Here is a 50,329-nt window from a genome sequence, read left to right on the forward strand (position 1 = left end):
TGTGCATTTAAGCGGATCATGTGGGCGCGGTCGCGCGTCCGTTGCGGCACGGTTTGAGCAACTCGCAACTCGCTTAACATTGAGTCCTCTGCTTCGCTTAAGATAATCCGAATAGGAGCAGGCATAAATAATGGAAAACTTCGTTTAGGGGCTTTATGCCATCTTATATTTAATTAGTCCCAGCTACTTATAAAATAGGGTGGGCAATGCCCACCCCAAACTCTAATAGCTAAGCTCACGATAGCTTTTAACCATTAGCTAGTTCACAATGCACTAAATCCATTTAACCCTCCGCAGCCAAGGCCAAACGCCCGTCTGCCTTCTCAAGATGACACCTTCACTATGTTCTTTGACGACATCCTTCAATTCTTCAGTGGTCAAGGCGTAGCCTAATTCACGAGCAACTTTTACGAATTCCTCTGGACTAGCTACTTCTTGGAATTTTTCGCGTAAACCTGGATCGTAGGTAGCAGCTTCCAGAAATTGACAGGCACTTTCTTTAGACATTTTGACAATCCCCCTACTCTACTGTGTCTTTTTTAGTTCATGCACTATAGCCATTTTAATCGTGCGCTATACTGCTGAAATTCTTTTTTAATCCTATGTTACAGACAGCCGCATCTACCAACCTGAATATTCTTTTAGAAAACCTCCTTTTCCTAGTAATTGTTACGTCTTTTCTTATCTTTGCGGGTTGGCTTTGGAGACATTCACCTCCCTTCACGATTCCTCAACCACTTCCGCCTTGGTTTAGAGCGTGGTTATTTGTTGTACTGCTAGTGGGAGTGGCGCTTCCCCTAGTAGCAATGGTTCTGTGGGGCATATGGTGGAATCATCCCAGCGTATTTCAGATACTGGTGCCGTACTTTGTCATTTTGGGGTTACAAATTTTATCCGAAAGCGTGACAACGAGACGGTTTCAATCCTGTACGTTCGTGATGGTTCCTTGCTTATACCTTCCTTATCGCGTTTGGCAATTATATAGTGGATTGACGCTTCTGAATTGTGAGAGTGGGACAATCTGGATACAGAGATTATTAGTGCTGGAAATTGTCCTTTGGATTTTTAATTACGGCGTACACTTGTCGCAGATTCCCCGGCTTCTTAATTGGGAATTAAAACCTCAAAGTGATTAAAATTTAGCGGCAGTTCTTGAAAGGTAAAAGTCTGTGAGTAGATGAATTATGGCAGCGTATTCACATCTTAATCCCAGGAATTTATATTAATAATACTTAGTAATTATTTTGATTGGTAGATGAAAAGCACAAACTAGAGTACGATAACGGCTATAGCCGTCCTAAATAATTCGTGAATTATGAGACCTTAACTTCTTAGAGAAGCTGGGGATATGAATGGTAGCATCTCGCAAATCCAATAGGATTACTATGGATTTAATTAGCAGGAGATTTATAGGATAAATATCAAATTATTATTTTTATAGTATTTATTTTTAGGCTATAAAAAATTCTGGTAAAATTTAATGGCTACTCTAAATATTCAATGTTGTATATTTGTAGAATCAAAGCGCAGCAAAATACTAAAAAAATTAACAATAAAGTAATAGAAAATTTTAATCACCGGCACTATTTATATTAGGGCAGAAATTTCATCTACAACTTTCAGCCGGTTCTTGCGGACAGCGTAAAGTAGCCGATCAATTGCTCGTTTGTCTTCTTCGCTGATTGCATCTTGCAACAGTGCAGCCATCAGCCCATATCGGTCAGCGAGAGTAATGTTACCAGAGTAGGTAGCTTGAGCAAATAGTTCAGCGATCGCAGAGTCGAGAGGGCAGATTTGAACAGGCATCTTACGGACATTAACTCGATACTTCTAATATCACGCTTTTGCCCGGTTTACTAAGTGATTAACCACTGTAAAAAATGTGACGATACCCTAGATAATCGTGCGATCGCGGGTTTAAGTAAAGGTGATGAGCAGCTAATTGCTGAGTGATATAAATCACACAACTAGCCCTGCGGCTGAGACCGATCTGGGTGCGATTCTACCTTGGGCTGAACCACGACCGAAAGATACTCGCGGTAACGACAAATCTTGTCGCCACGAACATCGAAAGCGATCGCCCCTCGGTTTTGATAAAGCTTCCCCCGCAGATGCCCTTGAGAGCGAATCTCGAACACAACGGTCGTCTCGTTACTGGTGACGCCATCTAGCGTCACCACCAGCTCATTGTTGAAAGCTTCAGACGCGTACTCAAAGAAAGCAGCTGCCCGTGCTTTACCGACATTTTCCCCCTGATATTGCCCCACTGGAAACCAGAAGCTAAAGTCATCCGCAAGCATTTCCAAAAACGGTTCCCACTTGCCGGTTCCCATCCCCTGAATGAAGTGCCCAAATGCACGCTGGGCAGTTTCCATCGTGCTTTGTTGTGTTTGTGCCATGTTTGTAAGCTGCTGCAACTAAATCAATTGTGGCAAAAACAAGCGGAGAGAAGCCGTAGAAATCTCATCGGAACCGCAGGATGCCTGCTTGCACGCTTCGGATGCCGCTACCAGCTACTAGCACCCTCGATATATTGTCCCACCGATATATTAGTGCAGAGGAACTTTCAAAAATGCGGCAAAATTGAGATGCGAATCTTCGGAGACAAGCAGGGATGAATAGCAACCAAAATGAGGGGCAGGCTTCGATTCTGCCCTTACCTGAAGATAGTGACACAATGCGGATACGACCTTGGGGCACAGTCACTGTTTTAGAAGAAGGGCAACGCTACCGGATTAATCGCATTGAACTCAACCCAGGTCATCACATTAGTACCCAAATGCACTATCACCGCAGCGAACACTGGATCGTTGTATCTGGCACCGCCAAAGTGATTTGTGATGGTAAAGAGACAACCTTAATTCAAAAACAGTCAACCTACGTGCCGATGTCTACACCTCACCGGGTTGAAAATCCAGGGTGTATTCCTCTCGTGATGATTGAAGTCCAAAATGGGGAATACCTTGGAGAGGATGACATCATCCGTTTTGACGACGCGGAAACCTAACATCTCATAATCAAAGGATATCGTGGTTCTCACTTGAATCAAATACAAGATCGAACCCTCTAGCTTCTTCCCTTGTAGGGAATGGGCTAGGGGGTTAGTTTTTTGGCGATAGGCGGAGGATGCGATCGCATTTGTTGAGTTTCAAAAGGGTATCGCTATGAGGCTGATATTTTTTAATGTCTTACTCGTGAGTTATGCCATCTGGCATAATTGCCCCTGTTAGAATAGTGGCTTTCAAATCAGCTCCGCTCAGATTAGCCCCTTTCAGGTCTGTACCACTCAGATCAGCACCACTCAGATTTGCATTTTCTAAAGCTGCGTCATTCAGAATAGCACCCTTCAGATTAGCCCCCTTTAGGTTCGTACCACTTAGCTTGGCACCATGTAGATTAGCACTGCTCAGATTGACATAACTCAAGTCGGAAGCGCTCAGGTTTGTATAACTGAGATGGGCTTTTTCCATATTTGCGCCTATCAAAATTGCTTCACTCAAGTTTGCACCATTGAGTTTTGCATTACCTAAATCAACTCCATCACTCAAATCAGCGCCACTCAGATCAGCTTCAACCAAACTAACATCCTTCAAATTAGCACCTTTAAGATTAGCCCCCTTGAGATTAGCAACGCTTAAGTTGGCAGCACCTACAAAACCACTGAGTTTAGCACGACGCAGGTTAGCGCCGCTTAGATTTGCATAAGCTAAGTCAGCGCCACTCAGGTTGGCTTCAAACAGGCTGGCATTGCTTAGGTCAGCACCAGTTAGATTGGAACTACTCAAATTAGCGCGGCTAAGGTCAGCACCACTTAGGTTGGAAAGACTTAGCTCGTTAGAACTCAGGTCAGCATGGTTAAAATTAACTTTACTAAAATTGGCACGACTCATGTCAGCAAAACCTGTGGAAGCCTCTTTGAGGTTAGCTCCCTTCACGTTCGCCCCACTAAGGTCACACCAGAGACAGGAGTTATTCCCCAATAGTTTATTGACATCTTTGATATTTTCAGCAAAAGCTGGTTCTGTAATGCAGATCATAAAAATGCCTATCACCAGTATTACGATAGCCAAAATCCTAAATCTCATCCCTTTTTTACCTCTATCCGTGTTCAAATGAGTTGACAAGTGATATAAGAGCCAAATCATGCTTGAACTTAGTGTTCCCACTGGTATACAGAAATATTGAGCAGGCGGGAAACTTATCTACCACCAAGCTAAACGATTAGGAGTTTTCAGCCCATAAATAACCCCTCTGCAATGGCAGAGGGGGGCTGTTACAGGTTATGCTTATCTAACTGTGGACTAGCGCAACGCGCCAGAGGGAATACCCAAAATATCCTCAATTTTGGGCATATCTTCCAAGGAAATTACGCGACCTTCATCCTCAAAATTAGCGATTTGGTCGAAGTTGAGATAGCGATACAAATCACCCTCAAAAGGATGAATCTTCTTCGCCACAATGTCCATGTATTCTTGCACTGTGGGAATGCGACCTAACATCGCACAAACCGCTGCTAATTCAGCAGAACCAAGATAAACTCGCGCATCTTTGCCCATGCGATTATTGAAGTTGCGAGTGGAAGTTGAAAATACGGTTGTACCGTCATCCACACGCGCCTGATTTCCCATGCAGAGACTACATCCCGGCATTTCTGTACGCGCACCTGCGGCATCAAATACGCTATAAACACCTTCTTCCTTGAGTTGGTGTTCATCCATTCGGGTTGGGGGACAAATCCAGAGGCGAGTTTTAACTCCTGCTTCGCCTTCCAACACTTTCGCAGTGGCGCGATAATGACCAATATTCGTCATACAAGAACCGACGAATACTTCTTGTACGGGGTCATTCTGAACCTCGGACAGCAACTTAACATTATCTGGGTCATTGGGTGCGGCGACGATTGGTTCCTTGATTTCGTTCAAGTCAATCTCGATAATTTCCGCATATTCTGCATCTGAATCGGCTTCCATTAATACGGGATTTGCCAACCATTCTTCCATTTTTGCAACGCGGCGCATGATGGTACGGGCATCTTGATAACCCCGCGCTACCATATTTTTCATCAGCGCTACGTTGGAACGCAGATATTCAGAAACTGTCTCGATACTTAACTTAATTGTGCAGCCTGCACAAGAACGTTCAGCACTCGCATCGGTAAGTTCAAAAGCTTGCTCAACTTTTAAATTTGGCAAGCCTTCAATTTCCATGATTCGCCCGGAGAAGATGTTTTTCTTGTTCTGCTTCTCTGCTGTTAGCAAACCTTTTTGAATTGCCACGTAGGGAATCGCGTTCACGATATCCCGCAGCGTCACACCGGGTTGCAACTCGCCTTTGAACCGCACTAAGACGGATTCTGGCATATCTAAAGGCATCACGCCCAAAGCAGCTGCAAAAGCAACTAAGCCGGAACCGGCGGGGAAGGAAATTCCCAAGGGGAAACGGGTGTGGGAGTCGCCGCCCGTTCCTACGGTATCGGGTAGCAGCATCCGATTCAGCCAAGAATGGATAATGCCATCGCCCGGTCGTAAGGCCACGCCGCTACGAGAAGCAAAGAAATCGGGCAGTTCGTGATGGGTTTTGATGTCAACGGGCTTCGGATAAGCGGCGGTGTGGCAGAAACTCTGCATCACCAAATCTGCGCTGAAACCGAGACAGGCGAGTTCTTTCAACTCGTCGCGGGTCATGGGTCCTGTTGTATCCTGAGAACCAACCGTTGTCATCAGCGGTTCGCAGGAAGTGCCGGGACGCACACCATTGAGTCCGCAGGCTTTCCCGACCATTTTCTGCGCTAGAGTAAATCCCTTGCCGGTATCGATGGGAGGGCGAGGGCGGATAAAGATTGGACTGGGTTCTACTAATCCGAGGGCAATTCTGGTTTTATCGGTGAGGGTACGCCCAATCAGGAGGGGAATACGTCCGCCTGCGCGTACTTCGTCAGTGATGGTGTCGGGTTTGAGGCTGAAGGTGGAAATAACTTCTCCAGCTTCGTTGGTAATTTCACCTTTGTAAGGATAAATGGTGATTACCATGCCGGTTTCCATCTGGGTGACATCACACTGGATGGGTAATGCACCTGCATCTTCGGCGGTGTTGAAGAAAATTGGCGCGATCGCACTCCCTAATACATATCCCCCAGCCCGTTTATTGGGTACGAAGGGTATATCGTGCCCGATGTGCCACAAAACGGAGTTAATCGCAGATTTGCGGGAAGAACCCGTTCCTACCACATCCCCGACATACGCCACGGGATGCCCTTTTTTCTTCAACTCGACAATCGTTTCCAAACTTCCCGGTTGCCGAGATTCCAGCATTGCCAAGGCGTGCAAGGGAATATCCGGGCGGGTTGTGGCATGGGTTGCGGGAGATAAATCGTCGGTGTTCGTCTCTCCGGGCACCTTAAACACGGTGACGGTAATCGCTTCTGGCAAGGTGGGGCGACTTGTAAACCACTCCGCCGCCGCCCAAGCGTCAATGACTTGCTTGGCATAGGAATTCGTCTCGGACAATTCCAAGACATCGTGGAAGGCATCATACACCAGCATGATTTTGCTTAAAGCTGTTGCGGCGGCTGATGCCAATTCATCGTCAGATTTGAGTAAATCTATCAACGATTGCACGTTGTAGCCACCTACCATTGTTCCCAGCAGTTCTACTGCATAGATGGGGGTAACTAAAGGGCTAATGGTTTCACCTTTGGCGACAGCGGTGAGAAAGCCAGCTTTCACGTAAGCAGCCGGATCGACGCCTGGAGGAATGCGATCGCGCAGCAATTCCAACAACGTCTCTTCTTCACCCGTGGGAGGATTTTTCAGCAATTCGCACAATTGAGAAGTCTGTTGGGCATCCAACGGCAGTGGTGGAATTCCGAGTGCCGCCCTCTCAGCGACGTGTTGACGATAAGATTCAAGCATTTTCAAGTCTCCTAGTCTCAGCAAAATTTGGGGGCGGTAGCGCTTTTAGCGCATCGCTTTTGTGTTTTCAATCGTGAGGATGCGATTCACACGCTTTTTGCCCTCGATCGTTAGAAGTCAACACAAGGCAGAGCGCTACTGCTTAAGTCGCAGATTACCTTTATTAATTATTGTGAAAAAATGGAATAAAATTTGTAGGATTCGCTGCAACGACCCTTACCAGTAACGGTTTATTTGCCAGAATCCATTCCCATAAAAAAAAGGGCGATCGCTCTCTATCGCCCACGTAGCTTTATAAACCAGGAATCCGTCGTCTTCAGCTTTGAAGATTTCGTGCTTAGATAAAATTTTACACCTAAAGGGGGAGGAGTGCGCTCCTTCACTCTTTACGGTTGAGTCAGCAGTAATTGCTGACTCAACCGCAAGCACCGCCAGATATTTCGGAAACTCCTAGAGGCACAACGTCAGTTGCTTCGACTCTGCTTCTAGAAGACGAATTAGATTTTCATCACCTTTGGCTTTAGCAACCTGTATCCGATGTTCCAGGCTGCGGTGGATATTCGCTAAGTGACTTTTAGCCGCGTTATCCAACACTTTTCGACGAGTTGTATCGGTTGGCAATTTCCGATCGCCTAGAGGTGCGATCCCTTCGCATGAGATTTGCCTCTCTAGAGCATCCCTAGTCGTGCCGGTTTTGCCGATGAAGTAGGGGACTCCCCGATAGTTCAAGTTAACAATCGCATCGGGAACTGCAATATGTCTGGGATATGCAACGTTGTAAGTCTGTCCCCGATACTTCCCCACAATCTCGCTTTCGGTTACTTCCAGCGTGGGTGAAGTTTTTTCGTAGCTGACGCCGCGATAAGAGAGTTTCATAAGTTTCGCCTCCGATTGAGTTTCCTGAGTATTTGTGACTAAGCAAGGCACGCTGCTTCGCGATCGCGCTCTACTTTTATTCCCCAGAGCCACTGACGGCTATGAATACTCAGTCAGTGGTGAACTAGCTAATTTATTTCTGTATCTATTTTTACATTTTCCCCTTTAAAGTGTCAATTTTTAAGAGATTTTAAGAAAATCTTTTCAGCGATCGCCAGGAAGTCGTCCAACTTACTTTCCCAGCGGCTGAGGTTAACTGCTTTACCTGATTCAGTGGCTAGGAGAAGCGATAAGCCGCTGTACAAATCGGGAAACAATCAATGGTTAATCAACGACACTAAAAATATTCGATAATCTTCTATCGGAAGTATTAAACCTCATCTACCTCCTAGGAAGGATAAAGAAGCCTGTTTTAGTGGTACTAAGAAAAATCATGAAACTCAAAAGCTTTTCCGCGTTACAGATTGTAATCAAAAGAACTGCCTTTCTAATCATTGCGGCTTTCGTGCTGGTTGTGGTTTTTGTGAATCGGGCGAATGCCAACGGGGCGGAGTTCCTGGTAAGTAACGGCAATAATTTTGATGTCAATGAAGTTCAATTTAAGCGAGTTGAATATGTCGGACAATGTCCGGGAACTGTAATAAATCCGGGCACTAGAAAAGCTCAGTTTGTTTCCAAATCAACTCCACCCGCACCGAAAAGGAAAGTGACAATCCGAAACGTGACTCAGGGCATGAAGAGTAATCCTTATCCCTACACGAGCAGAGGTTACAGTGAAGGGCAATATTCTCAAGGCGTTGATTTGAGTTTGGGAAATAGCCATCAAACTCGTACTTTTGCAGTTTTAGAAGGCGAAAATAAGTTTGAGTATGAAATTAAAGAAGGAGAAAGAATAATTGAACAAGGCACTTTTACAGCGGAAGTTTCTGTAAAAGATGTTGGAGTTTTTCCCCGCGATACCATTTGTGAGGAAAAATTAGAATGTCGGGACGATGGAGACTGTTACGACAGAAACGGCAAGAAGAGAGGAAGTCGTCAAAGATGCTATACAACGAATACCTGCCATTGTCCTGACTGATGAGACTTATGCAGCTGGCAAGTCACGCAGGAAATAGAAGCGATCGCCTCGCCACTGGTAGATTGACGTTTCAACTCAATCCGTGATGAAAATAGGTATGCAGTTCGATAGATACACATTTGCCAGCACATGCAACAGCTGTCTCTCCCTTTGAATCTACCTGGTATTGAGCCAGACAAGGTTGTTTGGTTTAAGGAAATCTTGCGATCGCTCGGCGTCAGCCGTTGCCCAGCTTGGCCCGATCAATTTGGCAAATCTCTTCATAAATGGTTCACTCAACGAGGAGTTTCTCCCATCAGAACCTTGAGCTTGTTCTCTGGTGGTGGTGGCCTAGATATTGCCTTTCATGACGCCGGGTTTGATATTGTTGAGATGGTTGAGCTTGAAGCCAAATATGTACAGACATTAGAAAAGAACTCGAGGTCAGGGAAATGGCTAGAAAATTCCAAACCAATTTGCACTGATATTAAAGAATTTATTCCTAGCCCCAATCTAAAAGTAGATTTCATCATCGGCGGACCACCGTGTCAAACCTTCTCAGCAGCAGGTCGTCGAGCATCTGGCGTCGCCGGAACGAGCGATTCTCGCGGCACTCTTTTTCAAGAATATGTCCGTTTATTAAAGATGCTTCAGCCAAAAGGATTCCTGTATGAAAACGTCTATGGAATCACTGGAGCGCAAAAAGGAGAAGCTTGGAAAGAAATCCAAAATGCTTTTAAGGAAGCAGGCTATATAATTCATTTTCGCGTTCTTGATGCAGCTGATTATGGTGTTCCGCAACATCGAGAGCGTTTGTTTATTGTTGGAATTCGTGAAGGTAATTATTTATTTCCCTATCCAACTCATGGCCCAGATTCTCCCAATCAAGAACCTTTCTACTCAGCAGGAGAGGCAGTTGAAGGCGCTAATAAAACGGATGTAGACTTAGGTATTGGAGGGCGATACGGACACCTTCTTACAAATATACCACCTGGTCTAAATTACAGCTTTTATACAGAGGAAATGGGGCATCCAAACCCAGTGTTTAGCTGGCGATCAAAGTTCTCAGATTTTCTCTATAAAGCTGATCCTCAGATGCCGGTACGGACTATTAAAGCGCAAGGAGGACAATACACTGGCCCCTTTAGCTGGAAAAACCGTAGATTCACACTTGAAGAGCTGAAGCGGCTACAAACGATTCCTGACGATTATGAAATTGTTGGTAATCGTCAAGTTTGTATTGAACAGATTGGAAATTCTGTCCCGCCACAGCTTGGACGGATTTTAGCTCTCAGTATCTTAGATCAAGTCATGGGTATTAATTTACCTTTTCCCATGCACTACTTACTCCAAACTAAACAACTGGGATTCAGACAGCGCAAGCGTCAGCTAACCGACATATACGCTCAAAAGGCTAAAGTGGCGCTCGCTAACTTACATATTGCTGGACAAATTACCTCCACATCCCCAAAAAACTATATAAAGGATGAGCAAGCTGTGCGCTTTTTATCAACAGATTTTTCTTGGGATGAAGAAGAAGCCCCTAACAGCATAAGAATTAATCTGCAATATCATCTAGATCCTTCTTCCTGGATAATTACAGCATCAAACAATCAAAAAAATAAAGATGACAATCAATATGTAATTGAAATATATCCAGCTTGGGATAACCAAGATTGGATTTTAAATACGGGGAAGGTTAAACTATGCGCTAAAAATTTAGATAAAGGTATATTTACAGCTTTATGGAAAGCGTTTGAAGAGAAACTTATTGAACTAACAGGCATGGCTGATTTAGTTCAACTTTCTGGGTATTACCAATACGCCGCCCGAATTACTGGAGTTATTAATTTTAATAGTAGTTTAAATATTGAGCCGTTTTGGCGTGTTGTTCAATGCATTGTTAGAGGAATAGGAGTGGCAACTCAATTACCAGCTCAAGGACTAGCTTGCCAATGGGGAGTTAATAAAGATGATGTGTTTTCTTACCTAGAATCTTTACGCAGCATGGGGTATGAAGTTAGGAACTACAACACCAATCCTCAAATCCCTAAAGGAGAATATTTAATTCCCTATGCGTTTCCAACACTGACGCCCAGAAGTGTACAACTCCGCAAAAACTTAAAATAAGGCAATGAGCGAACTACATCTGCGGGTATTCATTGACAAGAGTGAGCTAGTGCTACCTGATGGTACAACACAAGTTTTCTTAGAAGGAGGTATGAGCCAAGCAGCCAAGCTGAAATATCAAAAAATAGCGCTAGAACTCTCTCAGGGTTATCTAGAGAGGCAAATTATTCTCTGTAGAGATAATTTAGCTGCTCTTAACTTATCACAACTCAGTCAAACTCATATAGAGATTCTACATAAACTTGTAGAATCAGTAACCAGTGAAGTTGGAAGAGCGCTGGTAGGTTTGACAGTTCTACAGCTATGTGTAAAAGCTGTCGAGCCAATGCAAAGCATAAGGCTACATAAAGGTAGTGCAGGTACAAGAGATTTTTCCTGGCGTGATGGAATATCAATGCGATCCTTGGATAGGCAGTATATAACCCCAGTGCTACGTAAATACGAGCTGCTTAGGCTGAACGCAGATGGATTTATGATGACGCGCAGTTTAGCAGAAAATTATCCTTACTCACCCGTTTATAAAGCTAATCTCAGAGGCGCTCGTCAAGAATGGCTCAGTATTGTTGAAGGAATTGAGACTAACGAAATAAATCCCGAAGCAGCTCTGCATTACTTACTCTCGCAGCTGCTAAATCAGGCAAATTCTTTCATAAACTTATCTTCCCAAACAATAGAAAATCTCAACAATGTTTTTGAGCAAGCTGAAGAGGTGGATAGGGAATATATTACTAACATCATCTTGAGGCATATCAAGGAGTCTGATTATGCAGCACGAATTATGGAGATCAGTATGCATAGTCTTATGCAAGCAATGCAAGAATGTCAGGTTTTTCCAGATGGAGCATTGAAACCTCTATCACAGATGCGTTCAGCCAATAAGAAACACGGGAATATCGGTGATATTGAAATACTACAAGCTAGACAAATTATTGAATCGTGGGATGCAAAGTATGGAAAAGCTTACTTGCGAGATGAACTTGAAGAACTTGCAGATAAGCTTGCAGCACACTCAACTGTTGCCTTAGCTGGTTTTGTAACCAGTGTAGAACCTGAACGGCGACAAGAGATGTTATATCGATGTCAAGAAATAGAAGATTTATTTGGTATATCTATAGAAATACTGACCTTTAGAGAGTGGATTAAAAAACAATTTAATCGAGCAATGGAAGATGGTCTAGTGACAGAGCAAGAATTAGCTCGCGCCTGGATGACAGCATATACCGAATCATTGGCACAAAGACGCCGAGAGATTGCTCCAATTGATGAGCCTTGTCATCAGTGGCTTACCACTTTAAAAGAAATATTGGAAAACTTGTAAATATCTTACATAACAGTCTGAATAGTCAAGTTAGGATCTGGTTGCTTGTGGATATCAACTCAATTCTTCAACCGTTTCAGCGCTTTGGTGTTCATCTGGGTTTAGAGCGCATTCAAAAATTATTGGCAAATTTGGGCAACCCGCACCACAAAGTGCCAGTGATTCATGTTGCTGGAACGAATGGCAAAGGCTCAGTTTGTGCTTATCTTTCCGCAGTGCTGACTGAGGCAGGTTATCGCGTGGGGCGGTATACTTCCCCTCATTTAGTCGATTGGAATGAGCGCATCTGTCTAAACGAACAGCCGATATCGCTGGAAACGCTAGAAAAATTGCTGCTACAAGTCCAAGCAGCTATCCAACCGGAAGAGGAGTCACCCACGCAGTTTGAAGTCATCACCGCTGCGGCTTGGTTGTATTTTGCTCAAGCTCAGGTAGATGTGGCGGTGGTGGAAGTGGGTTTAGGAGGGCGTCTAGATGCGACGAATGTATGCCCTAACCCCCTGGTCACAATTATTACTTCTCTCAGTCGAGAACACTGGAAGAACCTTGGCCCTACTTTAGCGGATATTGCTAGAGAAAAAGCCGGTATCCTCAAGGCGGGATGTCCTGCTGTGGTGGGACAGTTGCCAGAGGAGGCAAGGGCGGTGGTACAGCAGCGGATTATTGAACTGGGTTGTCCGGTTGTTTGGGCTGAACCAGCGGTGGAGTTAAGAACCGCGAAGACGCCAAGGACGCAAAGAGAAGAAAGAAGGGTGGAGTATCAGGGGATAAAGTATCCTTTGCCGTTATTGGGAGATATTCAGCTGAATAATTCGGCGTTAGCGATCGCATCTTTCCAAATTCTTCAACAGCAAGGTTGGGAAATTTCAGAAGCAGCGATCGCTTCTGGTATGGCAAAAACTCAATGGATTGGGCGTCTTCAGTGGACAAGTTGGCAAAATCATCGGTTATTGATCGATGGTGCCCATAATCCAGCCGCTGCGATCGCATTGCGTCAATATGTCGATACCCTAGAAAAATCGCCGATCCATTGGGTGATGGGGATGCTTTCTACGAAAGATCATGCCGATATTTTTAGTGCATTACTCAGAAAGGGCGATCGCTTGTACTTAGTCCCCGTCCCGGATCATAGTTCCGCTGAGCCTGAATATTTAGCTACCTTGGCTCAAAATATCTGCCCAGAATTAGCCGATTGTCACACATACCCGGATCTCACGGCTGGATTAGAAGCTGCGATTTCCCCAGAAAGTTTATTAGTTTTGTGCGGTTCACTTTATTTACTGGGTCATTTTCTGGAACAAAACCGCTCTGCTGCATCCAGATAATATTTGTATTTTCAACGCACAGGAACGCCAAGGTAAGCGCAAAGTAACGCAGAGGACGAATCCCTGGATTACTCAGCACTCGCCGCCAAGTTTTTGCACAAAATGTCATGCTGCACTTGTTCTGGGGTTTGGTTTCCGTTGACAGTCAACAACCGTTGGCGATGTTCATAGTATTCCAGGATGGGAATCGTGCGTTCTTGGAATAATTCCAGGCGGCGTTGTACGATTTCTGGTTGATCGTCTGGACGCGATCGCTCTAAAGAACGGTTTATCAACACTGATTCTGGCACCTCTAGCCAAATTGCCCAATCTAGATGTTGCCCCAAATCTTCTAGCAAAAAATCTAATTCTTCTGCTTGAAAAGCAGTACGCGGATAGCCATCTAACAGCCATCCACCCTTGATATCCGGCTGTTGGAGACGCTGGCGCATAAATTCGATCATTAGGCGATCGGGCACTAACTCACCCTTTTCCACATAGGATTGTGCTTGGACACCGAGGGGAGATTGGGATGCGATCGCTTGCCGCAAAATGTCGCCCGTGCAAATTCCAGGAATCCCCAGGTGACTGCATAGCAATGCAGTCTGCGTTCCCTTACCTGCCCCAGGCCCGCCTAGAATTATTAGTCTCACGGCACCTTGCTCCTGCTGTGATTGAATCAAGCATCGCCGGAAGCTGAACTTTGATCCAGCTTTCAACCAAGCCTATGCTGGCTATTTTGCCATTGATCGGTCGCTCAGCGAGACTGACGAAGCCAAGAACTAATACAAGAACGAATACAGGATAGTCAACACTTAACGGGCTTGACGGATAGATATATCTAGTGTTTGATTATGAGGCAAAATAAAAAAACACACTACATATCGTTTGCTAACCAAACTTTTCTGGGGCAAGCGATTCGCTCTTCAAGATTCCTCACGATTAAACTTCGTCTTATGGTTGCCCAGCTAGAAACCCCAGCGCTTCATTCAGATCGTCGCCTGCTCCCCACTATTGAAGGACTGGTGCAAGTTTTTACCGGCGCTCACCGCAGCTTTTTTACTGGCGTGATCGCGCAAGCGCTGCGAATTGCCGGTCAAGGAACCTCAGTTTTAGTGATTCAGTTCCTCAAAGGCGGAATCAATCAGGGACACGAGCATCCCATGCGCTTAGGGCAAAATCTAGATTGGGTTCGCTGCGACTTACCCCGTTGCATTGATACCCCGCACCTCGATGAGGCGGAAACTCACTCTTTACTCCAGCTTTGGCAGCATACCCAAAAAGTAATCTCCGAAGGCAAATATTCCCTCGTCGTTCTGGATGAATTGAGCTTAGCGATTAACTTTGGCTTAATTCCCGAATCCGAGGTACTAGCGCTGCTCGAAAAACGCCCTGCTCATGTAGATATCATTCTGACTGGCCCAGAAATGCCCCAAGCGCTTCTCGATGTCGCCGACCAAATTACTGAAATACGTCGCAGTCACCGACCGTAGGGAATGCACTCACTTCACGCTATCCTAGTATTCCGGTTGGGATTACTTGTGAACCTGTGATTAAGAACGATATCTGGATTACTGAAATGGCTCAAAAGGGTATGATTTCGCCCTTTGAGCCTAAATTAGTTCGTCGTGTGGACGACTTACCTGTTATCTCATTTGGTCTGAGCAGCTTTGGTTACGATATCAGGCTCTCGCCTGTGGAATTCCGGATTTTCAGGCATATTCCCGGCACAGTCGTCGATCCCAAAAACTTTAATCCTGAGAATTTGGAGCCGACAAAACTCCATACCGATGCGAATGGTAGCTATTTCATTTTGCCAGCTCATACCTATGGATTAGGCGTAGCATTAGAAAGACTAGAAGTGCCCGAAAATATTACTGTATTGTGCATTGGAAAAAGTACATACGCACGATGCGGGATTATTTGCAATCTAACGCCTGCTGAGGCTGGTTGGAGAGGACATTTAACCCTAGAGGTTTCTAATTCATCAAATGCAGATTGCCGTATTTATCCCAATGAAGGAATTGTGCAACTGCTATTTTTTGAGGGTAAACCTTGCGAGGTGAGCTATGAATCTCGTCAGGGTAAATACCAAGATCAGCCGGAAAAAATTGTTATAGCACGGATATAAGGAAATACTCAGGTGAAATACTTTCGTGTTGAGGTAGTTGCTGCCACGCCGAATCCCCAACAAGTTATCTGGGCAGCAATGCATCAAGATTACTCCGAAGAGTTGGTTTGGAATAGTTGCGATCGCTGGCCTGATGAAGAGCGAAGCGGCGAACTGATTATTAAACATTTATTATCAGGCGATCGCGGACATTACGGCCCTCTAGAACATCCTCAAATTACTGTTAATGTGGGTTATTTCCCGCATTCAATGATGCAGCAACTCCGCACTCATCGCGTGGGCGTGAGCTTTGATGTACAATCCTTCCGTTATACAGGGCAAAGAATTGTTGATGTTGTAGAGGGCAAATTAGATATAGAAGAAGCTTTCTATTTACGTCCAGTTGGTAACTATACGAACCGGCAAGGAAAACGCTATTTGTATTCGGAGGAACAACGTCAGGCTGATTTGCAATGGTGCGAAGAAGCCTGCAAACATTATAAAAAACGCATAGATGAAGGACTTTCAGAAGAACACGCCAGAGGAATTATTCCTTTTGATGCCAGACAGCATTTTGTGCTGAGTTGTAATGTGCGATCGCTCATGCATCTTTTAGACTTGAGATGGAAAAAAGATGCTCAACTTGAAGCGCAAAAGTTTTGCGAGTTGCTCTGGGTTCATTTTGAACAATGGACTCCGGCGATCGCTCAATGGTATTTGGAAAACCGAGCAAAAAAGGCAAAATTAGCTCCATAGCTTGCCAAAATAAACTTTATATGGTTATGAAGACCATGACCGCCTGAAGTTAAAAAAGCCTTCTAAGAAGTCTTCCAATCGGGTATTTTTCCGAAGTCGTTGTCGGTGCCACTCGTTAGCAGTTTGCAGAATAATTTCTGATAAGGTGGGGGAAATCGTAGGCAGCTGACTGAGAGCATCCACTTTTATTTTCTGTCGCATAGCCAGCGCGATCGCCCCCATTAACTCAGCCGCTTCCATCCCCACTAGCGTTGCGCCCAGAATTTCTCCATTGCGACGCACCAGAATTTTACACAATCCCGTGATTTCCCCTAATATCTGGGCTGCTGCTACTGCCTTGAAATATTGTCGCAACACTAAGACATCTTTACCGTACTGGCGTCTCGCTTGTGCCTCGGTTAAGCCAACCCGCGCCAGCATCGGTTCAGAAAAAACGCCTGTAGGAATGCCGCGATAGTCTACTTTGAAAATGGGTGCAAACAAAGCATTTTTTAGGGCGATGCTGGCTTCGTACTGGGCGATGTGGGCAGCTTGATAACCCCCAGCAACGTCACCACAAGCGTAGATACGGGGGTTCGTTGTTTGCAGTTTCTCGTTCAACTCCATCCCACGCCGATTCATCTTGACGCCAACACCTTCCAAGTTTAAACCTGTGACATTTGGTTGCGGTCGAGTACATAGCAAAATTTCATCGGCTTCAATCGCTTTGTTGCCAGCGAGAACCCACTTTTTGTCGTCAATTCGTTTAACTTGCGTCACTTCTGTTTGAGTCAGGACGCGGACACCCTCAATGTCTAGCTGTGCTTGCACCACTCTCGCCGCCTCTGGGTCTTCTTTCGGCAGAATGTGGGAACTGCGTACCACTAGGGTGACATCAGCGCCCAATCGAGATAAAGTCTGTGCCAGTTCGGTGCCAGATGCGCCACCGCCAATGACCACCCAGCAGAGGCGAGGAGATGCGTCTACAGCTATCTGTTCGGGGGATTGCTGCCAAATATCTATCGGCGTCCGATAGCCAGTAGCTTCGAGTCCGTCAATTGCTGCAATCCCCGGACGAGAACCCGTGGCAATCAGGTAGGCACGCGATCGCAATCTCCGTCCATTGACGACAAAAGCGAGGTAAGGTTTACGGCAAAATTCACCTTCCCCAACAATGACATCAACACCCAAAGAAGCCAAAATCGCTGGGGAATGTTGTTCTTCTAAGGTGGAGACGACGCCATCCGCCCACTGGATTGCCTCAGTCAATCGCACCCCTGGAACGGGTTGCTGTTCTGTAGAATCAGCCAGATCCCAGGGAATACCGAATCGATTGAAGTCACTTTGCGGGTGAATCACTCGCCTAACCTGAGTCAAAGCTTTGGTATAGAGAGACCCTAACTGTAAGGACGATTGCCAGCGTCCCTCAGGAGGCGGCTGGGGTTCGACTAAGGCGACGCGGGCTTGCAGGTTGGCAGCCGCAATTGCGGCATGACGCCCTGCCTCCGTGCCGCCTATTACGACTAAGTCGTACTCAACTGCCATGATTTGTTCTTTGTCAGTTGTTAATTGCTAATGTGTTGATTGCTAATGGCTAATCGGAAAAATGAACAATTAGCCATTAGCGATTAGCCATTACAAAATTGCTGCTAGACCGTCGATTAGGCGCTGGTTATCAACTTCGGAACGCACGGCGACTCGGAAATAGCGATCGCCCAATTCTGGAAAGCTCAAGCAGTCACGGATCAGAATTTTACTCTGCTTGAGGAGTTTTTCCTGTACTTGCGAACTGGGTTGTTCTGACTCAACCAGCAAAAAGTTAGCAGCACCCGGTAGCGGTTGCAATCCCGGTATTTGCGCCAAACCTTGGAACAGGTGGGACTTTGCCGGTTCCAACCAATCCCAAGTTTGCTGTTGAAATTGTGTATCCTGTACCACAGCGACACCAGCGGCTGCGGCTAAGGTGTTGACAGGCCAAGGATCTCGCCACTGTTGCCAGCGCCGCAGGCGGTCTGGGTGAGCGATCGCATAACCTAAGCGCAGCCCTGGCAGACTGTAGAACTTAGTGAGCGATCGCAGAATCACCAAATTTGGGTAGTCTTGCACCACTGGAATTAGGCTTTGCTGCTGGGAAGGCGGCAGAAAATCCATAAAGGCTTCATCCATCACCACCAGCGTAAATTTCTCCAGATAAGGGATCAGAGTCTCTCTGAAAAACATCTGACCCGTGGGATTGTGCGGGTTATTCACTAGTAGACCAGTGGGATTTTGGATTTTGGATTTTGGATTTTGGATTGGGAATTCTAAATCCAAAATCGAAGCTCGAAAATCGGGAAGCGGGCACTCATGTACGTTGGCGCTAAACGTCCGGAGTGCCCGCCAGTAATCGCCAAATGCTGGTGTCACCAGACACGTTCCCGTCAGTTCTGATAAATCCCAACTTGCCCAGGTTAGTAACTCTGCCGAGCCGTTCCCAGGCAGAATCCAGTCTGGCGGGAGTTGGTGCAGCTGACCCAGAGACACCCGCAACTCGGCATAATCTGGGTCAGGATAGGCACGTAAGCGCTCTAGATGTGCCCCAATCGCCGCGAGTGCCGACTGGGGAGGCCCCAACGGGTTAATACTGGCAGAAAAATCAACAATGAGGTCGGGGGAACAGCCTGCCAGTGCAGCTGCCCAGGCTAAGTTACCCCCGTGAACAGGCCGAGTCAAGAATGATTGCCGCTTTGGATAAGTGGTTAATCTTCGGGCGCAACTTTTTCTTTAAACAACTTACCCGCAGAAAATGCAGGAACCTTCGTTGCGGGGATTTCCATTTTGTCCCCAGTTTTAGGATTGCGACCCTCGCGGGCTTTGCGTTCCCGCGATTCAAAAGAGCCGAATCCCACCAAAGTCACCTTATCGCCAGAAGAAACAGCTTCCATGATAGCTTCCAAGGCAGCCGTCAAAACAGCATCTGCTTGCTTCTTAGTGACAGAAGCCTTGTCTGCCACTGCATCAACCAATTCACCTTTATTCATGTTTAGTCACTCCAAATGGTTTGTACGGGCGTGATTATCACTAGCTCTAAAGTCCCTATTTGGGGCTTTAGACACGAGCCTTTGAGGGCAATTTAGCCTCAAAAAAGCTGAAACTCTCGCTGTCTCGAAGTTTCACTGCATTATTCTAAAGTCTGCGTGCTGGATATGGATCGTCGAAAGCTTTAAGTTATGTAGATTTGAGGTTTTTTTTGATTAATTTTTCGGCAACGGGCACTTTTTAAGAGTTGCACAGCCTAGTTTCCTAGCCAAAAACTCCGTCTACGGCACAACTTCCCCCTGTCGGAAGTCGAACAGGGGGAAGTTGTGTTTTGTCTCCTGAAGGCTCAAGCGATCGCTACTTGTTACTTACGCTTTGTTACTTACGCTCCAATATCTCACGCGCATTTTGTCCTGGGGTGTAGCTGTAGCCAAACGCGGCACGCGACGAGTCATCGATAATCTGAGGCGTCAGCAATACGATTACCTCTTGTCGCTGATTTACCTTGTTGGTACTTCTAAACAAGGCACCCAGCAGAGGAATATCGCCCAAAATTGGCACTTTGGATACTGTGGTTCGCTCTGAATCTTGAATAATGCCCGACAAAATTAGTGTCTGACCATCTCGCAGGCGAAGTTGTCCAGAGTTCAGGTTACGCACCGTCAGCAAAGCGATTTGGTTGACATCATCACCAACGACTATATTTTGCTGACCGCCAATCGCAGTTACGGTGGGATTTACCGCTAAAGTGACGAAACCATTATCGTCAATCCGCTCGACTCTGATATTGAGGATTAAACCTGCCTGTTTAATTTCTGCGGTGACGGTTGTATTCGTCGTATTTTCAGTTGTTTCCGTTTCCCGCCGAATATTACCCACAACCTCTTGAGTCAGATTGACGGTAGCCGATTGTCCTTCCTGGACAACCAGAGTCGGGTCAGTCAAAATCTTAGCGTTGCCACTTTGAATCTGAGCCTGTAATGACGAGAGAAACCGGCTGGGGAATTGGAAGAAGCTAGGAAGAGCTGTAGTAACTGTTCCCAGCGTTCCCGCTGTGAAGGTAGCAGTAGTAGTAGCAGGAGTACCAGGAGTAGCAGGAATAATTGTCCCAGGGGTTCCTGGGGGAGAACCAGCAGGAGCAGGAATGAATACAGCAGGAGTTCCTGCTGTACCAGGAGTTGTCGTGACAGTACTTTCGTTTGGCGTTCCCCGTGTAAAGTCTGTGATACCTGCTCGGAACGGGTTTCCTGAAACTCCCGCGCTAGGTTGAGGAAATAATAAAGGCGCTCCTGGCGTCTCGTTAACAGTCACAGCAGGATTATTCCCCGGATTGATAATCACGCTTCTGGTGCCTGATCCAGTTCCTGGAACAGGTACGGCGTTGTTGAAATCTAGGAAGGTATTTCCACCTGCAAAGGGGTTCGGGATGACTGTTGGAGAAACCTGACTGCCAGCCGTTTGCGCCGCCGTAGGTGGTCTGACACCGCCATAATTAAAGACTGCGGCTCCTCGGTCAACGTTGAAGAAACTGTCCCCGATCCCGAAGGAGAAGCTAGTATTAAAGTCTTTGGTGTTCAATAGGTTGACATCAACGACCTTGACATTCACCGCAACCTGGCGACGGCGGGCATCTAGCTGGGTCAAGAGGTTTGTCGCAATTTCAACTTTGCGAGGAGAGCCAACCAGGGTGATGGCATTGAGTCGCTCGTCGGCTGATACTGCTAACCCTTTGAGTAGTAAGGGGGCATTTCCCTCAGTAGCTCTCAGTGCTAAAATGCTTGGCGTTCTAATTTCTACGGTTCGAGCGGCGGCTCCCTCTCCAATGGTCTGAATTTGAATTTGCTCTGTAGGGATTTGCGTCTCTGCCCCTTGGGTCGTCAAGAAGTTCGCTGCTGCCGTCACAGGGACTTGATTGAGTCGCAGGCTGCGCGTGATGATATTTCGAGCATCGTCAGGCAGTCTGGCACCCACAAAAATTGTTCGTCCAACTCGGTTGGCTTCTAAACCGCTCAGCTGAAGGACGTAGTTGAAGACATCTTGAACTGGCTCATTTTCGATATCTAGGGAAATCGTAGGTCCCCCCTCGGTAGCACCACCTGGGCCAGGAGCGGCTGCTGGTTGCCCCGGAGTCCCGCCTGCTGCCGCGCCTCCCGTAAAGGCAAGGTTGAGACCCGCAGAACGGGCAAGCAGTCCTAAAACTTCTCGGACGGGAGCATCCCGCAACACTAAGCGGGGTACGCGCTCAGCTGTACCGAGATCGATGACAGCGGGGGCAGCATTGGTGTTGGAGGTAGTAATATCGCCGACTGGGGGCGCGATCGCTCTCGGCAAGAAAGGCGGTGCCGGACTGACGGGTTGCACTGTCCCCGCCGCTGGAGCCGGAACTCCATCAATCGTAATGCGCGGGTTTGGTACCAGAACATCTGGGTTTGGCGGGTTGATGACTGGTTGAGGCTGAACCTCTGGTAGACCGGGCGCGGGGGTTATGCCACTGGGTGCTGGAACCTGAGGGCTTTGACCGGGTGCCGTTTGGGGGAATACACCGCCCGGAACTGGCGTTTGAGCGAGTCGGGTTGGAGTCGGTGGCGTCTGTGCCGTGGGTGCAGGTGCAGTAGGAGAAGAATTAACAGGTGCCTGGGAGGAGAGCGTCGGCGGTGCAACAGAGTTAACGTTTAAGGTGATTCCCCCTTCCTTGTTCTGGCTAATCTGCCCGGTCGGTTTGCTGTTAGCTGCGCTGACTGTTACTCGGACACTATTGTCCTCCCGCTGGCTCACGACGATTGACTCAATGCCAGGAGCCGGATTTTCCTGACGGAAGCTGTCTCCCTCAGGTAAGCTCAGTCGGGCATTCAGCACATCTGCCGTTAACTCATTGCCACGGCTGAGTGTGAACATCTGAGGGCGTAGGACAGTGTCCTTGCCGGAGCGATCGCCCTCAGATGTCTTTAGCATCACTTCAACACCGTTATCCGTGGGATTGAGTTGCACAGCGGTTACTTGCGTGGCAGCTGCTAAGACCCGTTGTGTTCCGGGTAGAACCAGTGCTGAACCGAGCAAGATTCCACCCAATATTGATAGCTGTTTCACCGTTTCCTCCTCACACAAAAGCAATTTTTGCACCTGAACAGCTTTCAGGTCGAATTCTCGACACCTACTTGCTGTCTCCTACTGGGGTGGTTGAGCTGCCGCTGCTGCTGCCGCTGCTGCTGCCGCCGCCTCTTTCGCTTCCTGCTCCGATAATGGCAGCAGCACCTCTAACCTAAAAGAGGTATTAATCAAGGTTCGCTCTTTTGGTTTGCCAGTGGGGACAATTTGACCCTGCCGGTTTACCGTAATTTTCTGACTGGTCGCCGCGTCCTTTAAATCTGATTTCAAGTCTTTTACTACTAGCAGTTGCTGGAGTCGCTCTAGACTTCTCAGAATCGATTGGGTTTGTCCGTAGTCGCCTTCAAAGCTTACATTGTATACCTTACGTTTGAGCTTACCATTGACTTCCGGCCCTAAAGATCCATCAGTAATAATGTCACTACTGCTAGCATCAGCGGCATCGTTTCTTCTTGGCTCATACTTGGTCAATTTACCCTGTCTTGCCTTAACAAAACGATTGATATCCAGCATTAAGGTATCCAGGGTTTTGGAGCTACCAAACATGGAAAGGACAGCAGCTCTTTGCTGTTTTGCCTTGCCTAGGTTTACTTTCGCCGCATCAATTTTTTGCTGGAGTTGTGCCTGTTGTTGAATTTGCTGCTCGGTGTTTTCTACATCAGTTTGCAGTTGTTGATAAGAAGTCCACGCAGGCAACAACAGGTTAGCGACCAAATAAGCTGCTCCTGCTAAACCCAACACTGCCAGCAAGGCACCGCTAACTGTTGGCGTGAAAGTAATACCAAAGGCACTGGGATAGGCAGCTTCATCTTGGCCTTCATCGGATGGTATAAAGTCTTGACTTACCGTCATTTTTGCAGCGCTCCTGTGTTCTGAAGGTTTCTAAGCCGAGTCGCTAATCCCACTGCACCTTTGCGCTCCCACTCTCTAAGTAACTGGGAAGCCGGGGCATCGCTCAGGCTCGTTTTAATGGTGTATTCCACCACTTTTGGCAATTTAATTTCTACTCTAGCGTTGGAATTTCCTTGATCCTGGGGCTGTTGCACCTGAGTTTGATTGTCTTTCAACTCAGCCGCCACAATTTGGGTATCTTCGCTATCGAATAACTTAGATCGCTGTAGCGTTAGCAAAAAGTCGTTCACTTCATCAAAGGAGCGAGCGTACCCTTTGATTGACACGTTAGAACTCGGAGGGGCAGCGGCAGCAGTGGGGCTAGGGGCTGCTGCGGCGGTGGCTGGATCTGGAGCGGTTTGTTCAATGCTGGTAATTTGTAGACCGGGTGGGACGCGATCGCGTATATCCTGCAAAATCGCTGACCACGGAGCCAATTGATTGAACACGCTGGCGAGTGCCTGCGTTTCTCCTTTCACTGCCTGAGTTTCGTTGTTGATTGCTTGAATTTGCTGCTCTTTGGCTTTGCCTTCATTGAGCCGCTGTTCCAATTGAGCTTTTTTGGCGGTCAATTGTTCGGTTTGGTTTTGCAGCAACAACCACAACGCCCCAACTCCTGCTGGCAACAGCAGACCGACTGCCAATCCCGCCAACAGCGGCGTCATGTTTTTATTCCCAGAGGGAGCTTTGGCACCGGGGACATCGCGGCGGATGATGTCCGGGCGATCCTTAAGAAAATTAATATCTAGGCTATACATCGCTTTAAACCTCTCGTAGTCCTAATCCCAATACGACTCCCAATCCCGGTCTTTGCACTGGTGAAATTTCCTCTATCACCTCCAAGGAAAGGGCCGCAACTGGGTCTACTTGTGTCGTTGGCAAGCTCAACCGTTGCGTGAAGAATTCATCCAGTTGTCCAATTCCTCCTCCTGGCCCAGCGAGTAGCAGCTGCGCCACTTCTAAATTTTCGCTCTGATTTAGATAAAAATCGATAGAACGACGCAGTTCGTCGGCAAGCTCTCCCAATACTCTAACCAAAGCCGCCATACCGGGATTGATCCCTGTTGCACCTGTGCGGACATTATCGACGGGGGTGTTGGGAATTGTCATCCCTTGCAGGATTTCAGTGTTTCTCGATGTCGGTAAATTCATCGCCCGATTGAGGGCACTCTGTAGTTGATATGTCCCAATCGGCACGGTGCGCGAGAATTGTGGCACCCCATCTACGATGATGGCAATCTCGGTGCTGTCGAACTCAATATCTACCAAAACGGCAGCTTCTTGAGGACCAAATTGCCGCAACTGCTCTCGAATCGTCCGAATCAGAGAAAAACTGCTAATCTCTAATACATCGATTTTTAATCCAGCTTCCCGGAAGGTTTCGATATAGGTATCTGTCACATCCTTGCGGGTGGCAACTAGCAGCACCTGCACCTTCTCAATTCCATCCTCATCGGTGAAAAATCCCAGCTTCTGGTAGTCTACATCTGCTTCCTCCCGTGGAAAAGGCAAGTAGAGACCGGCTTCGTGATCCAACACCATTTCCCGCAACTCTTTGTCATCAAGTTCCGCAGGCACTGGGATAACGCGCACCACGGCTTCGCGACCCGATACGGCAGTGGCGACGTTCTGGACTTTTATCTTACTTTCAGCGATCGCTTCCTTAATCAGTTCTGCTAAAGCTGGGGCATCGATAATCTTGCCTTCTTGAAAAACCCCTTCCGGAACTTCTTTCGAGGACAGCATTGTTAATTTGAATCCTTGCCCCTGCTTGCGTAGCTGAGCAATATTAATTCGTTCAGGGGCAATTTCTATACCAATTCCTTTGGTACGTTTCGATAATAATCCTTTAAATCGGGTGAACATATCTTTAGGTTTGCTGAGGGGAGCAGCCATAGAAAGTTTAGTTAGGTAAGAGAGATTGCGTATAGGGAAATAGAGACAGATTCATGGTACCCAATCTAGCTGACAAACACATCGGTAGAGACAAAAATACACCCTGATAGATTCCGTACCATTAGATATACCTCATCAGGTAGGATGAGTTACTGCTAGCTGGGTTACTGCTAGCTCTGAAAGTGGAATTGCAATTTACATGATCCGTAGGAAAACCTGGAGACGATTGGGCATCTGTACCCTATTAGGGTTCATTTTCAGCTGGGTTATCAGCTGTAGCCCTGGATCTGCCCCATCCGGAAAAGGGGAAATTGAGTTCTGGACGATGCAGCTGCAACCGCAGTTTACTGAGTATTTCAACAAACTGATTGCCAACTTTGAAGCCGAAAATACCGGCGTCAAAGTCCGCTGGGTGGATGTACCCTGGAGTGCGATGGAAAGCAAAATCCTGACGGCGGTTTCGGCAAAAACAGCACCCGATGTCGCGAACCTCAATCCGGACTTTGCCTCTCAGTTGGCGTCGCGCAATGCTTGGTTGAATTTAGATACTAAAGTTCCCCAGGCGGTGCGTCAGCAATATCTACCTAATATATGGAAGGCTAGCACGCTCAGCGACCAAAGTTTTGGCCTTCCCTGGTATTTAACGACGCGGGTGACGATTTACAACCAGGATTTGTTTAAAGCCGCTGGGGTAAGCAAACCTCCGGCGACTTATGCCGAACTGGCACAAGTTGCTCAACAAATTAAGGAAAAAACTGGCAAGTATGCGTTTTTTGCAACCCTAGTTCCAGAAGATTCGGCTGAGGTGCTGGAATCGATGGTGCAGATGGGGGTTCAATTGGTGGATGCCAATGGAGAGGCGGCTTTTAATACACCCGCAGGGAAAGCGGCGTTTCAGTATTGGGTAGACCTTTACCAGAAGAAGCTGTTGCCCCAGGAGGTATTGACACAAGGGCATCGACGTGCAGTTGAACTGTACCAAGCAGGTGAGACGGCGGTGCTAGCAACGGGCGCAGAGTTTATGGCGACGATTGAGAAGAACGCCCCAGCGATCGCGCAAGCCTCCGCTGCGGCACCCCAGATTACCGGCGAAACGGGTAAAAAGAATGTAGCGGTGATGAATCTGGTGATTCCCCGCGACACTCCAAATCCGGATGACGCCCTCAAATTTGCTTTATTTGTCACCAACGATCAAAATCAGCTGGCTTTTGCTAAGGCGGCGAACGTGTTGCCGTCTACAGTTCAGGCAGTGCAAGAGTACCAAAGCCAGATAGCCAGTAATCCGAAGGTGTCGCCAGTAGAACAAGCTCGCGTCATTAGTGCCAGCCAATTGACATCGGCAGAGGTTTTAGTCCCGGCGATGAAGGATCTCAACAAGTTGCAGAAGGCAATTTATGAGAATTTGCAAGCAGCAATGTTAGGGGAAAAGACGGTAGACAAAGCAGTTGGAGATGCAGCTTTAGCGTGGAATCAACGCTAGGGATTCACGCTAAAGCTGCCAGACCTAACCCCCAACCCCATCCCTAGTAGGGATGGGGAGCAATATTCAAGAGAAATATTCAAAACCCCTCTCCAAAACGGAGAGGGGTTTGGGGAGAGGTTTGGAGAGGCACTTTTTTCTCTAGATGGGGAGTTATCACACGATTACAGCAGTATTAGAGCTTGATGTGACTTCACGGGGCAACTCTAGGCGGAAAGTTGAACCCTCTCCCGGCTGACTTTCCACCTGTATTTTCCCATCCATCATGCGAACCAATCGGTCAGTAATGGCAAGTCCTAAACCCGTACCCCCATGAGTGCGCGTCAGGCTTTGACTGAGTTGTCGAAATTCTTGAAAAATTTCCTGGACTTCCGACTCCTCGATCCCAATGCCCGTATCTTTGACAGCGATCGCAATTTGGCCGGGTGTCGGTTCGCAAGCATCCACAGTAATGCTACCCGAATCGGTAAACTTAATCGCGTTGGAAAGAAGATTAACCAACACCTGCCGCACGCGATTACTGTCATTCACAACACAAGGATTATCAAGACTAACGTGAATATGCACTTCCAGGTGCTTCTGCTGAGCCAAGCTCTGGAGTTCTTCCACCGTTTGCGTGACTAGCTCGACTAAGTCAAATTCTTCCAAATTTAATTCCAGCTTTCCCGCCTCTAGCTTAGAGAAGTCCAGAATATCCTCAATCAGTTTGAGTAGGTGTTTGCCACTATTAAAAATGCGCTCCAGCATATGTATTTGGCTTTGGCCCAGCTGATGCTGAGCTTGGCGCATCAGCAATTGCGAAAAGCCTAGAATCGCATTCATCGGAGTCCGCAGTTCGTGGGACATCAGCGCCAAAAACTGCGACTTCAGCCGGACTTCTTCTTGAAGGCGCAAATTTTGTAAATGATAATAGCGAATTTTCTCCTCCGCTTGCTTGCGGGCGGTGATATCACGTAGCATCCAGCGCAGGGAAGACCCCTTACCTTGCTTATCTGGGACGCTGGCGACAGTCAGCGCAGCATTAAAGAGTTTGCCTTGACGCGATTTTAGTCGCACCTCCCACTCCTGAACTAAGCCTAATTTTGGCACCTGAGTCAGTTGGGAACGAAAGGCTCGACGAGCTTCTTCAGGCACAAATATGATTAGCGGTTTGCCCACTAGGTAAGTGGGCAAGATACCGAGAAGCTCAGCGGCGGCGCGGTTGGCTTCCCGAATCGTTCCAGCCGCATCTGTTACCAGGTAGCCGTCTGGAGCAAACTCGAATAGGTCTAGGTAGCGCTGGCGTTCCGATTCCAATGCTCCCCTCGCCCCTAACAACTCCTCATTCTGCTGGCGCAGTTCTTCTTCGGCTACGTGTAATTCTTCCAAAGCGGTTTTTAATTCTTCCAGCGATCCCGCTAGCAGCTCTGGCTGTTGCTGAGGCGATTCGGTGACACGCTGCTGTAACGCCGCTGCGCGTTGGCGTGCCGTCTCTATTTTCTCGGTAAACCGCTCTCCTTTTAGGTGAAAAGTCATGAAATTCTTGATTACTATCTTTTTTTAAACTTTTGTTAAGCTCTTGAATCACCCATTTTGCTTTTTGAGCAATTTGGAAATCAGATTAGCTGTAAGCGCCCTAAGCAACTAGACAAATCACACAAAGTTTTTAGCTTTTGGCAGCAAGTGCCGTTGAACTTAACTTTAATGAATAAATTCCCGTAACACACAAGGTGTGCAAAATCTTAGTAAAGACACTATGTACATACTTTGAGTTAACTGTAAGAAATTTATGTGTAAATCCTCTTTAAGGCTGATAAGTTAGGTGAAATCCATAAGCCGTAACCAGAGCTTTATGCACATACCTTTCCGTTCCTTCTCGAAACCAAACAAACCCGATCCCCCAGCCTTCTGCCCACTTCACGGTAAGCGTTGCCTGGTTAGAAGAAGAAAAAGATAAAATATTTTAGCTTTTTTTAGGGAGAAAGCGGCTAACTTTAACTTTTTTTTATCTTGTCGGATCGAGGTTTAGAAAGCGGTTAGTTTTATACCAGTAGGGTCGATTTTTTACACATACTTAGAAAAGATATTCCAAGACAGACTGTAGCTTTGAGATTTTTATAATATTGGCATAGCGCTGTGCAATTCTTGCATTAATACAATCACTCCCTGAATATCTTTTTTTAAAATAAATAGAGGCATACAGGTGACTTTACACTGAATTGTCCTCCCACGCCGGTTGATAGCATCTAGTGTTTCTTCGTGGTATTCCAAGTCCCCGGTTAAACAGCTTTGAATCGGCTGTCTAAGCTGCTCTACCGGCAAGCCAATCTTTAAATTTAGAAAGGGCTGTCCCTGGACTTCATCGGTTCGTAGTCCCCACAAATCTTCAGCTTGAGGATTCCAGATTTGGATGTTCAGTTGTTGGTTTAATACGGCAATGCCACCCGGTAGGCTGGTAAAAATAGACTTTAGAAAGGCGTTGGCTTGGTTAACCTGGTTGCTGGACAGCCGCAGTTTTTCTGTTGTTAGGCGTAGCTCTTCGTTACTTGTATCTAATTGTTCTGATTTTATTTGTAAATCTTCGTTACGCGCCTCTAAGCTATCAGCAGTGGTCTTAATTTGGGCGATCGCGCTTTGCAGGTTTTCGTTGACGACAAGCCAGTCGTGGTTTTTATTTTCTAAGGCGCGATCGCTCTTGGCTAATGCTTCGACAGTCGCTTGCAGTTGCTCATTGAGAAGTTGTAGCCTCTGTTTAGAGTATTGCACCTGGAACTGTCGAGATTGGTTCATGTCTTGGCGATCGCTCTCCATCGCTGCCAAACGCTCGTTGGATTGAGATAGCTCCTCGTGCGCCACCAGCAAGTCTTCCAAGACGAAGCAAAAGTCCTCAAACGCTGCCGTCGCCAACACGATTTGCTGCAAGAGTAATGCCTGTAGGGGCGATGAATCAATGGCTAATAAATATTTGTGCAGGATTGCCAAGTGTTGTTGTAGAAGGATTATCTGCTGGGAAAACTTGTCCTCATTCATTCAGGAACTCCTTCTTGCTCCTCCATGAATAAAAGCACTTCTCGAATTTCTCCCTCCTTCCCTAACAAAGGTTTACAAGAGACTTTACACTCAATTGCCTTGCCGCGTCGGTTAGTGGCATTGAGGATAATTTCTTGTAAATCGTTCTCCCCAGCTAGACAGTTGCGAATCGGCTGTTTGAGTTGCTCTACTGGCAAGCCAATATCTAAATTTAGAAAGTGTTGTCCTTGGATTTCATCGCTTCCCAGTCCCCACAACTCCTCAGCTTTGCGATCCCAACGCTGGATATGCATATCTCGCCCGACTACGACGATGCCGCCCCGAAGAGTGCCTAAAATCGACTCTAAAAAGGCGTTTGCGTCGTTGAGTTCTTCGCTGCGGCGGTGCATTTCATCGTTAAGAGCCTGCAATTCCTCATTCGTGGATTGTAGCTCTTCGTTCATGGTTTCTAGCTCTTCGTTAGAGGATTGGAGTTCCTCATTTGTCGTCTCTAACTCTTCGTTAGAGGATTGGAGTTCCTCGTTCGTCGTTTCCAACTCTTCATTCGTAGACTGGAGTTCCTCATAAGCCATTTCCAGTTCTTGGTTGGATTGTTGCAAATCGTCCTGTAGCCGTTTGTAGCGGCTGACATCAATGAAGGAAATACTGACGCCTAAAAGATTGTTGGATACCTCTACGAGCGGTACCACCAGCACGTCTAGAGTAATCGTTTCGCCTTTCGGGGTTTGCCACGGCACATCCCTGACAGTAATCTGTCGGCGCTCCGCATAGGCTTGATCGATACAAGAGCGTAATTCCAGGGGACGATAAGAAATTTCTAAATCTTGCAAGGGGCGACCCAGATCCTTCGGACTCAAGGGAAACATTGCCCTAGCACGTTCGTTCACCAGCACTAAAAAGCCATTGACATCTATCACTATTTGGGATGTCGGACTGCTGTCGAAGGCGACTTCCCGAATGCGGACATGAGTGGCTAGATTGTTCACTGCCTCCTCGCTGCCAGACTGAGCCATAAGCAACAACCGTTCGCGTATTCCTATTTTATGGGCTTTGGTAAAGATACGCCGCTTCAAATCCACAGGTGTGAAAGTGTGGCTGTGGCTGAGCAACATCTCCGCCTTCCCTAAAAAGATAAAGCCACTGTCATTCAGGGCAAAGTGAAAGCGGGAGAGGATTTTAGATTGAGTTTCGGCATTGAAATACATCAAAGTGTTGCGACACACCAGTAAGTCAATGCGGGAGATGGGAGCATCAATCGTCAAGTTGTGACGCCCAAAAATCACCGAGCGACGCAGAGCCTTGCGAAAGTTATAGCCGCGAGCGCATTCCTCGAAGTACTTCTCTACCATTTCCGGAGCCAGATCCGCGACATCCTTCGCTGAATAGGTCGCTTGGCGGGCTAGATTGAGGGCTTCCTCGTCTAACTCGGTGGCATAAATTTTCACCCGTTCTTTGAACTGTTCCACTCCCAGCGCTTCAGCGAACGCCATCGCGATAGTATAAGCTTCTTCTCCAGAGGCACAGCCAGCACTCCAGATGCGGATCGGTTCGTTGATTTGTTTGCGGGCGGCAATGGTGGGAACGATTTCTTCAATAATGTAATCCCAGGCTGAGCGATCGCGGAAGAAGGCAGTTACATTAATCAACAACGTGTTAAACAGGTGAATAAATTCTTCTGGATATACTTCTAGGTAATCCATATAATCGTTGTAGCTTTCCAGTCCTACTATCTGCATCCTTTTCAGGACGCGACGCATCAGAGAGGAACGTTTGTAGCCAGTAAAATCAAAGCCACGGCTGCCTTTAAGATACTCTAGCAGCGCTTCAAATTCAGGGTTGAGGATTGAGCGATCCATAAGTAGTTGTTAGTTATACCAGTTTTCCATAAGTGCAATACGGTTTTGACCTCGCTTCCATTCCTCTAGAAGAATCTGAGAGAGGCTTTGAATTGTCCGCCCACAACCGCGTTGGGAAGAGGGTTAGCGCTTAGGTTTTCTCTGTATATCTTACCCGATCGAAAATGACTATAATAGCTACTCGCTTAATCGAATATTTTTTTACACAACATCAATTTAGTATATTAGCGTAATTAAATCTCACGCTTTGGGAGTGGTAGAAAGGTTAGTTGTCAATCGCAGCAAGCTGAGGACTTAATGACTACTGAGGATTTCCGATTCCCAGTCTTCAACAAAGTTACATTGATTGCTCACAGTTTGATTAGCGATTCGTGGTAAATCGCTAGCTTTTTGCCCTATTTTTATTAGCCAATTTTATCTATAAATGATTGGATTTAGTGGCAACAATTTGCCATTTGCAATTAGCTATTTACCAGATTCACCAAAGTAGCAGCAATTTCATTTAAGGGGAGTATCCAATCGACTGCTCCAGTTTCAATTGCGGCTCCCGGCATCCCAAAATACTGCGAAGATTCCCGATCTTGCGCGATCGCGATTCCGCCCATTTGTTTAATCGCTCTGATGCCGGTTGCACCATCCTTACCCGTCCCGGTGAGGACAACCGCGATCGCTCGTTCTTTAAAACTCGCCGCGATTGATTCAAAGAGTAGATCAGCGGAGGGACGGACAAAATGCACCAGTTTCGTCTGGGTGAGGGAGAGAGTGGCGTCAGGGTCGATCAGCAGGTGATGATTCGGCGGCGCGATATAGATTGTCCCCGGACGCATTTGCTCTCTTGCTTCTGCCTGCTTGACGGGTAGAGACGTGCGACGATTCAGGATTTCTGCGAGTAGGCTGGGATGTTTGGGGTCTAGGTGCTGGACGATGGCGATCGCTGCCGGAAAGTCTTTTGGCAAGCCAGAAATCAATTCGGTGATGGCTTTTATCCCACCGGCAGACGCTGCCACTGCCACGATGGGAAAGGTAATCAAAGGGTGAGAATTTTCTTCGGTTTCTGGGTTTGCTCCTGCTTTTCTCCAATTCTCCTTTTCTACCTGCTTCCCATTTTCCGGGTGTACCTCGGTATCTTTCTCTTTGTCCCCATTGCCATTTAAAAGCAGTTGCCGGATGATGGTAGCGTTTTGCTGAGCTTCGTGCGCCTGTTCTTCAAAGCGTTTGGCTGACCGAGTTTGGTTGCGATCGCGTGCCCCTTGATGCATCCGACGGGACAAAGCGGCACGTTCTTCGAGTGCCCTAAACGCATTCCACAGTGCCGTCTCTAGTGCCTCAGATTGCTCTGCCAGCAGAGTCTCGACGGAATAGGCGTGACCCGTGCGGCAGCGGAACCGAAGCAACTGACTGTCGTGCAGTTCCCACAGGGCACCCCCGCAATCTGGACAGCCGAAGCCGGAGGGCGTTCCGGGTCTGTCATCTTTGTATATGGAAGCCATATCTAATTCTGCGCTCTCGGATTCCATTTCCATCTCATCAGTTACAGGCTCTTTTTCCTCGGCTGCCACTGACTCTTGAGCCAAGCTTACCAGGGTAGGAGCGATCGCTGACAAAGGCAAAATATAATCGACTTCTACGTTCTCGATAGCGCTACGGGGCATTCCGGGAAACAAGGCGTCGTTGGGATCTTGAACCACTGCGACACCGCCTCGCTGCTTCACCGCTGCGAGTCCCGCCGTCCCGTCGTCAAGATTGCCCGATAGCACCACACCCACCACTCGCCGTCCATAGAACTGGGCTGCCGTGCGAAATAGGGGATCGATGGCGGGTCTGTGACCGTTCTCCTTAGGACCACGAGCCAGGTGGATGTATCCGCGTTTAACTAATAAATGGTAATTGGGGGGTGCCACATAAATCCGCCCATGTTGAATCGCCTCGCCGTCCTTGGGATGAGATGCTTTCAAAGAGCCGCAGCGATTCAGGATACTTGGCATGGCGCTGGTGCTGTGGGCAGGGAAGTGTATGACGACAAAGATTGCAGCTGGCAAATCCGGCGGCAAAGCCTTGACCAGTTGAGTCAGCGCTTCTACCCCACCGGCAGAGGCACCGAGGACGATAATATCGTGACCAGACATTTATTTTCTCAATGCAGCGGATGAATTAAATTACCCAATCAAGCGAAGACCGAATTCTCAAAACTCTTTTCAATCGAACAAGTAGCTGAATCATCGCCGCAGACGCTTCGAGATCCTGTATTGGTTACTTTAGGCTAACATCTGTCACTCGTCATCAATCCTCGGCATGAAAGCGCTTACTGAGTGTAGAGCAATTCTATTTGAATTGTGAGGGTGTAGGGCACCCTTGATTGAGAACTGCCTCGACACAACTGATTCGATGAAAACAAGCTAAATACTGACTCGGCGGGGAAATTTTACATTGAAGGTAGATCCGTGACCTAAATGACTTTCCACTGATATTTTTCCATGCATTAATTGCACTAATGAGTGAGTGATGGCAAGCCCTAAACCCGTACCCGGATATTTTTTGGCGAGGGACTGATCGACTTGCCGAAATTCTTCAAAAATATGCTTTAAGTTTTCCTCAGCAATTCCAATTCCGGTATCTTGAACGCTAAGTAACACTTGATCCGGGGAAATTTCTTGTACTTTGATGCACACGCTTCCGGTGTCAGTGAATTTAATCGCATTGGAGAGAAGATTTACCAAAATCTGCCGCAGCCGAGCGCTATCATTCAATATCTGAGGGTTTTGTAAATTTGCCTCAACTTGCAGCTCCAAATGCTTTTCTGAAGCAAGCGATCGCAATTCTTCTGCGGTTGTTCTCACTAGCACTGGCAGATTAAATTCTTCCAGTTTGAGTTCCAATCTTCCGGCTTCAATTTTTGAGAGGTCAAGGATGTCATTAATCAGCGTTAGCAGGTGTTTCCCATTGCTGAGGATGCGATCTACCATGTCCAATTGTTGCGGGCTAAGCTGATTTTGCCGCTGGCGCAACAGCAGTTGAGAAAAGCCGATCACGGCATTCATCGGCGTCCGCAGTTCGTGGGACATGGTGGCGAGAAACTGCGATTTCAACCGCGCTGCTTCCATCAATTGCAGATTCTGAAGTTGAATTTGCGTGGAAAGATTTTCGAGTTCCTTGTTTTGCTGAGCCAGGATTTCGTTTTGTAAAGCTAAGCGTTCCTCTCGTTCTTCTAAAGCATTGATCAGACGGGCATTATTAATCGCGATCGCGGCTTGTTCTCCCACCGCCGCCAGCAGATATCGGTCTTCTTCGTCAAACGCATGAGAATTTTCCCAATTACCGATTGCCAGCACGCCCAACCGTCCCGCTTGCGCGGACTCAATCGCCACCACATAAAGTGAAGCTGGCAACTCTGAGGGCTTTACGGTGTCGGATGTCGAGTGGAGGAAAGCGGCTTGTTCCCCTTCGATAAGCTGAGAAATCCCAGTCAAAAATACCTGAGAAAGCAATCCTTCCCCCGAACTAAAACCATCTTCCAGGCGCAATTTTTCCGTACCGATTCCCGCCGTCACCGTTAAGACCAGGCGATTGCACTGGGGGTTTTGCAGCATGATAAAGCAAAACTGGGCACCCGCGATCGCATCGCAAACCGCTTGAACCATCACCCGTAACAAACCGGGTAAGTCACTCAGGCGCTGGTTTAGTAAATTTGTCAGCTGCTGGAGTGTCCGGAGTTGTTGCTGTTGTTCGCCCAGAATGATGATCGCCTTGCGTAAGTTCTCGGTCGCCGCTTGCGCTTCCCGGTATAATTTTCCATTTTCGACCGATAAGGCAGCGCGACGGGCAAGTTCCTCTGCCAGAGCCAAGTCCATCGCATCGTAGCGGCGTTTCTCTTGAGTGGACACCAAGGAAATTGCCCCCAACGTGCGATCGCGCACTAACAGGGGCACCACCATGTAAGACTGAAAGCCCAGCTCCCGAACGATTTGCAGATGTTCGGCATTGCGGGTCGCAGCTACGAGCATTTCGTCGTCAATTTCAACGGCAAATTTTGGTTTGCCCGTGCGTAATACAATGCTTGCGGGGTGTTCTCCATCCGGGTCGGGGGGGAACAGATGCAGCACCTCTTGCACCAACTTCTCTGGAGAGGGGTTTGCATAAGCCGTCCCCATCCGATGAATTGAGCCGTCGGCTGCCAGAATATCTACTATGCACACGTCGGCTAAGTGGGGCACTGCCAATTGAGCCAGATTCTCGAGGGTTGTTTTGTAATCTAGAGAAGCTGAAAGGACAGCACTCGCTTCTGCCAGAAATCGCTGGTTTTCTAATGCCCGCTTGCGCTCTGTAATATCGCTAATAATTCCAGACATTCGGAAAGGCTTGCCGTTCCCATCTCGCTGCGCTTTGCCTCTGGCAATGCAGTAACGATAATGCCCAGAAGCGTGCAACAGCTTAAATTCCACATTACATTCAACTTGATGCTCCAGGTGATCGCGGATGCTCTGGACGATGCGGTATCGATCTTCTGGATGCAAAAGTTGGCACAATGCCTGGTAATTGCCGACAAATTCTTCACGGGACAAGCCGCTGATTTCAAAACAGCGGTCATTCCAATAAACGGTGTTGGTGGTGATATCCCAGTCCCAAATTCCGTCGTTCGATCCCTCTAGAACAAACCGATAGCGTTCTTCGCTTTCTTTGAGTAATTGGTTGGCTTCTGATGCCTGTCTTTCCGCTCGATAGAGGCGAAGCGCATTGTGCAGGCTGCGAGAGAGACTTTCTGGAGAAACTTTGCCTTTAGAAATATAGTCGGATGCTCCGGCTTTCATCAGTTCGACGGCAGTTTGTTCGTCTCCCTGACCCGTCAAGACGACCAAGGGGATTTTAAAACCAGACGAGCGGATATTTTGAACGAGGGTGAGTCCATCCCCGTCAGGCAAGCGATAGTCGAGGAAGACACAGTCAAAATGGTCGCTGTGTAAAGTAGCGATCGCTCCTTGGCAGTCGCTGGTTTCTACTAATTCCATTTGCACGCCAGCCGTTTTGAGCGACCGGCGAACCGCCATCCGGTCTACTTCATCATCATCGACTACCAGGATTTTTAACTTTTCTTCCATAACCATTCAAGGACGGAATTCGTAAAAAGCTTTGAGTTTTAAATTTTAAGTTTTGAATTAAAGAATTTTCTTGTAATTCATCACTCATCACTCATCACTCTTACAATCCATTACCCATTCTCCAAAATTAGGGCATTTCACTGAGCATCCAATATTGATTGAGCGTTGCCACTACCTCCACGAATTTAGCAAATGTTACGGGTTTGACAATATAACCCGCTACATTGAGATTGTAGGCTTCCACCTTGTCTTTATCTTCATTGGAAGTCGTTAGTACAATCACTGGAATTGCTTTGAGTTCTGGGTCTGCCCGCAATTCACGCAAAAATTCAATTCCACCCATTTTGGGCATATTCAAGTCGAGTAAGACCAGCCGCCGCTCTCGCGGAACCTTTGTTGAATCGTCAGTCCCCCGCAACATAGCTAGTGCTTCTAGCCCGTTATTGGCAACATAGAAGGGATTTTGAATATTATTTTTTTTGAATGCCCGTTTTACGGTCATCACATCAACTTCGTCGTCATCAACTAGCAAAAGGTTTGTCATCTTATCTACCATGATTTAAAAAACTATTGATTATTATTTTTTTATTCATTTTTTTATTAGTGATATCCATATCTAGACAAAAAGCGGATTGTTACTACTGGGTTGTTTGGGCCAGGTAAAGTAGAAAGTTGACCCTTGATTGACTTGAGATTCCAGGCGAATGGTTCCTCCTTTGTTTTCGATGATTTTCTTAACGATGGCGAGTCCCACGCCGGTGTTTTCTACCTTATCTCGTGCCTCTAGAGTTTGAAACATGACAAAAATTTTTTCATGATATTCCGGAGCGATCCCACACCCATCATCTGCCACGGCAAATTCATAGAATGTTTCTTTATCTTGTACTGATATAGTCGCGCTTCCATCCAACCGAGGGTGGTGTTTGAAGCAATTGCTGAGCAGATTTGCAAACACTTGTTCTAAGGGCAAGCGCTCGGTGTGGAAGGTAGGCATTCCGGGCTGGATGGTGATAGCGAACGTGGGTGGAGGTGCAAGCGTGTTGATAACTTCTGCCAGTAAGGTGTCAACGTCCACAATATCTACAAAGGTCTTGACCCGCCCCACACGAGAATACTGCAAAAGACCGTTGATTAGAGCTTCCATCCGATGAACGCGCCCCCGCAGTAAATTCATATTCTGCTGGGTTTCCGGATTTAGAAAGTCGAGTAGGTCTTCTTCAATCCAAGTGGAGAGGTTAGCGATCGCTCTTAGAGGTGCCTTGAGATCGTGGGAAACAATATAAGCGAAGTGGTCGAGTTCGGCGTTGCGTTTTTCTAAAGCGGCGTTAGTTTTGGTGAGGATGTTACTCAGACGGGCTAATTCCGCCGCGCGATCGCGCAAAGCTTCTTCGGCAAATTTTCGCTCAGTAATGTCAATACACGAGCCAATATAACCCGCAAAACTTCCATCCGCCAAAAATCGTGGCGTTCCGGTATCTAAAACCCAGCGATACTGCCCATCTGCCCGCAACAGACGGTACTCCATTTGGAAATTTTTTTGGACATGAGAAGCCGCCCGATAAGTATCCAAACAGCGCGGCAAATCCTCTGGATGCACGCCTTCTGCCCAACCTTTGTCGAGTTCTTCCTCCAAGGTTCGCCCTCGGAAGCTCAGCCAACGCTGATTGAAGAAATGACATCGCCCATCCCGATCTGCCACCCATAACAAGACGGGGGCACTATCTGCCATCGTGCGGAAGCGTTCTTCGCTTTCCCGCAATGCCGCCTCCGTTCGCTGACGCTCTGCGAGTTCTTGTTGCAGCGTTTTAAACAGACCCGCGTTGTCAACAGCTAAAGCGGCGCGACGGGCAAGTTCGCAGGCAAAGGTCAGGTCAGCTTGACCGTAGCGACGCCCCGACTCGGCTGAGGTAAAGGTAATTGCCCCCAAGGTGCGTCCGCGAGCTACCAGGGGCACCACCATTGCCGATGTAAAGCCTATCTGTCTCAAGATTTCTAGGTGTTCGGGATCGCGAGCCGCCTCTACCAGGAGGGAGTCGGGAATCTCCGCGTATAACTCCGCCTGACCCGTGCGTAAAACGTTGGGGAGGCCATAAGCTTCATCGGGATCGGGCGGGTAGCGCTCCTGCAATTGGTAAGCCCAATCGACCTTCGATGGGTCTTGATGGACAACTGCCAGTCGGCGAATTGTTTGATTTTCGTCGAGCATATCGATAGAACACCAGTCAGCTAGCTGAGGAACTGCTAGATGAGCCAGGGTTTCTAAGGTAGTTTGATAGTCAAGGGAGCTAGTCAGGAGGGTCGTCGCTTCACCCAAAAAGTGCTGTTGTTCGTTAATTCGCTGGCGTAGCGTAGCGTGCCGATGGCTTTCGCTGATGTCCGTACCCACCCCAATCGTGCGTACTGCCTTGCCGGTTTCGTCGCACAAAACCTGACCTTTTCCAGAGATCCAGTGGATGCTACTGTCAGGCCAAACGATGCGAAATTCAAGCTCAAAATCAGTCTTCTGCTCGACTGACTGAGCGATCGCCTTTTTCAAGGAATCCCGATCCTCTGGATGCACGACTTCTAGGAAGGCGGCAAACGTACCGGCAAAAGTTCCGGGAAGTAAACCGTGCATGCGTTCTAGAGTCTCTGACCACGTCAGCTCCCCGGTGAGGATATTCCAGTCCCAGATCCCCATCCGTCCTGCCTCCAGGGACAATCGCAGTCGCTCCTCGCTCGTATGTAGCGCTGCTTGCGTTTGCTGCCGACTGGTAACATCCAGAACCAAAGATAACACTGACATCAAGCGACCCGATTCATCTAGCAAAGCAGAGTTGTACCACTCGCAGTAGACAATCGAGCCATCTTTTGTATAGTTACGGTTTTGGGACACGCTGCGCCCTTCGCTGCCTTTGAGCAACCGTCCGATCTCATCATTGACTGCTGCTACATCTTCAGGGTAGATAAATTGCCATTCCTGAGGATGTTTACCCGTTACTTCGGCGCTTCCCCATCCGAAGAGCGCTTCAGCTTCCCGCGACCACCTCGCCACTCGAAAGTTGCTGTCCCACTCGATGAGTGCTAAGGGTGAGTTTTCTAGATGGAAGTTGAGTTTTTGCAGTTCATCTCCCGATGCCGTTGGAGTTGGCTGTAAGAAGCCGCGATCGCTGAGCATTTCCTCCCAGGAGCGATCGCGGCTTCGGTCTGGCGTTTTTAGAGACATCTGAGGATAATTGCTAACAGCACTACTCAGCCTCTTTTCCAAAACGGAATTTTCGCTTGGGCTTCCCGCCTCTGGGTACTTTTTTACATTGGCGAAAGCCGCTAAAACAGCGCTCCACAGACCGAGTTTCGTGCCACCATACCAGATGCCCACCAATATGGCAGCAAAAAGTATTAGAAAAGGAGTTTCTTTTCCACCAGTTAGAATGTTTAGAATCAGTTTAATTAGCAGTGCTAGTGTCACCGCTAATAGAGCGATACCGTAACGCATTACCTGGAAGCCTACCCCTGGCAAAAGTTTCATCCTTCTAAACACAAATTGCCATAAAACCACTTTCTCAGGCATCAACCACTAGGAAGGTGATCGATTGCCTAGGGTTTTCCGCTGTGTTCAGTCGGATTGCATCCAGTATTATAGAACTCGCTCCAGAAAGTCCGCGCAATTGAGTTGGAGTTGCGATCGCGTGTCTTCGGAGCGAGGCATTAGCCTAGCGCTGGCTTGTCAATTCGCGCCAGAGTTTTTGTAGTTGCTTTTTAGTAGAATCAACCCTGACGTAGCATCAGCCATAGGGACGATTATAGAGATTCGGCATCTACAATTTGCACCGTTACTCTATCGAATCTAAATTAAGGAATCCTTACTAAAGGCTTGAATTTAAAAAAAAAGTTTAAGTTTTAACGAAAGTAAAAAAGTAAGTTTTAGTACCAATCGAAGATTTAAAACTCGCATTAGATGCAGACCAAAAGTTTTTGGATTGGTACTTTTGTACGCCTAAGCAAGGATGGTTTTGTTTATCGCAGTTCTCTCTTGAGTGCAAGAAGGAACCTCACCCCCAGCCCCTCGACCTTCACGGAGAGGGGAGAAGATTGAACGCCTCTGGGATGTTTAGACGCGCTTTCAACCGCCAGCTTAAGACGGGTGCCTGAGATGAGTTTAGGTACTCAGAACCGATTTCGACCAGGTAAAGCGAAAGGTTGCTCCTTTGCCTGCTTGAGATTCTACCCAGATGGCTCCTCCTTGGGTTTCAACAATTTTTTTGACCAGGGTTAGACCGATGCCCGTGTTTTCGACGATATCGCGAGCTTGTAAAGTCTCAAAGATGGCAAAAACTTTCTCGTGATATTCGGAGGCAATTCCTGGCCCGTTATCTGCCACGGCAAACTCATAAAAGTTGCTTTGGTCTTGAACAGATATTGTCACTTGTCCCTCTGCTTGGGGGTTGTGTTTAATCGCGTTGCTAATCAGATTGGCAAACACCTGTTGTAGGGGCAAGCGTTCGGTGCGTAGGGTAGGCATTCCAGGGTTTACGGCGATGGTAAAAGCCGGTGGCGGTGCGAGGGTGTCAATGACCTCTGCGAGAAGTTTTTCCACATCCACCCATTCCACAGACGCCTTTATGCGCCCAACGCGGGAATATTGAAGGACGCCATTGATCAGCGCTTCCATACGATGGACGCGCGATCGCATTAAGTCTAAATTGTGCCTAGTTTCTTCAGTCAGGTGGTCGGAGATGTCTTCTTCAATCCAAGTGGAGAGATTAGCGATCGCTCTCAGCGGTGCTTTGAGGTCGTGGGAGACAATATAGGCAAACTGATCGAGTTCTTGGTTGCGTTTCTCTAGAGCAATATTGGTTTGGGCAAGGATGGCGCTTAAGCGGGCTAATTCCCCTGCACGCGATCGCAAATCTTCTTCTGCTTGTTTGCGTTCGGTGATGTCGCTGTTGATTTCCAGGGTCGCTAAGGGTTCGCCCTCATCGTCTGTCTGCAATGTCCATCGGCTAGAAACCCGAATCTGCGTACCATCGCGCTTGATGTCGAGCAGTTCACCTTTCCAGTAACCGTCGTGAAGAAACATTTCGTCGATTTCTTCGATATTAGGGGGAAATTCGGTTCTCAAGAGTTCGTGGGCGTATTGACCGAGGGCTTCTTTCTTTGTCCAACCGTACAGCCGTTCTGCCCCCAGATTCCAATAAGTAATCCGATCGTCGCGATCGCGCACCAAAATCGCGTCATTTGCCAGATCCAGCAATGTCGCTTGTTTTCGCAGCATTTCCTCAGCTTGCTGGCGATCCGTAATGTCCCGCATAATCCCAATCAGCAAGCGCTGATTGTAAGAATGTATCTCGCTAAACGCTAACTCCATTGGGAACGTGGTGCCATTCTTGCGGCGTCCTACCGTTTCTTGCAGTTGCCGCATTTTGACTGGGTTGTTGCCCACAAAGTGGTTGAGCGCCTGGATGCTATCACCGCTGAAGGGCTGCGCCACCAAGAGTTTCAGGTTTTTGCCAATCGCTTCGGCGGGTTCGTACCCAAACATCAAGGTAGCAGCTTGATTAAAAGACTCAATATGACCTTGATCGTTGATAGTGATAATCCCATCTACCACATTGTCTAAAATGGCGCGGATGCGAATGTTACTTTCGCGCAAACCCGTTTGTTGTCCTGCCAGTTCCCGGTCGAGCTGATCGAACAGATACACCGCTGCTAGCGATCCCAGAAGACCGAGTGTTGCTGTGGCGCTGAGTACGCCAATGGTAATTCGCTGCTGATGCTTTAAGTCTCGGCTGCGCTGGTCAAGCAAACGAGCTTCCTCGGCGGAGAACAGGGCAATTTGCCGACGAATGGCATCCATCGTGGTTTTGGCTTGAGGCTCCAATCGGAAACTGCCAGCATTTCCCTGCTTGACGACTTTTATCCGAGCCACATTCTGGTTCATTATGCTGACTTTTTGCCGTACCAGCTTTTGAAGCTGCTGGACTCGTTGCAGCTGTTGCGGCTTATCTTTGACGGAATTATCCAGTTCTTGGAGGAATTGAGGAATGCTTGCGATCGCTGCGTTATAAGGTTCTAGATATTCCGGGCGGTAAGTTAAGGCATAACCCCGAACCCCTGTTTCGGCATCCACTATCGCTGTGAGCAAGCGATTGGCTTGTAATAGCACCTTCTGCGTTTTGTCAACATAATTTTGCGCCGTTGCAGTACTGCGTTGCAGCCCAGCAAATACCACCACCGACGTTAAAAGACACATGATCGGGATGGCGATGATCAGGGCACCCCGCCGACGCACGGGAAGATCGGACCAAAGAAGGTGTAGGTATTGAGTTCCAGAAGGAGCCATTGCAAGCTTTGACTTTTAGCTTAAGCTTTTAGCTTAACTAACTTGGGTGCTGTCCCAGTGAAAGTGTAGATTGTGGCTGATAACGAATGGGTGGCTACTGATGAAGAAAGCGATCGCCCAACTTGCCAAGTCCAAAGCCGACGCAATCCGGTTCTGTAACAGGTACAGTCCTGGGATCGGGGTGTAACTGAACGAGCTATCTATGCTCGCTGCTTCGGCTCTAGACGGTTTGGCAAAGAGATTCCTTTAAAGAATTCTCCAGCCCGGATGATTCTCATGCTGCCAACCCGGTATACTCATACCAGCGGTAGTTGAACTCTGGGCTGCTCGTGCTGCCATTGGCAAGTAAAAATCTGAGATTCTGCTGTCTGCCACGTCTGGTGATGTTGAGCAAGGCATTTTCCCAGTTCAGCCACCTGACTCAACCAGAGAAACCGCCTTGTGCGCTCCAGCAGAAAGGTAAAATCCAGATGGTTAGTGGTTTGTTGCAGTTATCGATCGTACACTCGTACTAAAATTGACCAATTGCCAAACTGTCCCCTTTAAAAGACTGCCGCGCTCAAGCTTTGGTTTATGGTTAGGTTTGCCATGTCCCCGCCAGTAAAAATATCACCTCAAACAGATGAGGAGGGTATAAATTACTAATACTAGAACACGCAAAGAATGGCAGTAGATTGACGACTGCAAACTCTTTAGGAAATCTTTATTTTTAGAAAGTCCATAGAATTGCAAAGTGTGGAAGAGAAGATGAGTCAAATTCGCGTCGCTTTAATTGAAGACCACGACCTGACTAGGGTCGGCATCCGGACAGCGCTGCAACAGCGCGGGGAAATTGAATTTGTAGGTGAAGCCGCCAATGCCACTGAAGGTCTGAAATTACTGGAAACGACCAAGCCAGATGTGGCGATTGTCGATATTGGCCTGCCCGATATGGACGGAATTGAATTGACGAGGACGTTTAGGGAATGGCAGGTGGCTTCGGAGGATGGGGGTCATACCAAGATACTGGTGTTGACTTTACAAGATGACGAAGAAGCAGTATTGGCGGCATTTGCAGCAGGTGCAGATTCCTACTGCATGAAAAACATTAGTTTTGATAAGTTGCTCGAAGCGCTGCAAGTGACGCACGAAGGCAACGGCTGGATCGACCCAGCGATCGCCCGGATTGTCTTGCAGCAGACTCGATCTAGTCAGACAGGATTGGATCAAGCAGCCATATCCAAAACGGTGATTATCAATGCCACCGAACCGGAATACAGCCAGCTAATTGAAGCTTATCCGCTGACGGAACGGGAATTAGAAGTTTTGCAGCTGATTGTTGAAGGGTGCAGCAATGCCGCGATCGCGGAAAAGCTCTACATCACTGTCGGAACTGTCAAAACCCACGTCCGGAATATTTTGAACAAGCTGTGTGCCGATGACCGCACCCAAGCGGCGGTGCGTGCTCTACGCTCTGGCTTAGTCGGATAAATACCTTTGCTTGTGGAGGATCGGGCGCTCGGTATGAGTTGACTTCTGCTTGGCTTGACATCGGTGAACCCTCTGTAGCTGCCACAACCTGGCAGCTATGCTCGCCTCTATATCCTGGCAGCGGTATTTAACCCGTAGTCAGTTGGTCGAGTAACAAACCTTAGTCAATGGGCGTCTCAGAATGCCCTCAAAGCTGTTATTCTATCGAATCATCAATCAGCAGCATCACGAGAAATAAAAGCGAGAACCGGATTTTGCTCCGGGAATGCGATATGCAGGCAAGGGATGAGGAGTGAAAATCCCCTCAAGCTGTCGATGATCTAATTAAGCGGGAAGCGGAGTGTGCCGATGAGTCAGGCAGAAGGGAGCAAACTCAAACTGATGGTGGTTGATGACGAGCATGACAACCTAGATTTACTTTATCGGACATTTCGGCGAGATTTTCGCGTCTTCAAAGCCGACAGTGCCTTCAGCGCCATTCAAGTTTTGGACACGGAAGGGGAAATGGCTGTGATTATTTCTGACCAGCGCATGCCCCAAATGAATGGAACCGAATTTTTAAGTAAAACAGTTGAGCGCTTTCCCGATACCATCCGGATTCTCCTAACCGGCTACACGGATGTCGAAGATTTAGTCGATGCGATTAACTCCGGTCAGGTGTTTAAGTACATCACCAAACCCTGGAACCCGGAGAACTTAAAAGCAGTGGTTCAACAAGCCGCGGAAACTTACCGCGTGCTGAAACAAAGGACGAACGAACTGCGCCGCGCCTTGCGCCGAGAAGAACTCTTGAATGCGGTGACAACGGCAATTCGGGAGTCGCTAGATTACCAGAGTATGCTGCAAACCGTTGCCAATACCATTGGGCAAGCTTTTGAAGCGAGTTATTGCGTTCTGCGACCCGTAGAGAGCGATCGCTTGACCAGCGAAATTTTTTTCTATCCAACTCCAAATGAGCCGAGCGAGGATACAGAACCCCCAGTACCGGAACACGACTCAGACTCCTTACTCCAAGCAGCCCTGGAAAGTCGTAAGATCCAACTTGCCCAAGGCGAACAAGAAGGAAGGCGTTCCACTCAGTTAGGAGTGCCGCTGATCTTCCAGCAGCAGGTCTTAGCGGTTCTCTGCCTCTATCAAGAAAATAGCGATCGCCTCTGGGCACCCGACGAAGTTCAGCTGATAGAAGGCGTCGCCGAACAAGCCGCTTTGGCGCTTTCTCAGGCGAAACTCTACCAGCGCACGCAGCAGCAAGCTCAGCAAATGCGTGCCGAACTAGAAGTCGCTCGTCAAATTCAAAATAACCTCCTCCGCCAAAGTTGGCCTGAAGTAGAAGGGATGCAGGTGCAAGCCTGCTGCGTCGCCGCTAGAGAAGTGGGGGGTGATTTTTTTGAAGTGTACGTCCATCCCCAAGGCGATGTTTGGCTGGCAGTGGGAGATGTCTCTGGGAAAGGCGTCCCAGCGGCTCTATTTATGGCAAGTGCAATTTCTATTCTGCGCCGGGAACTCGCTCAGGAAATTTCTCCGGAGCCAGATGTCGTCATGCGGAATCTTAACAGCATTATGTCCAACGATCTCGTCAGCACCAACTGCTTTATCACGATGGTGCTGGCTCGTTATACCCCAGCCACTCAAGAGCTGGTATATGCCAACGCCGGTCACATCTATCCCTTAGTCTGGTCTAATCGGGAAGTCGTGCAACAAAGAGCGGCACCTACTTCAGACTCGGCGCTGGAACCAAATTTCCTCAAGACTCGCGGCATCCCTTTGGGAATTTTACCCATCTGGAAAGCTAAGCAGGGGCAACTGACCTTAAATTCAGGTGAAATTCTGCTACTGACGAGTGACGGGATTACCGAGGCGACTGTCACCCAAGAAAGTAGCCTTCGACATACTGCTTCGGAGATCGCGCCGACGGCAGAAGTTACCACTGGCAGCTTTGAAGGTACGAGTAGTATGCTGACACAAGATGGGCTTTGGAAACTTGTATGCCTTGAGCCAGTACCTTTCGATTTGAATAACTTACTCGCGCGGATTCGAGAACACACCAATAACGTTCAGGAAGACGACCAAACTATACTCTCTCTGGAGGTTCTTTAAGTACATGAAAACGGAGCTGCACATACCAAGTGATTTGAAGTTTTTAACAATTGTTGAAAGCTGGCTACTGGGATGTTTGGAAGTCGAACTGACCGACTCGGTGGATTGGCCTCGTCAATCGAATCGCTTGCGATTGGCTTTGGTGGAAGCCTACTCGAATGTGGTGCGTCATGCTCATAAGGAGCAACCAAATTTGCCCGTGCTAATTCGCCTAGAACTAAAAAATCGGGATATTGCTCTCGAAATTTGGGATCACGGTCAGGGATTTGACTTATCAACTTATCTCCCGCCTACCCCGAATGATAAACAGGAAAGCGGTTATGGGTGGCTGATTATGAATAGGTTAATGGATCGAGTAGAGTATCGCTTACAAGTAAACGGTCGTAACTGTTTGAAGTTAGAAGCGAGTTTGCCAGAAGCGACAAAAGCATAGCATCGTGGGATTGATGGTTTTTTATGCCATCAGGGTGCCCAAAAAATAGACAAAATTAGGAACCAAAGAGAGCTTTTAACCGGGTATTTTCTGACCTCATGAGCTGGATAGCCTGAGGTTTTTTAATAGGAACCAGCACATGGATCTAGGCGAGCCGGGTCAATGGAGTGGCATCGCCTCTTTTTGTTAAAAAAAGTAAAGCGAATAGCGATCGTTTTACAGGAAATTTATAAGTTTCACAAAGAAGAGTTGACTTATAAAATGACTCGATCCCAGGTTTAACCTGGGATCGAGGTAAAAATCCTTATCTAAGCGCGTAATCAACGGCGTAAGTTCAGTAACTCTTGGGGAGATGCTAATAGTTTGATCCGGGTAAAAATAATTTGACGCTGTGGATTGAGGATAAATATCCAGGAGACATTGACGCCAAAAACGGGAGTTTGTACCTTACCACCAACCTGAATCTGCGTGTTGCCGTCTTCTAGGGTTTCGGAAATTCCTTCACGGGGGGAGAGAGTCATCCCCTTGGCTTCTGCTTGCAGGTAAGATGCGATCGCATCATGTCCCACAATCGGCGACTCAAATGGGGGATTCATTTCCCCATCCTCTGCAAACAAAGCAGCAGTTGCTTCAAAGTCTCCTGCATTCATCGTTTCAAAATAGCGCAGCACGACAGGCTCTGTTATTCCGGCAATTGTCAGCTCAGTGGTAAATTCAGATTCCGAAGTTAAAACTAGATCGTCAGCTGGTGTCATGGCATTTCCTACAAACCACACCGATCAGTATTAAACAAAACAGCAGGTTCGCACCTGCGCTTCTGGAGGGATTGTTCAGAACTTTCCTGCTTTTGCATCTGTGTTGCTGCGGTTTCAACCGCTAGGTGCAAAACCGAAATCCGAGAAACTATAATGATTCGAGAATGATTCGAGTCAGATGCGATCGCTATCGTTGCCAGTGAAAGTACCCGTCAGTAGTCGCGAAGTGAAGCAAAAAGCCTTGGAGTTGGGATTCCACAAGGCAGGAATCGCGGCTGTAGATGGAGCAGAGATGGAAGTACAGCGGTTGCAGGCATGGCTGGCACAAGGCTATCAGGCGGACATGGAATGGATGGCGAATCCTAAGCGGCAAGATATCCATCTAGTCATGCCAGAAGTGCGATCGCTAATTTGTGTGGCCCTCAACTATTACACGCCTCACCAGCGTCCCGAAGGTAAGGAATACGCCAAAATCTCCCGCTATGGCTGGGGAAGGGATTATCACAAGATCCTGCATAAAAAGCTGAAAGCACTCACCACTTGGCTGCAAGAGCAGGGAGAAGGCATCTCTGCGCGTTACTATGCTGATACTGGCCCCGTACAAGATAAAGTATGGGCACAGCAAGCTGGAATTGGTTGGATTGCCAAGAATGGAAATGTCATTACGCGCGAGTATGGTTCTTGGGTATTTTTAGGGGAAGTATTGACCAACCTCGACTTAACGCCTGACTTGCCCCATACTGAACACTGTGGCACTTGCACTCGTTGTATCGATGCTTGTCCCACGGGTGCAATTACCCAGCCCTTTGTCATAGACGCTAATCGGTGCATCGCTTACCACACAATTGAGAATCGGGCTGAAAAGTTACCAGACGCGCTAAGCGAAGCGAAACCGTTAGCGAAGCAGGACGGAGTGGCAGCGATCGCATCTCCTCTGCAAGGCTGGGTTGCTGGTTGCGATATCTGCCAGGATGTTTGCCCTTGGAATCAGCGTTTTGCTCAGCCTACGGATGTTGCCGATTTTCAGCCGTATTCTGGAAATGTAGCTCCCCTTCTAAGCGAATTAGCGGAAATTTCCGATGAAGAGTGGGATCGTCGATTTCCCGCCTCAGCGCTGCGGCGGATCAAACCAGAGATGTTGCGGCGCAATGCTAGGGCAAATTTGGAAGCAAAAGCACCACTCGACGTATGACATAGCGCCAGCAAGTAGGCACTACACAAGACAAAATTCAGCCCAAGTTGAGATACACCCAAAACAATGACCGTAAAAGTCATAATTTTTGATTTCGATGGCACAATTGCTGATAGCCTTGATGCCGTCGTGAATATTACTAATCGTTTAGCCGTAGAATTCGGGCATCAGCCAGTCAGTCTAGAAGATATCGAAAAGATTAAAAATTTAAGTTCTAGCCAAATTATTAAATTTTCTGGGGTTTCTATCTTTAAGTTACCCTTTCTACTTAGGAAAGTTAGAACAAGATTACATAATCAGGTTCAAGATTTAAAACCTTTTCCAGGGATTAAAGAAACTTTTACAGAGTTGAAAAATCTGGGGTACCGATTAGGGATTATAACATCTAATTCCAAGGAAAATGTTTCGATTTTTTTGAAACAGAATGATTTTATAGACTTATTTGATTTTATTTATTCAGCCCCAACGATTTTTGGAAAACACAAAGTAATTAATAGTTTTTCTAAAAAACAAGATATGCAAATTAATGAGATGGTTTATGTTGGAGATGAAACAAGAGATATCGAAGCGGCAAGAAAAAGCCGGATAAAAGTAATTTCAGTTAGTTGGGGTTTTAATTCAAAAGAAGTTTTAGCCAAACATCACCCAGATTTTTTGATTGACAAACCTAGCGAACTATTAGAAGTGATAGGAAGTTTACAAAAACAGCCAGTGTAAAGATGGAAGCCGCTTTCTAAAGTTAATTGAAAGAATACGCGAGCGTGCTGCCATAGCTCAGATAACTACTGACTAGCCTATGACTTTACAGATAGCTTTGAGAACTTGTAGTAATTGGGTTAAACGCTCAGAATCAATCAAGTTCAACTCTGGCATTAGCAGATAAGTCGGGGGATTTCCCCGCTGAATATACACTAATTGATATCGCAGCCCGTTTGTCGTTAATCCCCAAACGGATGTTTGATGTTCTAAACTTTTATGGGCATAGGTAAGGAGTTGAGGAAGACCCGTGAAAGATTCAACCTGACTGTTTTTAGCTTCAATGACCAAAACCCAAAAAGACACGTTAGCTGTTGTCTGGTGAGTTTTCTTGACGGCTAAAATATCCAACCGTCCTGTAATGATGGTGTCTTCATCTGTGATATTGATATCTGCGATACCCAGGGTAAGCGCATCTAAATTCGGGTGTAAATATGATACTAGAGAGATGCAATCTACCTCGAAGGGTGAGGCGGTTTCATGACAAAAAACTTAGACTCAACTACACCAGGTGA

General features: G+C 47.4%; 38 protein-coding genes and 1 pseudogene. 15 read left to right on the top strand and 24 right to left on the bottom strand.

The genetic code is table 11. The annotated features are described in order from the left end of the window. Positions 1–273: 273 nt before the first annotated feature. A complete protein-coding gene (locus NC994_RS23100; RefSeq protein WP_190413669.1) occupies positions 274–507 on the bottom strand; it encodes a Nif11-like leader peptide family natural product precursor in 234 nt (77 codons plus the stop codon). Positions 508–602: 95 nt separating this feature from the next. Here NC994_RS23100 and NC994_RS23105 point away from each other — a divergent pair, with 95 nt between their 5' ends. Then, positions 603–1,136 (top strand): hypothetical protein, encoded by a 534-nt coding sequence (locus tag NC994_RS23105; RefSeq protein ID WP_190439936.1) that lies wholly within the window; start codon positions 603–605, stop codon positions 1,134–1,136. A gap of 451 nt (positions 1,137–1,587) precedes the next feature. Here NC994_RS23105 and NC994_RS23110 read toward each other — a convergent pair whose 3' ends face one another. Both NC994_RS23110 and NC994_RS23115 read right to left on the bottom strand, forming a co-directional pair. Beyond that, a complete protein-coding gene (locus NC994_RS23110) occupies positions 1,588–1,806 on the bottom strand; it encodes a hypothetical protein (protein ID WP_190439938.1) in 219 nt (72 codons plus the stop codon). A 161-nt stretch (positions 1,807–1,967) separates the two neighbouring features. Next, positions 1,968–2,399 (bottom strand): nuclear transport factor 2 family protein, encoded by a 432-nt coding sequence (locus NC994_RS23115; protein WP_190439941.1) that lies wholly within the window; start codon positions 2,397–2,399, stop codon positions 1,968–1,970. A gap of 278 nt (positions 2,400–2,677) precedes the next feature. On the opposite strand from NC994_RS23115, the gene NC994_RS23120 reads away from it, so the two are divergent. Continuing rightward, entirely contained in the window at positions 2,678–3,007 is a 330-nt protein-coding gene (locus NC994_RS23120; protein ID WP_190440011.1) for a phosphomannose isomerase type II C-terminal cupin domain, read from the top strand. A gap of 181 nt (positions 3,008–3,188) precedes the next feature. Here the strand turns inward: NC994_RS23120 and NC994_RS23125 are convergent, their stop codons facing one another. From NC994_RS23125 to NC994_RS23135, 3 genes are all read right to left on the bottom strand, one after another. Further along, complete coding sequence (locus NC994_RS23125; RefSeq protein WP_190439943.1) at positions 3,189–4,037, bottom strand: pentapeptide repeat-containing protein; 849 nt, start codon at positions 4,035–4,037, stop codon at positions 3,189–3,191. A gap of 264 nt (positions 4,038–4,301) precedes the next feature. Next, positions 4,302–6,911 (bottom strand): bifunctional aconitate hydratase 2/2-methylisocitrate dehydratase, encoded by a 2,610-nt coding sequence (gene acnB / locus NC994_RS23130; protein ID WP_190439946.1) that lies wholly within the window; start codon positions 6,909–6,911, stop codon positions 4,302–4,304. Positions 6,912–7,361: 450 nt separating this feature from the next. Then, positions 7,362–7,787: a DUF4278 domain-containing protein gene (locus NC994_RS23135; protein WP_190439948.1), complete on the bottom strand. Its 426-nt coding sequence runs from the start codon at positions 7,785–7,787 to the stop codon at positions 7,362–7,364. Positions 7,788–8,220: 433 nt separating this feature from the next. Here NC994_RS23135 and NC994_RS23140 point away from each other — a divergent pair, with 433 nt between their 5' ends. From NC994_RS23140 to NC994_RS23155, 4 genes are all read left to right on the top strand, one after another. Continuing rightward, entirely contained in the window at positions 8,221–8,865 is a 645-nt protein-coding gene (locus tag NC994_RS23140; protein WP_190439950.1) for a hypothetical protein, read from the top strand. A gap of 303 nt (positions 8,866–9,168) precedes the next feature. Then, entirely contained in the window at positions 9,169–10,974 is a 1,806-nt protein-coding gene (locus NC994_RS23145) for a DNA cytosine methyltransferase (protein WP_242032594.1), read from the top strand. Between the two features lie 4 nt (positions 10,975–10,978). Beyond that, the gene (locus tag NC994_RS23150) at positions 10,979–12,292 is read left to right on the top strand and encodes a hypothetical protein (RefSeq protein WP_190439954.1); all 1,314 of its coding nucleotides are present in this window, start codon (positions 10,979–10,981) and stop codon (positions 12,290–12,292) included. Between the two features lie 47 nt (positions 12,293–12,339). Beyond that, on the top strand, positions 12,340–13,617 hold the full coding sequence (locus NC994_RS23155) for a Mur ligase family protein (RefSeq protein WP_190439955.1): 1,278 nt from the start codon (positions 12,340–12,342) through the stop codon (positions 13,615–13,617). Positions 13,618–13,685: 68 nt separating this feature from the next. Here the strand turns inward: NC994_RS23155 and NC994_RS23160 are convergent, their stop codons facing one another. After that, entirely contained in the window at positions 13,686–14,249 is a 564-nt protein-coding gene (locus tag NC994_RS23160; RefSeq protein ID WP_190439957.1) for an adenylate kinase, read from the bottom strand. 303 nt (positions 14,250–14,552) lie between these two features. On the opposite strand from NC994_RS23160, the gene NC994_RS23165 reads away from it, so the two are divergent. Genes NC994_RS23165 through thyX form a run of 3 tightly spaced genes read left to right on the top strand, consistent with a single transcriptional unit; the run spans position 14,553 to position 16,462 of the window. Further along, the gene (locus NC994_RS23165) at positions 14,553–15,089 is read left to right on the top strand and encodes a P-loop NTPase family protein (protein WP_190439959.1); all 537 of its coding nucleotides are present in this window, start codon (positions 14,553–14,555) and stop codon (positions 15,087–15,089) included. Between the two features lie 56 nt (positions 15,090–15,145). Then, entirely contained in the window at positions 15,146–15,727 is a 582-nt protein-coding gene (gene dcd / locus NC994_RS23170) for a dCTP deaminase (RefSeq protein ID WP_190439961.1), read from the top strand. 12 nt (positions 15,728–15,739) lie between these two features. Next, positions 15,740–16,462 (top strand): FAD-dependent thymidylate synthase, encoded by a 723-nt coding sequence (thyX, locus tag NC994_RS23175; RefSeq protein ID WP_190439963.1) that lies wholly within the window; start codon positions 15,740–15,742, stop codon positions 16,460–16,462. A gap of 24 nt (positions 16,463–16,486) precedes the next feature. Here the strand turns inward: thyX and NC994_RS23180 are convergent, their stop codons facing one another. From NC994_RS23180 to NC994_RS23210, 7 genes are all read right to left on the bottom strand, one after another. Then, on the bottom strand, positions 16,487–17,986 hold the full coding sequence (locus NC994_RS23180; RefSeq protein WP_190439966.1) for an NAD(P)/FAD-dependent oxidoreductase: 1,500 nt from the start codon (positions 17,984–17,986) through the stop codon (positions 16,487–16,489). 90 nt (positions 17,987–18,076) lie between these two features. Beyond that, entirely contained in the window at positions 18,077–19,153 is a 1,077-nt protein-coding gene (gene cobD / locus NC994_RS23185) for a threonine-phosphate decarboxylase CobD (protein WP_190439969.1), read from the bottom strand. A 26-nt stretch (positions 19,154–19,179) separates the two neighbouring features. Beyond that, positions 19,180–19,461: an HU family DNA-binding protein gene (locus NC994_RS23190; protein ID WP_190413637.1), complete on the bottom strand. Its 282-nt coding sequence runs from the start codon at positions 19,459–19,461 to the stop codon at positions 19,180–19,182. A gap of 376 nt (positions 19,462–19,837) precedes the next feature. Then, positions 19,838–22,546, bottom strand: a complete 2,709-nt coding sequence (locus NC994_RS23195) for a type IV pilus secretin family protein (protein ID WP_190439971.1) — start codon at positions 22,544–22,546, stop codon at positions 19,838–19,840. 78 nt (positions 22,547–22,624) lie between these two features. Beyond that, positions 22,625–23,416: a hypothetical protein gene (locus NC994_RS23200; RefSeq protein WP_190439974.1), complete on the bottom strand. Its 792-nt coding sequence runs from the start codon at positions 23,414–23,416 to the stop codon at positions 22,625–22,627. Continuing rightward, positions 23,413–24,213, bottom strand: a complete 801-nt coding sequence (locus NC994_RS23205; RefSeq protein ID WP_190413631.1) for a PilN domain-containing protein — start codon at positions 24,211–24,213, stop codon at positions 23,413–23,415. Before NC994_RS23205 ends, NC994_RS23200 begins: the two co-directional genes overlap by 4 nt. A gap of 4 nt (positions 24,214–24,217) precedes the next feature. After that, positions 24,218–25,321, bottom strand: a complete 1,104-nt coding sequence (locus NC994_RS23210) for a type IV pilus biogenesis protein PilM (protein WP_190413781.1) — start codon at positions 25,319–25,321, stop codon at positions 24,218–24,220. 229 nt (positions 25,322–25,550) lie between these two features. Between NC994_RS23210 and NC994_RS23215 the strand changes: the two genes are divergently transcribed. Continuing rightward, complete coding sequence (locus tag NC994_RS23215) at positions 25,551–26,831, top strand: sugar ABC transporter substrate-binding protein (protein ID WP_190439977.1); 1,281 nt, start codon at positions 25,551–25,553, stop codon at positions 26,829–26,831. A gap of 156 nt (positions 26,832–26,987) precedes the next feature. Here the strand turns inward: NC994_RS23215 and NC994_RS23220 are convergent, their stop codons facing one another. The 8 genes from NC994_RS23220 to NC994_RS23255 form a co-directional block, all read right to left on the bottom strand. Then, positions 26,988–28,346, bottom strand: a complete 1,359-nt coding sequence (locus tag NC994_RS23220; protein ID WP_190439979.1) for an ATP-binding protein — start codon at positions 28,344–28,346, stop codon at positions 26,988–26,990. Between the two features lie 579 nt (positions 28,347–28,925). Continuing rightward, positions 28,926–29,840: a PAS domain S-box protein gene (locus tag NC994_RS23225; protein ID WP_190439981.1), complete on the bottom strand. Its 915-nt coding sequence runs from the start codon at positions 29,838–29,840 to the stop codon at positions 28,926–28,928. After that, complete coding sequence (locus NC994_RS23230; RefSeq protein ID WP_190427575.1) at positions 29,837–31,696, bottom strand: CheR family methyltransferase; 1,860 nt, start codon at positions 31,694–31,696, stop codon at positions 29,837–29,839. The genes NC994_RS23225 and NC994_RS23230 overlap by 4 nt, the downstream gene beginning before the upstream one ends. A gap of 461 nt (positions 31,697–32,157) precedes the next feature. Continuing rightward, the gene (locus NC994_RS23235) at positions 32,158–33,822 is read right to left on the bottom strand and encodes a chemotaxis protein CheB (RefSeq protein WP_190439984.1); all 1,665 of its coding nucleotides are present in this window, start codon (positions 33,820–33,822) and stop codon (positions 32,158–32,160) included. A gap of 270 nt (positions 33,823–34,092) precedes the next feature. Further along, the gene (locus NC994_RS23240) at positions 34,093–36,789 is read right to left on the bottom strand and encodes an ATP-binding protein (protein WP_190427568.1); all 2,697 of its coding nucleotides are present in this window, start codon (positions 36,787–36,789) and stop codon (positions 34,093–34,095) included. 127 nt (positions 36,790–36,916) lie between these two features. Continuing rightward, positions 36,917–37,345 carry a response regulator gene (locus NC994_RS23245; RefSeq protein WP_190413616.1) on the bottom strand — a complete coding sequence of 143 codons (429 nt, stop codon included), beginning with the start codon at positions 37,343–37,345 and terminating at the stop codon, positions 36,917–36,919. Between the two features lie 60 nt (positions 37,346–37,405). Further along, complete coding sequence (locus tag NC994_RS23250) at positions 37,406–40,297, bottom strand: PAS domain-containing protein (RefSeq protein WP_190439997.1); 2,892 nt, start codon at positions 40,295–40,297, stop codon at positions 37,406–37,408. A 630-nt stretch (positions 40,298–40,927) separates the two neighbouring features. After that, positions 40,928–43,111 carry a PAS domain S-box protein gene (locus NC994_RS23255; RefSeq protein WP_190440001.1) on the bottom strand — a complete coding sequence of 728 codons (2,184 nt, stop codon included), beginning with the start codon at positions 43,109–43,111 and terminating at the stop codon, positions 40,928–40,930. A gap of 747 nt (positions 43,112–43,858) precedes the next feature. Between NC994_RS23255 and NC994_RS23260 the strand changes: the two genes are divergently transcribed. From NC994_RS23260 to NC994_RS23270, 3 genes are all read left to right on the top strand, one after another. Next, positions 43,859–44,581: a response regulator transcription factor gene (locus NC994_RS23260; protein ID WP_190413611.1), complete on the top strand. Its 723-nt coding sequence runs from the start codon at positions 43,859–43,861 to the stop codon at positions 44,579–44,581. A 348-nt stretch (positions 44,582–44,929) separates the two neighbouring features. Continuing rightward, entirely contained in the window at positions 44,930–46,678 is a 1,749-nt protein-coding gene (locus NC994_RS23265; protein WP_190427441.1) for a SpoIIE family protein phosphatase, read from the top strand. Positions 46,679–46,682: 4 nt separating this feature from the next. Next, positions 46,683–47,111 (top strand): anti-sigma regulatory factor, encoded by a 429-nt coding sequence (locus NC994_RS23270; RefSeq protein WP_190413607.1) that lies wholly within the window; start codon positions 46,683–46,685, stop codon positions 47,109–47,111. Positions 47,112–47,431: 320 nt separating this feature from the next. On the opposite strand, the gene NC994_RS23275 is transcribed toward NC994_RS23270, so the two are convergent. Beyond that, positions 47,432–47,866: a ketosteroid isomerase family protein gene (locus tag NC994_RS23275; RefSeq protein ID WP_190440004.1), complete on the bottom strand. Its 435-nt coding sequence runs from the start codon at positions 47,864–47,866 to the stop codon at positions 47,432–47,434. Positions 47,867–48,044: 178 nt separating this feature from the next. On the opposite strand from NC994_RS23275, the gene queG reads away from it, so the two are divergent. Together queG and NC994_RS23285 are read left to right on the top strand one after the other, a co-directional pair. Further along, positions 48,045–49,058 carry a tRNA epoxyqueuosine(34) reductase QueG gene (gene queG / locus NC994_RS23280; RefSeq protein WP_190440006.1) on the top strand — a complete coding sequence of 338 codons (1,014 nt, stop codon included), beginning with the start codon at positions 48,045–48,047 and terminating at the stop codon, positions 49,056–49,058. Between the two features lie 66 nt (positions 49,059–49,124). Further along, the gene (locus NC994_RS23285) at positions 49,125–49,775 is read left to right on the top strand and encodes an HAD-IA family hydrolase (protein WP_190413601.1); all 651 of its coding nucleotides are present in this window, start codon (positions 49,125–49,127) and stop codon (positions 49,773–49,775) included. A gap of 72 nt (positions 49,776–49,847) precedes the next feature. Here the strand turns inward: NC994_RS23285 and NC994_RS23290 are convergent. Next, positions 49,848–50,213, bottom strand: a pseudogene (locus NC994_RS23290) (restriction endonuclease subunit R); the annotation flags it as partial. Positions 50,214–50,329: the final 116 nt, after the last annotated feature.

Source organism: Trichocoleus sp. AS-A1 (assembly GCF_039962015.1).
Lineage (GTDB): Bacteria > Cyanobacteriota > Cyanobacteriia > Cyanobacteriales > FACHB-T130 > FACHB-T130.

Coding starts and splice junctions, on each gene's coding strand:
- NC994_RS23240 (WP_190427568.1), bottom strand. CDS start 36,789: ATGGAAGAAAAGTTAAAAATCCTGGTAGTCGATGATGATGAAGTAGAC.
- NC994_RS23285 (WP_190413601.1), top strand. CDS start 49,125: ATGACCGTAAAAGTCATAATTTTTGATTTCGATGGCACAATTGCTGAT.
- NC994_RS23215 (WP_190439977.1), top strand. CDS start 25,551: ATGATCCGTAGGAAAACCTGGAGACGATTGGGCATCTGTACCCTATTA.
- NC994_RS23200 (WP_190439974.1), bottom strand. CDS start 23,416: ATGACGGTAAGTCAAGACTTTATACCATCCGATGAAGGCCAAGATGAA.
- NC994_RS23235 (WP_190439984.1), bottom strand. CDS start 33,822: ATGTCTGGTCACGATATTATCGTCCTCGGTGCCTCTGCCGGTGGGGTA.
- NC994_RS23205 (WP_190413631.1), bottom strand. CDS start 24,213: ATGTATAGCCTAGATATTAATTTTCTTAAGGATCGCCCGGACATCATC.
- NC994_RS23115 (WP_190439941.1), bottom strand. CDS start 2,399: ATGGCACAAACACAACAAAGCACGATGGAAACTGCCCAGCGTGCATTT.
- NC994_RS23270 (WP_190413607.1), top strand. CDS start 46,683: ATGAAAACGGAGCTGCACATACCAAGTGATTTGAAGTTTTTAACAATT.
- acnB (WP_190439946.1), bottom strand. CDS start 6,911: ATGCTTGAATCTTATCGTCAACACGTCGCTGAGAGGGCGGCACTCGGA.
- NC994_RS23140 (WP_190439950.1), top strand. CDS start 8,221: ATGAAACTCAAAAGCTTTTCCGCGTTACAGATTGTAATCAAAAGAACT.
- NC994_RS23100 (WP_190413669.1), bottom strand. CDS start 507: ATGTCTAAAGAAAGTGCCTGTCAATTTCTGGAAGCTGCTACCTACGAT.
- NC994_RS23190 (WP_190413637.1), bottom strand. CDS start 19,461: ATGAATAAAGGTGAATTGGTTGATGCAGTGGCAGACAAGGCTTCTGTC.
- queG (WP_190440006.1), top strand. CDS start 48,045: ATGCGATCGCTATCGTTGCCAGTGAAAGTACCCGTCAGTAGTCGCGAA.
- NC994_RS23225 (WP_190439981.1), bottom strand. CDS start 29,840: ATGAATGAGGACAAGTTTTCCCAGCAGATAATCCTTCTACAACAACAC.
- NC994_RS23125 (WP_190439943.1), bottom strand. CDS start 4,037: ATGATCTGCATTACAGAACCAGCTTTTGCTGAAAATATCAAAGATGTC.
- NC994_RS23265 (WP_190427441.1), top strand. CDS start 44,930: ATGAGTCAGGCAGAAGGGAGCAAACTCAAACTGATGGTGGTTGATGAC.
- NC994_RS23260 (WP_190413611.1), top strand. CDS start 43,859: ATGAGTCAAATTCGCGTCGCTTTAATTGAAGACCACGACCTGACTAGG.
- NC994_RS23255 (WP_190440001.1), bottom strand. CDS start 43,111: ATGGCTCCTTCTGGAACTCAATACCTACACCTTCTTTGGTCCGATCTT.
- NC994_RS23110 (WP_190439938.1), bottom strand. CDS start 1,806: ATGCCTGTTCAAATCTGCCCTCTCGACTCTGCGATCGCTGAACTATTT.
- NC994_RS23230 (WP_190427575.1), bottom strand. CDS start 31,696: ATGGATCGCTCAATCCTCAACCCTGAATTTGAAGCGCTGCTAGAGTAT.
- NC994_RS23105 (WP_190439936.1), top strand. CDS start 603: ATGTTACAGACAGCCGCATCTACCAACCTGAATATTCTTTTAGAAAAC.
- NC994_RS23275 (WP_190440004.1), bottom strand. CDS start 47,866: ATGACACCAGCTGACGATCTAGTTTTAACTTCGGAATCTGAATTTACC.
- NC994_RS23180 (WP_190439966.1), bottom strand. CDS start 17,986: ATGGCAGTTGAGTACGACTTAGTCGTAATAGGCGGCACGGAGGCAGGG.
- NC994_RS23165 (WP_190439959.1), top strand. CDS start 14,553: ATGGTTGCCCAGCTAGAAACCCCAGCGCTTCATTCAGATCGTCGCCTG.
- NC994_RS23220 (WP_190439979.1), bottom strand. CDS start 28,346: ATGACTTTTCACCTAAAAGGAGAGCGGTTTACCGAGAAAATAGAGACG.
- NC994_RS23245 (WP_190413616.1), bottom strand. CDS start 37,345: ATGGTAGATAAGATGACAAACCTTTTGCTAGTTGATGACGACGAAGTT.
- NC994_RS23135 (WP_190439948.1), bottom strand. CDS start 7,787: ATGAAACTCTCTTATCGCGGCGTCAGCTACGAAAAAACTTCACCCACG.
- NC994_RS23210 (WP_190413781.1), bottom strand. CDS start 25,321: ATGTTCACCCGATTTAAAGGATTATTATCGAAACGTACCAAAGGAATT.
- NC994_RS23250 (WP_190439997.1), bottom strand. CDS start 40,297: ATGAAACTTTTGCCAGGGGTAGGCTTCCAGGTAATGCGTTACGGTATC.
- NC994_RS23120 (WP_190440011.1), top strand. CDS start 2,678: ATGCGGATACGACCTTGGGGCACAGTCACTGTTTTAGAAGAAGGGCAA.
- NC994_RS23150 (WP_190439954.1), top strand. CDS start 10,979: ATGAGCGAACTACATCTGCGGGTATTCATTGACAAGAGTGAGCTAGTG.